This window comes from Sedimenticola hydrogenitrophicus (genome assembly GCF_025175675.1).
Lineage (GTDB): Bacteria > Pseudomonadota > Gammaproteobacteria > Chromatiales > Chromatiaceae > Sedimenticola > Sedimenticola hydrogenitrophicus.
Genome location: NZ_JANIOA010000005.1, coordinates 1 through 57156, shown reverse-complemented (window position 1 = coordinate 57156; position 57156 = coordinate 1). Strand labels below are relative to the sequence as shown.

General features: G+C 60.5%; 51 protein-coding genes, 4 tRNA genes and 1 pseudogene (1 of these 56 only partly in view). 28 read left to right on the top strand and 28 right to left on the bottom strand.

Going from position 1 to position 57156, the window contains the following annotated elements; genetic code table 11:
• Positions 1-529, bottom strand: partial view of a rod shape-determining protein MreC gene (gene mreC, locus NPX02_RS04440; protein ID WP_335342511.1) — the 5' portion only. Its footprint begins 371 nt before the window's first position; 529 of the gene's 900 nt are visible here — the first part of the coding sequence; it begins with the start codon at positions 527-529; its stop codon lies beyond the left edge, outside the window.
• Positions 530-580: 51 nt separating this feature from the next.
• A complete protein-coding gene (locus tag NPX02_RS04435; protein ID WP_260292113.1) occupies positions 581-1630 on the bottom strand; it encodes a rod shape-determining protein in 1050 nt (349 codons plus the stop codon).
• A gap of 410 nt (positions 1631-2040) precedes the next feature.
• Here NPX02_RS04435 and gatC point away from each other — a divergent pair, with 410 nt between their 5' ends.
• The 3 genes from gatC to gatB all read left to right on the top strand — a co-directional run bounded on the left by gatC (position 2041) and on the right by gatB (position 5443).
• On the top strand, positions 2041-2328 hold the full coding sequence (gene gatC / locus NPX02_RS04430; RefSeq protein ID WP_260292111.1) for an Asp-tRNA(Asn)/Glu-tRNA(Gln) amidotransferase subunit GatC: 288 nt from the start codon (positions 2041-2043) through the stop codon (positions 2326-2328).
• 199 nt (positions 2329-2527) lie between these two features.
• Positions 2528-3982, top strand: coding sequence for an Asp-tRNA(Asn)/Glu-tRNA(Gln) amidotransferase subunit GatA (gene gatA / locus NPX02_RS04425; protein WP_260292110.1), 1455 nt, complete (start codon positions 2528-2530; stop codon positions 3980-3982).
• 24 nt (positions 3983-4006) lie between these two features.
• Entirely contained in the window at positions 4007-5443 is a 1437-nt protein-coding gene (gatB, locus tag NPX02_RS04420; protein WP_260292109.1) for an Asp-tRNA(Asn)/Glu-tRNA(Gln) amidotransferase subunit GatB, read from the top strand.
• A 417-nt stretch (positions 5444-5860) separates the two neighbouring features.
• Here gatB and NPX02_RS04415 read toward each other — a convergent pair whose 3' ends face one another.
• From NPX02_RS04415 to hemA, 7 genes are all read right to left on the bottom strand, one after another.
• On the bottom strand, positions 5861-6481 hold the full coding sequence (locus NPX02_RS04415; RefSeq protein WP_260292108.1) for an ANTAR domain-containing response regulator: 621 nt from the start codon (positions 6479-6481) through the stop codon (positions 5861-5863).
• Positions 6482-6640: 159 nt separating this feature from the next.
• Positions 6641-7252, bottom strand: a complete 612-nt coding sequence (locus NPX02_RS04410; RefSeq protein WP_260292107.1) for a class I SAM-dependent methyltransferase — start codon at positions 7250-7252, stop codon at positions 6641-6643.
• Positions 7253-7258: 6 nt separating this feature from the next.
• Positions 7259-8002 carry a HesA/MoeB/ThiF family protein gene (locus NPX02_RS04405; RefSeq protein WP_260292106.1) on the bottom strand — a complete coding sequence of 248 codons (744 nt, stop codon included), beginning with the start codon at positions 8000-8002 and terminating at the stop codon, positions 7259-7261.
• A gap of 94 nt (positions 8003-8096) precedes the next feature.
• Positions 8097-8507, bottom strand: a complete 411-nt coding sequence (locus NPX02_RS04400) for a hypothetical protein (protein ID WP_260292105.1) — start codon at positions 8505-8507, stop codon at positions 8097-8099.
• A gap of 62 nt (positions 8508-8569) precedes the next feature.
• Positions 8570-9454, bottom strand: coding sequence for a peptide chain release factor N(5)-glutamine methyltransferase (gene prmC, locus NPX02_RS04395; RefSeq protein WP_260292102.1), 885 nt, complete (start codon positions 9452-9454; stop codon positions 8570-8572).
• A 15-nt stretch (positions 9455-9469) separates the two neighbouring features.
• Complete coding sequence (gene prfA, locus NPX02_RS04390; protein WP_260292100.1) at positions 9470-10546, bottom strand: peptide chain release factor 1; 1077 nt, start codon at positions 10544-10546, stop codon at positions 9470-9472.
• The gene (gene hemA / locus NPX02_RS04385) at positions 10543-11808 is read right to left on the bottom strand and encodes a glutamyl-tRNA reductase (protein WP_260292098.1); all 1266 of its coding nucleotides are present in this window, start codon (positions 11806-11808) and stop codon (positions 10543-10545) included. Before hemA ends, prfA begins: the two co-directional genes overlap by 4 nt.
• A 474-nt stretch (positions 11809-12282) precedes the next feature.
• On the opposite strand from hemA, the gene NPX02_RS04380 reads away from it, so the two are divergent.
• The 6 genes from NPX02_RS04380 to pth all read left to right on the top strand — a co-directional run bounded on the left by NPX02_RS04380 (position 12283) and on the right by pth (position 17678).
• A complete protein-coding gene (locus NPX02_RS04380; RefSeq protein WP_260292097.1) occupies positions 12283-13863 on the top strand; it encodes a tetratricopeptide repeat protein in 1581 nt (526 codons plus the stop codon).
• A gap of 64 nt (positions 13864-13927) precedes the next feature.
• Complete coding sequence (ispE, locus tag NPX02_RS04375; RefSeq protein ID WP_260292096.1) at positions 13928-14809, top strand: 4-(cytidine 5'-diphospho)-2-C-methyl-D-erythritol kinase; 882 nt, start codon at positions 13928-13930, stop codon at positions 14807-14809.
• A 54-nt stretch (positions 14810-14863) separates the two neighbouring features.
• A tRNA-Gln gene (locus NPX02_RS04370) sits at positions 14864-14938 on the top strand.
• A gap of 84 nt (positions 14939-15022) precedes the next feature.
• Positions 15023-15976 carry a ribose-phosphate diphosphokinase gene (locus tag NPX02_RS04365; RefSeq protein WP_260292095.1) on the top strand — a complete coding sequence of 318 codons (954 nt, stop codon included), beginning with the start codon at positions 15023-15025 and terminating at the stop codon, positions 15974-15976.
• 248 nt (positions 15977-16224) lie between these two features.
• A complete protein-coding gene (locus tag NPX02_RS04360) occupies positions 16225-16851 on the top strand; it encodes a 50S ribosomal protein L25/general stress protein Ctc (protein ID WP_260292094.1) in 627 nt (208 codons plus the stop codon).
• A gap of 236 nt (positions 16852-17087) precedes the next feature.
• The gene (pth, locus tag NPX02_RS04355; RefSeq protein ID WP_260292092.1) at positions 17088-17678 is read left to right on the top strand and encodes an aminoacyl-tRNA hydrolase; all 591 of its coding nucleotides are present in this window, start codon (positions 17088-17090) and stop codon (positions 17676-17678) included.
• Between the two features lie 136 nt (positions 17679-17814).
• On the opposite strand, the gene NPX02_RS04350 is transcribed toward pth, so the two are convergent.
• The 12 genes and pseudogenes from NPX02_RS04350 to NPX02_RS04300 form a co-directional block, all read right to left on the bottom strand.
• Complete coding sequence (locus NPX02_RS04350) at positions 17815-18567, bottom strand: Crp/Fnr family transcriptional regulator (RefSeq protein ID WP_260292091.1); 753 nt, start codon at positions 18565-18567, stop codon at positions 17815-17817.
• Positions 18568-18675: 108 nt separating this feature from the next.
• Positions 18676-19269 carry a NapC/NirT family cytochrome c gene (locus tag NPX02_RS04345; RefSeq protein ID WP_260292090.1) on the bottom strand — a complete coding sequence of 198 codons (594 nt, stop codon included), beginning with the start codon at positions 19267-19269 and terminating at the stop codon, positions 18676-18678.
• 331 nt (positions 19270-19600) lie between these two features.
• Positions 19601-20308 carry a cytochrome c family protein gene (locus NPX02_RS04340; RefSeq protein ID WP_260292088.1) on the bottom strand — a complete coding sequence of 236 codons (708 nt, stop codon included), beginning with the start codon at positions 20306-20308 and terminating at the stop codon, positions 19601-19603.
• An 89-nt stretch (positions 20309-20397) separates the two neighbouring features.
• Complete coding sequence (locus tag NPX02_RS04335; RefSeq protein WP_260292086.1) at positions 20398-21330, bottom strand: PKD domain-containing protein; 933 nt, start codon at positions 21328-21330, stop codon at positions 20398-20400.
• 255 nt (positions 21331-21585) lie between these two features.
• On the bottom strand, positions 21586-23349 hold the full coding sequence (locus tag NPX02_RS04330; protein ID WP_260292084.1) for an alginate export family protein: 1764 nt from the start codon (positions 23347-23349) through the stop codon (positions 21586-21588).
• Positions 23350-23408: 59 nt separating this feature from the next.
• Positions 23409-24056, bottom strand: a complete 648-nt coding sequence (locus NPX02_RS04325; RefSeq protein WP_260292083.1) for a hypothetical protein — start codon at positions 24054-24056, stop codon at positions 23409-23411.
• Positions 24044-24733, bottom strand: a complete 690-nt coding sequence (locus NPX02_RS04320) for a TorD/DmsD family molecular chaperone (RefSeq protein ID WP_260292082.1) — start codon at positions 24731-24733, stop codon at positions 24044-24046. Before NPX02_RS04320 ends, NPX02_RS04325 begins: the two co-directional genes overlap by 13 nt.
• Positions 24726-25385, bottom strand: coding sequence for a 4Fe-4S dicluster domain-containing protein (locus tag NPX02_RS04315; RefSeq protein ID WP_260292081.1), 660 nt, complete (start codon positions 25383-25385; stop codon positions 24726-24728). The genes NPX02_RS04320 and NPX02_RS04315 overlap by 8 nt, the downstream gene beginning before the upstream one ends.
• A 306-nt stretch (positions 25386-25691) precedes the next feature.
• Positions 25692-25805, bottom strand: a pseudogene (locus NPX02_RS21560) (4Fe-4S binding protein); the annotation flags it as partial.
• A gap of 119 nt (positions 25806-25924) precedes the next feature.
• Positions 25925-26545, bottom strand: a complete 621-nt coding sequence (locus tag NPX02_RS04310; protein ID WP_260292080.1) for a 4Fe-4S dicluster domain-containing protein — start codon at positions 26543-26545, stop codon at positions 25925-25927.
• 13 nt (positions 26546-26558) lie between these two features.
• Positions 26559-29492, bottom strand: a complete 2934-nt coding sequence (locus NPX02_RS04305) for a molybdopterin-dependent oxidoreductase (RefSeq protein ID WP_260292079.1) — start codon at positions 29490-29492, stop codon at positions 26559-26561.
• A 988-nt stretch (positions 29493-30480) separates the two neighbouring features.
• Entirely contained in the window at positions 30481-31164 is a 684-nt protein-coding gene (locus tag NPX02_RS04300; protein ID WP_260292076.1) for an ArsR/SmtB family transcription factor, read from the bottom strand.
• A gap of 93 nt (positions 31165-31257) precedes the next feature.
• Here NPX02_RS04300 and NPX02_RS04295 point away from each other — a divergent pair, with 93 nt between their 5' ends.
• The 13 genes from NPX02_RS04295 to NPX02_RS04235 all read left to right on the top strand — a co-directional run bounded on the left by NPX02_RS04295 (position 31258) and on the right by NPX02_RS04235 (position 44411).
• Positions 31258-32100, top strand: a complete 843-nt coding sequence (locus tag NPX02_RS04295) for a sterol desaturase family protein (RefSeq protein ID WP_260292073.1) — start codon at positions 31258-31260, stop codon at positions 32098-32100.
• A 69-nt stretch (positions 32101-32169) separates the two neighbouring features.
• Positions 32170-33171 (top strand): VTT domain-containing protein, encoded by a 1002-nt coding sequence (locus NPX02_RS04290; protein ID WP_260292071.1) that lies wholly within the window; start codon positions 32170-32172, stop codon positions 33169-33171.
• Positions 33172-33218: 47 nt separating this feature from the next.
• Complete coding sequence (locus NPX02_RS04285) at positions 33219-33563, top strand: DsrE/DsrF/TusD sulfur relay family protein (protein WP_260292069.1); 345 nt, start codon at positions 33219-33221, stop codon at positions 33561-33563.
• Between the two features lie 295 nt (positions 33564-33858).
• On the top strand, positions 33859-36171 hold the full coding sequence (locus NPX02_RS04280; protein ID WP_260292067.1) for an efflux RND transporter permease subunit: 2313 nt from the start codon (positions 33859-33861) through the stop codon (positions 36169-36171).
• A 13-nt stretch (positions 36172-36184) separates the two neighbouring features.
• A complete protein-coding gene (locus NPX02_RS04275) occupies positions 36185-36979 on the top strand; it encodes an outer membrane lipoprotein-sorting protein (RefSeq protein WP_260292065.1) in 795 nt (264 codons plus the stop codon).
• Entirely contained in the window at positions 36976-38229 is a 1254-nt protein-coding gene (locus tag NPX02_RS04270) for a DUF1302 domain-containing protein (protein ID WP_260292064.1), read from the top strand. Before NPX02_RS04275 ends, NPX02_RS04270 begins: the two co-directional genes overlap by 4 nt.
• Positions 38230-38625: 396 nt before the next feature.
• Entirely contained in the window at positions 38626-39834 is a 1209-nt protein-coding gene (locus tag NPX02_RS04265) for a cytochrome c family protein (RefSeq protein WP_260292061.1), read from the top strand.
• 27 nt (positions 39835-39861) lie between these two features.
• The gene (locus NPX02_RS04260) at positions 39862-40437 is read left to right on the top strand and encodes a hypothetical protein (protein ID WP_260292059.1); all 576 of its coding nucleotides are present in this window, start codon (positions 39862-39864) and stop codon (positions 40435-40437) included.
• On the top strand, positions 40434-40985 hold the full coding sequence (locus NPX02_RS04255) for a peroxiredoxin family protein (protein WP_260292058.1): 552 nt from the start codon (positions 40434-40436) through the stop codon (positions 40983-40985). The genes NPX02_RS04260 and NPX02_RS04255 overlap by 4 nt, the downstream gene beginning before the upstream one ends.
• On the top strand, positions 40982-42154 hold the full coding sequence (locus tag NPX02_RS04250; RefSeq protein WP_260292056.1) for a trans-sulfuration enzyme family protein: 1173 nt from the start codon (positions 40982-40984) through the stop codon (positions 42152-42154). The genes NPX02_RS04255 and NPX02_RS04250 overlap by 4 nt, the downstream gene beginning before the upstream one ends.
• A 28-nt stretch (positions 42155-42182) precedes the next feature.
• Positions 42183-42566, top strand: coding sequence for a carboxypeptidase-like regulatory domain-containing protein (locus tag NPX02_RS04245; protein WP_260292053.1), 384 nt, complete (start codon positions 42183-42185; stop codon positions 42564-42566).
• Between the two features lie 309 nt (positions 42567-42875).
• Positions 42876-43757 (top strand): alpha/beta hydrolase, encoded by an 882-nt coding sequence (locus NPX02_RS04240; RefSeq protein ID WP_260292051.1) that lies wholly within the window; start codon positions 42876-42878, stop codon positions 43755-43757.
• 6 nt (positions 43758-43763) lie between these two features.
• Entirely contained in the window at positions 43764-44411 is a 648-nt protein-coding gene (locus NPX02_RS04235) for a class I SAM-dependent methyltransferase (RefSeq protein WP_260292049.1), read from the top strand.
• Between the two features lie 193 nt (positions 44412-44604).
• Here NPX02_RS04235 and NPX02_RS04230 read toward each other — a convergent pair whose 3' ends face one another.
• The 6 genes from NPX02_RS04230 to clrA all read right to left on the bottom strand — a co-directional run bounded on the left by NPX02_RS04230 (position 44605) and on the right by clrA (position 50489).
• The gene (locus NPX02_RS04230) at positions 44605-44931 is read right to left on the bottom strand and encodes a type II toxin-antitoxin system RelE/ParE family toxin (RefSeq protein WP_260292047.1); all 327 of its coding nucleotides are present in this window, start codon (positions 44929-44931) and stop codon (positions 44605-44607) included.
• A complete protein-coding gene (locus NPX02_RS04225; protein ID WP_260292046.1) occupies positions 44909-45136 on the bottom strand; it encodes a ParD-like family protein in 228 nt (75 codons plus the stop codon). Before NPX02_RS04225 ends, NPX02_RS04230 begins: the two co-directional genes overlap by 23 nt.
• 326 nt (positions 45137-45462) lie before the next feature.
• The gene (locus NPX02_RS04220) at positions 45463-46179 is read right to left on the bottom strand and encodes an ethylbenzene dehydrogenase-related protein (RefSeq protein ID WP_260292044.1); all 717 of its coding nucleotides are present in this window, start codon (positions 46177-46179) and stop codon (positions 45463-45465) included.
• 1 nt (position 46180) lies between these two features.
• Positions 46181-46744, bottom strand: a complete 564-nt coding sequence (locus NPX02_RS04215; protein WP_260292042.1) for a molecular chaperone TorD family protein — start codon at positions 46742-46744, stop codon at positions 46181-46183.
• Positions 46745-46752: 8 nt separating this feature from the next.
• Positions 46753-47733, bottom strand: coding sequence for a chlorate reductase subunit beta (clrB, locus tag NPX02_RS04210; protein WP_260292037.1), 981 nt, complete (start codon positions 47731-47733; stop codon positions 46753-46755).
• 11 nt (positions 47734-47744) lie between these two features.
• A complete protein-coding gene (clrA, locus tag NPX02_RS04205; protein ID WP_260292034.1) occupies positions 47745-50489 on the bottom strand; it encodes a chlorate reductase subunit alpha in 2745 nt (914 codons plus the stop codon).
• A gap of 519 nt (positions 50490-51008) precedes the next feature.
• On the opposite strand from clrA, the gene NPX02_RS04200 reads away from it, so the two are divergent.
• Genes NPX02_RS04200 through NPX02_RS04190 form a run of 3 tightly spaced genes read left to right on the top strand, consistent with a single transcriptional unit; the run spans position 51009 to position 54642 of the window.
• The gene (locus NPX02_RS04200; RefSeq protein WP_260292032.1) at positions 51009-51857 is read left to right on the top strand and encodes a substrate-binding domain-containing protein; all 849 of its coding nucleotides are present in this window, start codon (positions 51009-51011) and stop codon (positions 51855-51857) included.
• The gene (locus NPX02_RS04195; protein ID WP_260292030.1) at positions 51854-53305 is read left to right on the top strand and encodes a sensor histidine kinase; all 1452 of its coding nucleotides are present in this window, start codon (positions 51854-51856) and stop codon (positions 53303-53305) included. Before NPX02_RS04200 ends, NPX02_RS04195 begins: the two co-directional genes overlap by 4 nt.
• Complete coding sequence (locus tag NPX02_RS04190) at positions 53302-54642, top strand: sigma-54-dependent transcriptional regulator (protein ID WP_260292029.1); 1341 nt, start codon at positions 53302-53304, stop codon at positions 54640-54642. Before NPX02_RS04195 ends, NPX02_RS04190 begins: the two co-directional genes overlap by 4 nt.
• Positions 54643-55047: 405 nt before the next feature.
• Here NPX02_RS04190 and NPX02_RS04185 read toward each other — a convergent pair whose 3' ends face one another.
• On the bottom strand, positions 55048-56373 hold the full coding sequence (locus tag NPX02_RS04185) for an OmpP1/FadL family transporter (protein WP_260292027.1): 1326 nt from the start codon (positions 56371-56373) through the stop codon (positions 55048-55050).
• Positions 56374-56751: 378 nt separating this feature from the next.
• On the opposite strand from NPX02_RS04185, the gene NPX02_RS04180 reads away from it, so the two are divergent.
• The 3 genes from NPX02_RS04180 (at position 56752) to NPX02_RS04170 (ending at position 57076) form a co-directional block, all read left to right on the top strand.
• Positions 56752-56836: transfer RNA gene (locus tag NPX02_RS04180), tRNA-Tyr, on the top strand.
• A 44-nt stretch (positions 56837-56880) separates the two neighbouring features.
• A tRNA-Gly gene (locus NPX02_RS04175) sits at positions 56881-56954 on the top strand.
• 46 nt (positions 56955-57000) lie between these two features.
• A tRNA-Thr gene (locus tag NPX02_RS04170) sits at positions 57001-57076 on the top strand.
• Positions 57077-57156: the final 80 nt, after the last annotated feature.

The window sequence follows — 57156 nt, the reverse complement described above, 5'->3', positions numbered from 1 at the left end:
CATGGCTGGCGTCGGTGATCATCAGCACCGAGGAGGTGAAGCGGTTGACATGCACCACCTGGCCCATGACCGCGTTGGCGTGCAGCACCGGCTGGCCCTTGTAGATGCCGGAGTTGGAGCCCTTGTTCAGCAGCACCAACTGGCGGTACGGGTCCATGTCCACCGCGATCAGCTCGGCGATCAGCACCCGGTCGCCGAGCTTGAAAGAGGAGTCGAGCAGATCCCGCAGGCGCATGTTCTCCGCCTCCAGGGCCGCCAGTTTCTGCTGCCGGCCCTGCAGCAGCAGGTTCTCCCGGTGCAGTTCCCGGTTCTCCTCCTGCAGGCGGGTGCGGGTGGCGAATGTCTCGGAGGCCCAGTAACCGATGGCGATGGGCAGATTGGCCACAAACTGCAACGGATAGGTGATGGTGGAGAGGACGGAGCGGACCGACTCGAGGTGGTGCTGGCGGTGATCGATGATCATGAGGGCGAGCGAAAGCACCACGGCGAGCAGTACGCGGATACTGATGGACGGACCTTGTGTAAAGATCGGTTTAATAGGGGATCAGCCTCTTAAACTTCTGATCAGCGCCTGACGGCATTACTCCATTGCGAACAGCAACTCTCCACCTCGTTCATCCAGCATTTCGAGGGCCCGGCCGCCGCCTCGCGCAACGCAGGTCAGCGGGTCTTCGGCGATGAGCACCGGCAGGCCGGTCTCCTCTTCCAGCAGTCGGTCGATATCCCTGAGCAGCGCGCCGCCGCCGGTCAGGACGATGCCGCACTCGGCCACATCCGCTCCCAGTTCCGGTGGCGTCTGCTCCAGCGCCGCCTTCACCGCGCCGACGATACCGGAGAGCGGTTCCTGCATCGCCTCCAGAATTTCGTTACTGGTCAGGGTAAAGCTGCGGGGGATGCCCTCGGCCAGGTTGCGGCCCTTGATCTCCATCTCCCTCACCTCGTTGCCGGGGAAGGCGGAGCCGATCTCTTTCTTGATCCGCTCGGCGGTGGCTTCGCCGATCAGGGTGCCGTAGTTGCGCCGCACATAGTTGATGATCGCCTCGTCGAAACGGTCACCGCCGACCCGCACCGAGTTGGAATAGACGATGCCGTTGAGGGAGATGATGGCCACTTCCGAGGTGCCGCCGCCGATGTCCAGCACCATGGAGCCGCGCGCCTCGTTCACCGGCAGGCCGGCGCCGATGGCGGCGGACATCGGTTCCTCGATCAGGTACACCTCGCGGGCGCCGGCGCCGGCGGCCGATTCGCGGATGGCGCGCCGCTCCACCTGGGTCGAGCCGCAGGGGACGCAGACCAGCACCCGGGGGCTGGGACGGATCAGTTTGGCTTCATGCACCTTGTGGATGAAGTGCTGCAGCATCTTCTCGGTAACCGTGAAGTCGGCGATCACCCCGTCCTTCATCGGCCGGATGGCGGTGATGTTGTTGGGGGTGCGCCCCAGCATCCGCTTCGCCTCTTCGCCTACCGCGGCGACAGTCTTGCCACTCCCGGGCCCTCGGTCCTGACGGATGGCTACTACGGAGGGTTCATTGAGCACGATGCCTTGGCCGCGTGCATAGATCAGGGTATTGGCAGTCCCAAGATCGATCGACAGATCGTTGGAGAAAAGCCCGCGTATGCGTCTGAACATTGCGAAATTGATATCCCGTGAGATGTGTTGTTAATCATGACAGGGCGCCACTGCCATCGCGATGCCCCGGAAAAAGACGTAATCTAGCAATCGCGGGGGGCATTGGGCAAGGAGCTCTGCTGGAAAATATACCGGTTTGGGGGTGTGTTTATCATTTCTGCACCTGCACCTGCGGTACTAAATGTGTTAATTTCCCCCTCTTGCACTCTAGTCAATATCATCCTGACAGAGTACCTGTGTAATCCCGGTTGTGATCGGCCTGTGTGGGTGGCGGATTTTCGTCCGGCAATGGCCTGATGCCGTGACGCTCATGGACGCGCGGGAACGGGGAGCTGCTTTCCCCCTGTTCTCCCTTCGGCACCACGGCACCATCATAGCCCCAGATCAACCGCCTGTATATCGAGGAAGTCATGTCGCTGGAAAGATCCGATGTTGAGAAGATTGCCCATCTGGCGCGTCTGGCCGTGAGCGAGGATGAGCTGGAGGCGGTCACCGCCGATCTGTCGAATATCCTGCACCTGGTGGCGCAGATGGAGACGGCCGATACCACGGGGGTCGAGCCTATGGCCCACCCGCTGCACATGGTGCAGCGGGTGCGGGAGGATGCGGTGAGCGAAACGGATCAGCGGGAGAAGTTCCAGGCGATCGCGCCGCTCACCGAGGAGGGGCTCTATCTGGTGCCCCGGGTGATCGAGTAACGCGGTTTTCTGGCAAGGGGTCGAGCGGGGAAGGGGGCGGAGTCAAGCCGCTCGGACCAGCGGGGAAGGGGTCGGAGTCAAGCCGCTCACCGGCGGCAGTAAATTCTTTCTGACCGTAGGCGGCTTGACTCCGACCCCTGTGTGGTTACGACCCCTGTGTGGTTGTCTGTTTGGTTAATGTTTGTGATGGGTAAAATGTATGCATAACAAGAGTATCGCGGAGCTGGCGCTTGGCCTGCGGGCCGGTGAATTCACCAGCGTGGAACTCACTCGGACCCACCTCGACCGGATCGCCAGTCACAATCCGCAGCTGAACTGCCTGATCAGTGTCTGCGAGGAGACCGCCCTGCAGGAGGCGGAACTGGCGGACCGGCGGATACGCGCCGGCGATGCCGGACAGCTGCTCGGTATTCCGATCATCCACAAGGACATCTTCTGCACCGACGGAGTGAAAACCAGCTGCGGGTCGAAGATGCTGGATAACTTCATCGCCCCCTATGACGCCCACGTGGTGGAGTTGCTGAAGCAGGCCGGGGCGGTGATGCTGGGCAAGTCCAACATGGACGAGTTTGCCATGGGTTCGTCCAACGAGAACAGTTTCTACGGGCCGGTGCACAATCCCTGGCAGGCGGGTGCCGTCCCGGGGGGCTCCTCCGGGGGATCGGCCGCCGCAGTGGCGGCGCGCCTCTGCGTTGCCGCCACCGGCACCGATACCGGCGGGTCGATTCGCCAGCCGGCCGCCTTCTGTGGTATCACCGGGCTGAAACCCACCTATGGCCGGGTGTCACGCTACGGCATGATCGCCTTCGCCTCCTCCCTGGACCAGGGCGGACCGATGGCGCGCAGTGCCGAGGATGCCGCGACCCTGCTGCAGGTGATGGCCGGTTTCGACAGCCGCGACTCCACCAGTGCCGAACAGCCGGTTCCCGACTATGCCGCGACCCTGAACGATGACCTGAACGGGTTGCGTATCGGCGTGCCGAAGGAGTACCTGGGCGAGGGGCTGGAGACGGCGATTGCCGATTCCATTCAGCTGGCGCTGGACGAGTACGTGCGCCTGGGCGCGGAACTGGTGGAGATCAGCCTGCCCAATACCCACCTGGGCGTGCCAACCTATTATGTGGTGGCACCGGCAGAGTGCTCTTCCAACCTGTCGCGCTTTGACGGGGTACGCTACGGCTACCGCTGCAGCGAACCGCGCGACCTGGAGGATCTCTACAAGCGCTCCCGGGGCGAGGGCTTCGGGGCCGAGGTGAAGCGGCGCATCATGATCGGCACCTACGCCCTGTCTGCCGGTTATTACGACGCCTATTACCTGAAGGCGCAGAAGATCCGCCACCTGATCTCGGACGATTTTCGCGCCGCTTTCGAGCGGGTGGACGTGATCATGGGGCCGACAGCGCCCTCGACCGCCTTCGGCATTGGCGAGAAGGCAGCGGACCCGGTCACCATGTATCTGTCGGATATCTACACCATTGCGGTGAACCTGGCTGGTCTGCCGGGCATGTCGATCCCGGTACGGCCGATCAATGGCATGCCGGTGGGTCTGCAGCTGATCGGAAACTATTTCCAGGAGGCGCGCTTGTTGAACGTAGCCCACCAGCTGCAGCAGGCGACCAACTGGCACACGGCCACCCCGGCCGGTTTTGAGTAACATAGACGGATATAGAGACAGCATATGCAATGGGAAACCGTAATCGGGCTGGAGATCCATGCCCAGCTGGCGACCAGATCCAAGATCTTTTCCGGGGCCTCCACCGCCTTCGGGGCGGAACCCAATACCCAGGCGTGCACTATCGATCTCGGCCTGCCGGGGGTATTGCCGGTACTGAACCGGGAGGTGGTGCGCATGGCCATCACCTTCGGCGTGGCGATCGAGGCGGAGATCGCCACGCGCTCGGTGTTCGCGCGTAAAAACTACTTCTACCCGGACCTACCCAAGGGCTACCAGATCAGCCAGTTCGAGCTGCCCATCGTCGGCAAGGGCCGGGTGGAGATCGAGCTGGAAGACGGTACGCTGAAGCCGGTCGGGGTGACCCGCGCCCACCTGGAGGAGGATGCAGGGAAATCGCTGCATGAGGATTTTCATGGCATGACCGGGGTGGACCTGAACCGGGCCGGCACGCCGCTGCTGGAGATCGTCTCGGAGCCGGATATGCGTTCCGCCAAGGAGGCGGTGGCCTATGCGAAGAAGATCCATCAGATCGTCCAGTATCTGGGGATCTGCGACGGCAACATGCAGGAGGGGTCATTCCGTTGCGATGCCAATGTCTCGGTCAGGCCCAAGGGTGGGCCGCTGGGTACCCGCGCCGAGCTGAAGAATCTGAACTCCTTCCGCTTTCTGGAGCGCGCCATCAATATCGAGGTGGAGCGCCAAATCGACCTGATCGAGGGCGGCGGCACGGTGGTGCAGGAGACCCGGCTGTATGATGCCGACAAGGATGAGACCCGCTCCATGCGCTCCAAGGAGGAGGCCAACGATTACCGCTATTTTCCCGACCCGGATCTGCTGCCGGTGGAGCTGGATGCGGGCCTGATGGAAGCGGTCCGGGCGGGCATGCCGGAGTTGCCCGACGCCAAGCGGGCCCGCTTTGCCCGGGACTACGGACTGAGCAGCTACGACGCCGCAGTTCTTACCGCCAGCAAGGGGCTGGCGGACTATTTCGAACTGGCGGCGAAGGTGGCGGGCGACGCCAAGCTGGTGGCCAACTGGGTGATGGGGGAGTTTTCCGGGGCCCTGAACAAGGCCGGGCTGGCGCTGGAGCAGAGTCCGGTCAGCGCCGAGCAACTGGGTGGCATGCTGCTGCGCATCGTCGACAAGACCATCTCCGGCCGGATCGCCAAGCAGGTGTTCGAGGCGATGTGGGCCGGCGAAGGCAGCGCCGACCGGATCATCGAGGCGCAAGGGCTGAAGCAGATCACCGACAGCGGGGCGATCGAGGCGGTAGTGGACGCGGTGTTGGCGGTCAATGCGGAACAGGTGGCCAATTACCGCAATGCGGACGAAAAGAAGCGGCCCAAGATGCTTGGCTTCTTCGTCGGCCAAGTGATGAAGCAGTCCAAGGGCAAGGCCAATCCGAACCAGGTCAATGAACTGCTGCTGAAAAAGCTCTGAATGCCTGCGGGGCAACTGAGTTTGTAGCCTGGATGGAGCCCACTATATGGGACCTTAACGGGCGCATAGAGACGGACAGGCGAAATCCGGGTTGGTGTTGAGTCGAAGCCCGCTCCCCGGATTCCGCCGCCGTGGGTGCATGTGGTCCCCCGGTTTGGGGAGGTGGCGGCTTCATCCAGGCTACGGTGCCGTGCCCGCCGCCGGCGCCCTCGGGGCGCCCTATGGCTGAGAAAGGACCACGGATGGACACGGATACACACGGATTTTTGGATAGGGAGGCTGCCCGACTGGTGGTTAGCCCTGTAGGGGACATGCCTGTGCTCGGCTGGAGGGTGAACCCATCCGTGTCCATCCGCGTGGATCCGCGGTTCGAATAGGGGCGGTCGCGCAGTTCCCGCTCTACCTTGGCACCATCCTCTAACCCAGCTTCCGGCTATGCTGGAAAATTGCCTCGATCAGCTCGTCACGGCCGGCACTCTCCCGAACCAACTCGCTGGCCAGGTTGGCCAGTTTCAGGCTCTTGAAGCGGGCAAAGGCGCGGATGGCGTCAAACGCCGCCTGTTCATCGGCGGCATAGCGCTGCATGTAGATGCCCACGGCCACGCTGATCTCCCGGTTGCGCAGGATCGCCTCCCGCAGGTCGGACTCATTTCGCTGCAGCTGCTGCAGTTCGGCGGAGCGTTTCAGGGCCGCCTCGATGGCCGGTATCAGCTGCTGGGTGTTGATCGGTTTGACCAGGTAGCCCAGCGCCCCCTCGCGGGTGGCGACCTCTACCACCTCACGATCGGCGTAGGCGCTGAGGAACAGGGTGCTGATGCGCCCCCGCTCCTTCAGTTCCCGGGCCGCCTCGATACCGGTCATGCCGGGCATGCGGATATCCAGAATGGCAAGATCGGGCCGCTCCCGCAGGCCCAGGCGGACCGCGCTCCGGCCGTCCTGGGCGGAGATTACCTGGTAGCCCGCCTCGCTCAGGCCGCTGGTAATGCTGGTGAGGGTAAACGGATCATCATCAGCAACCAGGATTTTGTTTTGGGTCATGGTGATCTCTGGCCGATCCGTGGGTTAGGTCTTCCGTATCCATTAGGGATTCAGGTGACGGGTATCAGGAAGCTAACGGCCGCCCAGTGGCCGGCCGCCCGTTATCGTTCGGGATTATAAAGCATGGAACCGGGATGCCCAAATCCGCATGTCCGCGCCCTAATCCGGTACGCTGGCCATGGCCACTGTATAGGTCGCCCCCTGCTTGAGTTTCTTGTAATTGCCGAACACCTCGATGAAGGCCTTCTGGATGAATTTGCGCAGGCCGCTGATGGTCACCACATAGAAGCGGGCACCGGGATTCATCCGTGCCAGGGCATCGTAAAAGTAGAGGTAGTAGAGCTCCTTGCCGGTCTTGGCCGGCAGGTTGGAGACGATCAGGTCAAAACGGCGCTCGCCCACCTGATCGAAGCCGTTGCTGAGAAAGATCTCCGTATTGGTGATGCCGTTGACCGCGGCATTTTTCCGGCTGTAGTCGATGGCGACAAAATCCTTGTCCACCAGCACACTGGTCCCCAGCGGCGCCAGTCGGGCCAGGGTCAGGCCGAGCGGTCCATAGCCGCATCCCAGGTCCAGGGTGTCATCGCGCTCCCGCACCTCCAGGTGATCGAGCAGCAGGCGGCTCCCCTCATCGATCCCTTTCGGGGAGAACAGGCCCCAGGTGGTGTGATAGGTGAGGGTCTGCCCGCGCAGGGTCTCGCGGAACACGATGTCCCGGCGCAGATTGTTCAGGTAAGTGATGGTATCGTCAGGGATTATTATTCTATTCATGGCTGATTAATGGCCGCCGCAGGTCTTGCAGGCGGGATCTTTTTTCAGTATCAGGGTGCGCCACTGCATCTCTAGGGCGTCCAGCACCAGCAGGCGGCCCACCAGGGTCTGGCCGGATCCGGTCAGTACCTTGATCGCCTCCAGCGCCTGCACACTGCCGATAATGCCCACCAGCGGTGACAGCACGCCGTTGGCGGAGCAGGTCTCATCCATTTCGGCGGCACTGCCGTAGAGGCAGCGATAGCAGGGTTCCTCGGCCTGGCCGGTGAACACCGAGACCTGTCCCTCCATACGGATGGCGGCGCCGGAAACCAGGGGGATGCGGTGTTTGACGCAGGCCTCATTGATGGCGAAGCGGGTGGTGAAGTTGTCGGTGCCGTCGATCACCAGGTCGGCGCGCCGGATCTCCCGCTCCAGCTCCTCGCCTTCGAGCCGGCTGGAGACGGTCTCGATCCGGCATTCGGGATTGAGTGCGCGCAGGGTCTGGCGGGCGGAATCCACCTTCAATTGGCCGATGCTCCCGGTGGTGTGGATGATCTGGCGTTGCAGATTGGTGAGATCGACACGGTCGAAATCCACCAGCACCAGCTCGCCGAGGCCGGCGGCGGCCAGATACATGGCGGCGGGCGATCCGAGCCCCCCCAGTCCGAAAATCACTACCCGGGATTGCAGCAGTTTTTCCTGTCCCTCGATGCCGATGCTGGGGAGCATGATCTGGCGGCTGTAGCGGAGGAGTTGGTCGTCATTCATAGGTTGCGGTCAAATCATCTATGCTCAGGCTTGACCCGGAATGGCAACTCCCGCCGCCCGGTCCCTGATGGATATGGTTCGCTGTAGGGTCCTGCTACAGATATTTTCGCCAGTGCTCGGGCCGGGGGTCCGAACAGCCGTGATTTCTATGTTCGTAGCGGTTGATGAAAATCTTGCGTGTGCTGTTGTGGTCCTCGTCGCTGCAGCCGTTGTTGGCGCGCTGGATCTCCTCGGTGTAGTAATAGAGGGCGCGCGAGATCTTATAGATCAGTTTGCTGCTGAGATGGAAGCCGCAATCGATCAGGGCGGTTTCGATGTGCTCCAGTGAGATCTTGAGGACGTGGTAACGCACTTTGAGTAGCAGGCGGGTCTCGGGATGGGCCTCGATGACGCCGTCAATCCCGTCCAATAGCCTGGCGGCCGAGTGTGCCTGCTCAGGGTCGGGGTGAAGCTCCGTGAAAACGATTTCCCGGAACTTGATGACGTCGCTATCGCCGCTTTCCATAGTGATGATCCTAAACACTACGCAGAAATTATCAAGCGTTGCGCACACATTTTGGTATGAATTTAAAGGGTATGATTTCCCGGGGATTGGGCCGTGTTATGCAGCGGCCGTTTGCCCCTGGTGAGCCGGTCTCGCAACGCCAGGTCCTGTTGTGTCGTCGTCTCCCGATACCCGGCCTGTTCGAAGAGCCGGCGCACGGCAGCGGCCTGATCCAGGCCGTGTTCGATAATCAGCCACCCCTCGGCTTGCAGGTAGGCGGAGGCATCGTGGATCAACCGGCGGATGTCATCCAGACCGTCGGCGCCTGAACTCAGGGCGGTGGCCGGCTCCCAGGGGAGGCCGTCCCGAAGCAGGTGGGGGTCCCCCTCGGCCACGTAGGGGGGGTTGCTGAGGATCAGGTCACAGCGTTCCCCATGGCGCAACGCCTCGAACCAGCTCCCCTGGCGCAGCTCGATATGGGTCAGGTCGAGCGCCTGGAAATTGTCGGCGGCGACCGCCAGGGCGGCCGCCGATAGATCCGTGGCGATCAGCCGTGCCAGGGGGCGTTCGCTGGCGATGGCGGCGGCGATGGCGCCGCTGCCGGTTCCCAGGTCGGCCACGCGCGCGCCCTCTCCCGGTCCCAGCAGCGCCAGCGCGCACTCCACCAGCAGCTCGGTCTCCGGGCGCGGGATCAGCGTGTCCGGCGTAACCTTCAGGGAGAGCGACCAGAACTCCCGGTAGCCGGTGAGGTAGGCCACCGGTTCGCCTCGCTCGCGGCGTGCCAGCAGGGCCAGGAACTGCGCCTGCTGATCCGCGGTCAGGGGCTGTTCCGGCCAGGCATAGAGATGGCTGCGCGGGCGTTGCAGGACGTGGGCCAGCAGCACCTGCGCCTCCAGGGCGGCGAGGCCGACGGTCTGCGTGGCCTGCTGCAGTGCCGCGGCGATGGAGAGCGGTTTGTCGGCAGTCATCTGCGGATTCAGGGCTCAGTGGGCCAGCGAGGTGAGAAGCTCCGCCTGGTGTTCCTGGGTCAGCGGATCGATCACCTGGTCGAGTGCCCCGGTCATGATCTCGTCGAGCTTGTACAGGGTCAGGTTGATGCGGTGATCGGTGAGCCGGTTCTGCGGGAAGTTGTAGGTGCGGATCCGCTCCGAGCGGTCGCCGCTGCCCACCTGCAGTTTGCGCGACTCGGCCTGTTCGCTAGCCTGTTTCTCGTGGATCCCGGCGAGTAGCTTGGCCTGCAGCAGGGAGAGGGCGCGGGCCTTGTTCTTGTGTTGGGAGCGCTCGTCCTGGCACTCCACCACGATGCCGCTCGGCAGGTGGGTGATACGCACCGCCGAGTCGGTCTTGTTGACGTGCTGTCCGCCGGCCCCGGAGGCGCGAAAGGTGTCGATACGCAGGTCGTTGTTGCCGATCTCGACGTTGTCGACCTCGGCCGCCTCCGGCAGAATGGCCACGGTGCAGGCCGAGGTGTGCACCCGGCCCTGGGATTCGGTCTCCGGGACCCGCTGGACCCGGTGGGTGCCGGACTCGAATTTCAACCGCGAGTAGACATTGCGCCCGGAGACCCGGCTCACCACCTCCTTGTAGCCGCCCTGTTCCCCCGGTGTCTGGCTGATGGTCTCGGTGTGCCAGCCCATCTGCTCTGCATAACGCAGGTACATGCGCAGCAGATCGCCGGCGAACAGTGCCGCCTCCGCACCCCCGGTGCCCGCGCGCACCTCAAGGAAGATATTCCGCTCGTCGTTGGGATCGGGGGGGATCAGCAGCAGCTGCAGTTGCGGTTCCAGCCGGTGCAGCTTGTGCTCGCCTTCGCTCAGCTCCTCGCGGGCCAGATCGGCCATTTCCGGATCGCCCAGCATCTCCCGGGCGCTGGCGATTTCAGCCTCCAGATCGCGGTAGCGGCCGAAGCACTCCACCACCGGTTCCAGCAGGGTATACTCCTGACCGAGTTCACGGTAGCGGTTCTGATCGTGCTGGATTTCCGGCTCGGCGAGGAGGGCGGTAATCTCTTCAAAACGTTCGGCAATCTGCTCCAGCTTACTGCGTATGGATGCGTTCATTGAGTGCTTTTGTCGCTGATCTGGAAAAGGGTGTTGGCCGCATCCAGGAGCTCCGACTGACCCTCGAAGCCGGCCTGCCTGATCTGGGTGCTGGGGGTGTGCAACAGTTTGTTGGTCAGGGTGTGGGCGAGGAATCGGAGGCTCTCCTCGGGGGATTTGCCGGACTGCATCTGTTTCAGCGCCCGCTCCAGCACATCGTCGCGCATCCGTTCCGCCTGGCGGCGATAGTCCTGGATCATCCCCACCGCATCCAGGGAGCGCAGCCAGCCCATGAACTCATCGACATGCAGATCGACAATCTCCACCGCCTGTTCCGCCGCCTCCTGGCGTGAGCGCAGGTTCTCCTGGATCACCTCCTGCAGGTCGTCAACCGTGTACAGGTAGACGTCACTGAGTTCGCTCACTTCGCTTTCGATATCCCGGGGAACGGCAATATCCACCATGAAGATCGGCTGGTGCTTGCGTTTTTTCAGGGCGCTCTCCACGGTGCCCTTGCCAACCACCGGCAGCGGGCTGGCGGTGGACGAGATGACAATGTCCGCCTCCGCCAGGTGGTTGGGGATCTCGGTAAGGCCGATGGCGAAGCCGTCGAACTGACCGGCCAGCTGATGGGCCTTCTCCAGGGTCCGGTTGGCGACGATGATCCGGCCGATGCCGTGCTGATGCAGGTGTCTGGCCGCCAGCTCGATGGTCTCGCCGGCACCGATCAGCAGCGCGGTCTGTTGTGACAGGTCGCTGAAGATCTGGCGGGCCAGGCTGACGGCGGCAAAGGCGACCGAAACCGGACTGTGGCCGATGGCGGTGTCGGTGCGCACCTGTTTGGCCACCGAGAAGGTGTGCTGAAACAGGCGGCCGAGAAACTTGCCGGTACTGGAGACGTCATTGGCGGTCTGGAAGGCCTGTTTCACCTGTCCCAGGATCTGCGGCTCCCCGAGCACCATGGAGTCCAGTCCACTGGCCACCTTCAACAGGTGGCGGACACACTCCTGGTCCTGATGGCTGTACAGGAAGGGGGAGATGGTCTCCTCCTCCAGGCCGAGAAACCCACCCAGCCAGGCGCAGATGTCCTCCCGGCTGGAGCGGGTGTGGGCGCAGTAGAGCTCGGTCCGGTTGCAGGTGGAGAGAATCACCGCTTCGTCGATCCCGGGCTGTTCCGACAGGCTGCGCAGCGCCGCCACGATGATATCCGGGCCGAAGGTAAGGCGCTCACGGATGCCGATGGGTGCTGTCTTGTGGTTAAGGCCGAGTGTAATCAGTGCCATATGAACTTATCGTGTATCAGGGCAGTCTCAGTATTTCGCTAGGGGTGGATTCGCATCCCGCCCTGGTCGGTTGCAGCCGGTTCAGGCGCCGGTTCCACCAGGCCGCGACAGGGCCAAGCCGCCATCTGGCGGACCCGGGAAAGTGAAATTTTGTATTATCAAAAGGTTAAATACAAGTCGCAGGGCACTTTTCAGGCGTTAAATGTCGTCCGGTGGCTGTAAACTCGGTTATCATCTATCCTCAATATTAGGCCCTGGGCTGGGCGTTTTTCAGGTGTAATATTCATGCGGCAGGCGCTTCAACTGGTTTTCACACTCGCATTCTCCTGGACCCTTGTCAGCTGCCAATCCTCCCAGGTCAAAACCGCTCCCGAACCGACAGCCCCCGCGCCCGCCGAACAGGCGCCTACCGCGCAGGCGGATGCCTCCCGGCGTGCCGTGGCAAGCGCAGTTCCGGCGAGCGATGTCCCTGAGTTGACCGAAGATATCGTATTCAATCTGTTGGCAGGCGAGGTGGCGGCGCAACGCGGGGCGTTGGATCAGGCCTATGCGCACCAGCTCCAGGCCGCCTTGTTGTCCGGTGACGCCACTGCTGCCGAGCGGGCGACGCGTCTGGCCCTGCATATGGATAAGGGCGAGCTCGCCGTCAAGGCCGCCAGTCTCTGGGTGGAGCTGGCACCGGCGGATCTCACGGCACGTCAGCTGCTGGTGGTGCTGATGCTGCGCCAGGATGAAAACGCGCCTGTGCTGGATCATCTCAAGACCATTGTGCGGATCAGTGAAGGGAATGATGAGAATGGTTTTCTCAATGTCATGGCGGCCATCAACCGCGAGCTGAAGCGGGAGTCGGCCATGGGGCTGATGCGCAGGCTGGTGCTGGAGTTCCCCGGCGATCCCCGCGGTGGTTACGCCCTGGCCATTGCCGCCCTGGTGGACAAGGATTACGCAGCGGCAGAAAAGGAGGCGGACCGGCTGGTCGCCGCCCATCCCGATTGGCCGAAGGGTTACCTGGTGTTGAGCCGGGTCTATCTGTCCCAGGATGACAAACCGAAGGCCAGGGGGCTACTGGCGGATGCGGTGCGCCGTTTTCCGGCCGACCCTTTCCTGTTATCCGCTTATGCGCGGCTGCTGGTGGATGCCAAGGAGCTGCAAGCGGCCTACGAACAGTTCCTCCGCTTGGAGAAGATAGAGTCGGAAGGAGGGGATGCCAGCTACTGGCTGGGGCTGATTGCCCTGGAACTGGGCGAGGACGAGGCGGCGCGCGGCCATTTTCTGCAGCTGCTCGACACTGATAAGCAGACGGACGTCGCCGCCTACTATCTGGGTCGGATCGCGGAAAAACGGGAACAGTCGCGGCAGGCCGTGCAATGGTATCAGCGGGTGGACGGCGGCGACTACCGCGACGAGGCCCAGGTACGCAGCGTCAAGCTGATGGCGGCCATGGGTGAGACCCGTGAGGCATTTGACTGGCTGCAGCGGATGCGTATTCAGTACCCGGATCAGGCGGCCAGGTACTACCTGATCGAGGTGGAGCTGCTGCGCGAACACGGAACGCCGGCGCAGGTGATGGCGCTGTTCGATACGGCAATCGGTGCGCTGCCGGAGAGCAACGAGCTCCTCTACGCCCGCGGCCTGTATGCGGCGACCCAGAATCGGGTGGATATCCTGGAGCGGGACCTGCTGCGGGTGATCGCCAACGATCCCAAACATGCCGATGCCCTGAATGCGCTCGGTTACACCCTGGCCGATCAGACCGACCGGCATCAGGAGGCGTTGGACTATATTCAGCGCGCATTGGCGCTGAAACCGGATTCCGCCGCGATCCTGGACAGCATGGGCTGGGTGCTGTTCAGGTTGGGGCGGAACCAGGAGGCGATAGGCTACCTGCGCCAGGCCTATGACAAGCTGCCTGACGCGGAGATCGCCGCGCATCTGGGAGAGGTACTCTGGGTGACTGGGGAGCAACAGCAGGCGAGGGAGATCTGGCAGGGAATCCTCGACAAAACCCCGCAAAGTGAACATGTGCTGGAAGTGATGCGGCGCCTCGAGATCTGATCCTGTCCGATGAATCTCCGCGTCATTACCGCTCCTGCCGTCTGCCCACGCCCTGCAATCCGCCATGTTAACCACTGATATCGACTGGTGGCCGGCGCCGGCCAAGCTTAATCTCATGCTGCGGGTCGTCGGTCGCCGGCCCGATGGCTACCACCTGCTGCAGACGGTGTTCCGCTTTGTCGATTATGGCGACCGGATCGCATTCCGGATCAGGTCGGACGGGGTAGTCCGGCGGCCACTGGGAAATGCTGCGGTGCCGGAGTCGGAGGACCTGATGGTCCGGGCGGCCCGGCTGCTGCAGCGGCAGGCAGGCTGCTCCCTGGGTGCGGATATCTCCCTGGTGAAGAATATCCCCATGGGCGGTGGGCTGGGGGGTGGCAGCTCCGATGCGGCGACCGTGCTGGTGGCGCTCAATCGTCTGTGGCAGGTCGATTATTCCCTGGAGAAACTGGCCGAACTGGGCCTGCACCTGGGTGCCGACGTGCCGGTCTTTGTTCGCGGGCAGGCGGCCTGGGCCGAGGGGGTAGGCGAGCTGTTGACGCCGCTGCGGATGCCACCGGCCTGGTATCTGGTGGTGGTGCCCGATTGCCATGTCTCCACGGCCGATGTTTTTAATGATCCGCAATTGACACGGAACGCGCCTCGAACGACAATACGCGACTTTCTCGCCGGCAGTCAGGTTAATGACTGCCTGCCGGTGGTATTGAATCACTATCCCGAGGTCGCTGCGGCTGTACGGTGGCTGGAATCCTTCGCGCCTGCGCGGTTGACCGGTACCGGCGGGGCTGTGTTCGCCGAGTTTGCCGGGGAAGCCGAGGCGCAGCAGGTGTTGCGGCAAGTGCCTGACCTGTATAAGGCGTTTGTCGCCCGGGGGCTGGACAGCTCGCCGTTGCTGGAGCGGGTGGCGGGCCGGAACCTGTATCCCGAAACGTCGTCAGGCGGCTAGGAGCCCTTCGGGTTTTTCCACCCTGCTCGAATCAGGGTGGCCAGTAAGATTTTTTGGGGCGTCGCCAAGCGGCTAGGCACCTGGTTTTGATCCAGGCATACGTAGGTTCGAATCCTACCGCCCCAGCCATATTGCAAAGGTATCTGCACGGCAGGCGCCTGAATCGGCCCGCATATAGTCCCGTTGTTAGTCAGACAGGTGGAGAGGCTTGTTATGCCAGATAGCCACATGATGGTTTTTTCAGGAAATTCCAATCCTGAACTTGTTAGCGAGATCACCTCTCGTCTCAGTCTGCGTACGGGTAAGGCGATCGTCGGTCGCTTCAGCGACGGCGAGGCGATGGCAGAGATACAGGAGAGCGTACGCGGGCGCGATGTGTACGTTATTCAGAGTACCTCGCAGCCGACCAATGACAACCTGATGGAGCTATTGGTGCTGATCGATGCGCTGCGCTGGGCGTCGGCAGAGCGTATCACGGCGGTGATTCCCTATTTCGGTTATGCGCGCCAGGATCGCCGGCCACGCTCCGCCCGGGTGCCGATCACGGCCCGCCTGGTGGCCAAGCAGATCGCGGCGGCGGGTGCGGATCGGGTGGTGACGGTTGATCTGCATGCCGATCAGATCCAGGGTTTTTTTGATATTCCGGTGGACAATATCTACGCCCTGCCGGTGCTGCTGGGCGATGTGTGGCGCCAGAAGTATCCCAATCTGATGGTGGTGTCACCGGATGTGGGCGGCGTGGTGCGCGCCCGGGCACTGGCCAAGCAGCTGGATGATGCGGACCTGGCGATCATCGACAAACGTCGACCCAAGGCCAATGACGCCCAGGTGATGAATATCATTGGTGATGTCAAGGGCCGGACCTGCGTGCTGATCGATGACATGGTCGATACCGCCGGTACCCTGTGCAAGGCGGCCCAGGCGCTCAAGGAGCGGGGCGCAGAACAGGTGATCGCCTACTGTACCCATCCGGTGTTGTCGGGTCCGGCGATCCGCAATATCGAAAATTCGGTGCTCGATCAGCTGGTGGTTTCGAACACCATCCAGCTGCACGAAGAGGCGCGACACTGCACCCGGATTCGCCAGATCTGCATCGCGGAGCTGCTGGCGGAGACCATGCGCAGGATCGCCCTGAATGAATCGGTGACCTCACTCTTCATGGAGTGATCGCCTATCCTTCACTGCCCAATCTGGTCGCGGAAGGCAGTGATTATTTAGGATTTGGAAAGAAATAACTGCCGCATATTGCGCCGGGCTTTTTTTAACTTGAAGGGGCGTTTGCCTTCAAGGCACGGCAAGGCGCGCATAGTCGTTCTATGTAAGTCTTGCCGTAACGCCGAAGGCGGACGAAAAGACCAGCAAGATGTGGTAGATATTTATGGACAGATCCGTAACTTGATGGTTTGGAGAAAATCATGAAAGAAGTATTTGTTGTTAAGGCGCAGCTGCGCACTGATACAGGGAAGGGTGCGAGCCGCCGCCTGCGTCATGCCGGGCTGGTTCCGGGTATCGTTTATGGTGCCCACCAGGACCCCGCCATGATCTCTATGGTGCACAGTAATCTGTTCCAGCATCTGGACCATGAGGCTTTTTATTCACACATCCTCAGCCTGAATATTGATGGTAAGCCGGAGCAGGTGATCCTGAAGGATCTGCAGCGTCATCCGGCCCGTCCGATTATCATGCATGCGGATTTCCTGCGGGTCAGTGCCAAGGAGAAGCTGAAGACCCACGTGCCGCTGCACTTCGTGGGTGAAGAGGTGGCGCCTGGTGTCAAGGCCGGCGGCGTGGTTTCGCATCTGCTGACCGAGGTCGAGGTGAGCTGTCTGCCGGGCGATCTGCCGGAGTACATCGAGGTCAACGTCGCCGCGCTGGCAATTGGCGATGCGGTCCTGCTCTCCGAGCTGGCGCTGCCGAAGGGCGTCGAGTTGCCGGCGCTGGCGCAGGACGAGCCACAGGATGTGCAGGTGGTGTCTATCCATGCCGCGCATGTGGCGGCCGAGGAAGAGGCGGGTGAAGAAGAGGGTTCAGCGGAGGAGTGAGCCGCGTTCCTGTTCCAGCTGATGGGCCGGGCAATGCCCGGCCCATCTGTTTTGTCCAGGGATGGACTTATGCCGCGGAGGCCAGGGATGGCCGGGAGCGGCTTTCTCCGCGCGCCGCTGCGTGGATGCCGTTCTCGCCGCCTGGCGTTTTGCGGTGCGGGGAGTAGGATGGGCAAGGCGGTGCCCGTCCGGTGTCTGGAACTGAACGCCGAAGCTTGAGAAAGTGACCGTCCCATATGAGCAACCAATCCGCACAACCCATTCGCCTGATTGTCGGTCTCGGTAATCCGGGGAGCGATTACGCTGCGACGCGCCATAACGCGGGATTCTGGTTCGTGGATCTCCTGGCGGAAAGGCATGGCGGCGTATTCAGGTCGGAGTCGAAATTCCATGGCCAGGTGTGCCGCATCCTGGTCAGGGGGCGGGAGTGCTGGCTGCTCAAGCCGTCCACCTTCATGAACCGCAGCGGACAGTCGCTATCCAGCCTGGCCAAATATTACAAGATTGGCCTGGAGGAGATCCTGGTGGCGCACGATGAGCTGGACATGCCGCCGGGTGTGGCGCGGCTCAAGTTTGGCGGTGGCCATGCGGGCCACAATGGTCTGCGGGATATCGTCAGCGCCATGGGGGGCAGGGAATTCTGGCGCTTGCGCATTGGTATCGATCACCCCGGAAATGCCCGCGAGGTGGTCAACTATGTGCTGGGTTATCCCTCGAAGCAGGACGCCGATGCCATTGCCCAAGCGCTCGATGCGAGTGAGCGGGTACTCACCGACCTGGTCGAGGGCCGGTTTCAGTTGGCGATGAATGCATTGCATTCGGATTGATGGACGGGGAGAGCCGGCGTGCCATGCGAAGACACGCCATACGCTGCCGGTGAGCTTGTGAAGCACATCCTCAGGATGCGGCTGGTTTTCGTGGCATCGTGGCATTCCCGCTCAAATAGCCGGATTGGAACGGCAACTATAGCCGGGATACAAACTCTTTGCCGGAAACGGCAAGACCATGCAATTCGACCCGATCCAGCAGGCCTATCCCGCGCCCCTTGACCTCGATCAGCCGCGCATCAGCAAGGCGTTTCAATACCCGGCTGAGGGTCTCCTGGGCCATGCCGAGATGGCAGGCGATATCGCTGCGGGTCATGCGCAGTTCAACCAGCGGCGTCATGCCCATGCTCTTGTCCGGGAGCCGCCGATACATCTCCAGCAGGAAATCGGCCACCCGGGCGTCGCAGTGCATCCGGTGGCGGAATAACGCCCCCTGGAGAAGCGCTTGTTCCGAGGCGAATGCCTGGATGATGGATTGGGTCAGTTGCAGGTTGTCGTGCAGGCCGTTAAGCAGCAGGCGGCGGGGCAACCGGCACAACTGGCTGTCCATCGTGGCCATGGCTCGAACCCGTTTCATGCCGCCAGCGAACAGGCCCTGGGTACCGAATAGCTCGCCCGGCAAGCGGAAACTGGCCCACTTCAGATCGCCGACCCGCTGGCTGATCCTGACGCAGCCGCTACGAACCACATACACCGCGTCGGGTGAAAATTGCAGACCCTGGCGTACCGCGTGCAGCGCCTCGCCCTCGGAGGCGCGGCCGCCGTAGGGGCAGACCGCGTTCAGCAGGCAGGATTCCGCCTGTATCACGCCACTTTCGGCGCCGCCGGCGCCTTGCTGGCCATCGGCGACCTTCGACCTTAGCAGGGTTAAACAGGGACTGGATGGCATCGATCTCACCTCCTTATCTTTTCCTTGGGTTTCGCCAGAAGTTAATTGTTTTGGCGTTCCATTATCACCTGCACCAGCGTGTGCTCGGATTCCAGATCATTTGGCGACTCACCCCTCGTCGAACTCCGATACATCCTTGTGGGCAATACCCTGATGGCAATCAATGCAAGTCTCGCCGGTCTCCTTGATCTCCTCGTGCGCCTGCCATGCCATTTCCGTCTGCGCCGCCTCGGTCATCCCCTCGATACCATGGCAGTTGCGACATTCCCGCGAATTGCTGGCACGCATGGACGCCCATACACGTTTGGCGAGCTCTACCCGTTTGGCTTCAAACTTTTCGGGGGTGTCGACCGTTCCCATAACCTTGTGAAATAGTTCGTTACTGGCCTGGAATTTCCTGATCAACTTGTAACCCCAGGGGCGTGGTACATGGCAATCGGCGCATGTTGCCCGGACACCGGTACGGTTTTGATAATGTACCGTCTCCTTGTACTCCTGGTAAACGGTATCGCGCATTTCATGGCAGCTAATGCAGAACGAAAGCGAGTTACTCGCCTCCATCGCCGTATTGAACCCGCCCCAAAAAATGATACCGCCAAACAGACCAAGCACAAGCAAGGTCAGTATTGAATACTTGGCGCTTGGCCTTCTAAGCACACTCCACCAGCGGCGAAGCGTGCCGGGTTTGTTCACTTTACTCATATCGACTACCTCTGGAATCTTTGCACAATAAAATTAACTCGCAAACATCAAGTCAACCGCGTATAGGGTGAGCGCCATCCACGCATGCAGTTGTTAACCCGTTATCCAAATAGATCGGAGGGTGGATAAGCGACAGCGCATGCCATCCGCGGGTCCGTGAACGTTACATCCTTGTACCTCGCCTCACCGTCGCATTAATGGTGAATGCGCTTGCCGGCTTATCCACCCTACGATCGCAGCCATTTCGCGCAAACACTGAACTCAGCTCTACAGATAACCTAGTGTGTACATCAACCTACAGACCATTTCGTGGTGCTGATTGGGTGTGCACCTATTTCAGCGTGTCGTGCGCCGTTTTTTGGAGTTCAACTCGTATCGGTGGAACCGGGTCCCCGGTGAAGATATCCTTGAGTTTGTAATGCTCGTGCATGGCATCGCCGTTTCTTACGAATTTGTCGAATTCGAAGTGGTACTTCGGATCGACATTTGGCGTGAACGGCGTGTAAGGCGGTTTCGCCTCTTTATAGGGAGAGCCTTCATAGGAAAGGTGACACTTGGCGCATGCCTGCTCATATGCAAAATTTTGCCCGGCCTCGACCAGAATACCGCGTGCGGTCGACTCGGACTTTTTCTTCATGAGTGACTGTGCACTGCCATGCTCGGCCCGGTATAACTTGCCGGCGCCATGACAGGACTCGCAGCTGACCGAGCCCATGGATTTTTTCCCGCCGGGTTTCATGCCGACCTGATAGCCGGTTTCTGTTCCGAAACCCGTTGTATGGCAGGTCAGACACTCCTTGTCCTGGGTGTAATCCTTCGCCGGATCCAGTTTGGCCGCTTTTTTAGCGTCGGCCTTTGTTCCCGCCTTGAGCGATTCAAAGGACTTCGCATGTGCCGTTTCGGCCCATGACTTCCCCTGCGGCTTGTGGCATTTGGTGCAATTCTTCACCCCAACGTAGACGGCATCCGCAGCAATAGCACCCGGTGCCATACTCATCATGGCTAGTGCGCCGATGAGCCATACAATAATACGTTTCATGATATTCTTCTCCCCACGACTGATCCTGACCCTGATTAATTACTCAAATACGCTGACTGTTTGCGGATAGCATTTGGCCCCTGGCCTTTTCAGCAGCCACACTCCTGTTCAACGGAAATTCCGACCTGGGCACTGGCTTTTTGTCCATTTTCATCCTCCACCTGCAGCGTGACTATATAAAGCCCCTGGGTGAACGTATGCTCGACAGCCTTTTCCGTTGAAGATTCGCCGTCGCCAAAGTTCCAGGTAATGCCCTTTATCTTTCCACTGCCGCCACCGGTCAGTGCCTTGAAATTTACCGTATAAGGTGCATCGCCCCGGCGATTTCTTACGCCGCCGATTCGTGCCGCAAGTTCACCACCGACAGACCCTACTGACTCCTCGACGAAAAGACTTCCACCCAGGACTGTTGATACCTTGATCAGGGATTGCTTGATTTTATCCTCCATCATCACGACATCCTGCTGGCTCATGGTGCTGCCTTTTGCAACATCCGCTTGTTGTCCGTCATCCACTCGCAACCGGATTGAACCGACATCTGTAACCAAACGACCTGTAAGCGACCATGCCGTAAAACTGCTCTTCTCGGAGTCGTACTTTATTGCAAACTCCGATCCCTGTGTGCGTACATCCATTGCGCCCATGCGGACCTTGAACTCGGAAAATAGATGCTCGGGTACCTGCGCCTTAACAAACAAGCGCCCATTGATGATATCCAGGTAGGTCTTTTCAATCTTTTTCTCAAGATCGAAAATGACGCCGGTCAAGGCGATTTCCGTATTGGGATAAACCCGCACCATGCTGCCGTTCGACCAGGTAAGGTTTGCGGCGGACCTGCTCCTCGTCGCGAGACGATCGCCGCGGGTCAGGATGTCGCCATCGGACACCTTCACCCAGTTCTCCGTGCCGGGTTTGAGGATTTCCACATTGCCATCTGCCCGCGTGACGCGCACAACCGACGCGTCATCGGCCCAGGTAAACACTGTCCAGAACATCAGTATGAAGGCAACTAAATATTTCATGGCCCAATTCTCCTAAATATTATTAAGTATTCACGCATGATCAATTTACGAAGTAACCGTCCTTGTAGAAATTGATCAAAATTAAATTATCAACCTTGGCGCCAGGTTAAACCCCCCTTGGGGTCTGACGTGGGTGCGTTGCCCCCATGGATGGGTATATGGCGTTCCCCAGTAGGGACAATGCATCCGCGCACGCGCTAACTTTTCAACATCATTGTCATGACCAACCTGGGATCTCTCCCGCAATGGTCCCGATCAGTAAATCAACTCCAGGCCAACCACCACCTCATATGCCGCACCCGGGATACTGCCATCGGATCGCGCATAGACGGCACCCGGTTGGAAGTAACCGATGTTGGCGAACATTTCGAGCCACTTGCGGTGCTGGTATCTGGCGGCTATATCCAGTTCCCATCCCACGTCATTGGTCAGGTTTGTCGATGTGGATGTACCGTTACTCCAATCCCGAATCGGACCGCGGCCTTCAAACACGACCTCGGTTGTCCATATCTTGGCAATGGAAGGAGTTATCGTCAGGCCCTTTCTCGGCATCAGGGTTGTATCAAGACGCAAGTACGTGATATTGGCCAGGTTGCTGTCCCACAAAAAATACCCGGCGCGGATATCCTCGCTGAAAATCTCCCCGAACTTGTGCCGGTCGCGGCAAAGCGAGAGACCGGTAAAGTATTTATAATCATCGGTTGCCGAATCATTAGCACCATTTCCCGAACCGCGCCCGAGTTCGAATCCGAGCGACCATTCCCCCAACGAACTAGACCGGGTGAAGCTACGCTCGGCGCGGAACAGCAGCGCATTCGCGTTGATGTCCCTATCCTCGGTATAACCGCCGGTAAGCCATACCGCCTCACCCTCGATCCTCCAGCGATCGTAATCGATTGATCCCGCGATACCCGACCATAGCGGATTGAAACCGCCATCCCGTGGTGTTGTTGATGCATCGAAGTCCTTGTCAAGATTCAAATCCGCGTCACCGGTATCTCCCTGGTCAACCGTCTTCAAGATAAACGGCCTGATCCACGAGGTTCGCGATGGGCGGAGATCAAAATCAAGATAATAGGCATCCAGCCGGGTGTCGCTGAACAGGAGGTTCTCGCGAGTTCCCGCAGGTGGTCCACCTGAAGCGCTGAAGTCGGTGTAATCGGTCCAGCCACCGGCAAGACTCAAATAGCCCGCTGTGATACTTGCACCGGAAAACACCGGTAGCTGAAAACGCAAACCGTTGATCGGGCCTTGCACCACAACGCCATAACCTTCATCCCAATTCTGGCGGCCGATACGCGCCATGAAGTGTTCGTTGGTGTATTGACCGTAGAGTTCACGCACCAGCGTTGCGTTGACCGATTCGAAATCGCCCCATCGTTCAAGCGTTCCCTCGCTGTCCTCTTTCCAATCGAAGGTTAAATTGCCTTTGTCGAGAAGAAGCCGCACCAGGAAATCCTCATAAGAGGCATCGACTTGTAACTGAAACCGCTGATCGAAGAAGCTTCGATTGTCAAAATCCCAGCTTTGATTCGGATTGTCCAGGTTGAAGTTATTGTGCGAGTTGAATTGGACTTTATACTTCCCGGAAAATTCAAAGCCGACCTTTCCCTTGCGCTCCTCTTCTTCGGTTACCGCCACCGATTTCATCTTGCGAAGGTCTGTTTCAATCTCAGTGAGTCGCCGGCGGGCCTCATCATCCCGCCCGGTTTGCGCCCCCGCAATATCCGGCTCGCCCCATTCGTCATCACTTTCCGCCGCCACGGGTAGCGGTTGCCCCGTGTTATTGGCGTCAGTCTCGCCTTTCTCGGCCAGGGCGGCCTTGAGTTGGCTGATATCCCGTTGAGAACTGGCGAGTTGCGCCTCCATGGTCTGAAGGCGTTTCACTAACTCGGATACGTCCGCGCTATTCAATCCGGGAGATTCCGCTGCCACCGCCATGGGAGTCGATACCGCGACCCCCGTCAGCAGGCAACTTGTTGCCAGCGGGATATAGTACTTGTGCAATTTGCTTATCATGGCTGAATTATCTCCACCGCCAGCCCCTCTGGAATCAGTCTGTTTAAACGAAGGTGCAATTATTTCGAAGCCGTCTCATCTGGCCTGCCATAGAACGTCTTGATCTTGCTGTCCGGTCCATGGCACTCAATACACACCAGTTTTTTGAGCGTCGGCTTATAGGTATACGGGTCGGCTGGCCGCAACGTATTCACATAGTTCAATGTGTCGGGCGCCAGCGATTTCACCAGCCGGCGACTCCATGAATTTCTCGGTGCGCGTAATACATTGGGATGGTATATGTCGCCTTCGATAAACCATCCCTCCTTGGGTGGCACCTCGTCTCCTTCCGGTATGGTTACCATTTCGTGACAAGTGAGGCAGGAACGGTTTTCACCCTTGTAGGCAATCTTGCTAGATTCCAGATGAAGCACATGTGGGTTCTTTATATAGGGCTTCGCCGTCTCCTCTTCCATGATGAACTGATGGCAGTCAAGGCATTCCATATTTTGCTCGCTATAATCCGGCACCTCGCCATCCGTTGGACCCTTTACGGCCTTGGGGGGCCAGTCAATCGCCGCCTGCGTGGGTAGTATTACGGTAAGTGATGTGGTTACCCCCGATTCCGGTGCACGCTGTTCGAGCGAGGTAGTTGGTTCTCCGATGGCGCCCCCGCATCCTGTCAAGCCCAGCACCAGGCTCAGTCCGGTAAGATTCAGCATTCGCATGACACTCTCCCCTCGGTTTCCAATTGCTCAAACAAACCTGGCACGAACTCACCCTCGGTTTGCAATAAGTCAAGCGTGAGGTAGGCTAGCGCCCGATACAGGCCGGATTTAGATTCTTGAATAACACGCGCACAAAACGGTTGGTACCAGAGCAATAGGTGGCCGGCCAGAAAGTCACTCTGGTGTTTGATGTTTTGCCGGAGACCGTCGATATTCTCCGCCCGCCACAGTTGCTCCTCTATGCCACAAAGAAAATTTAGTGACTCCAGCTCGACCCCGATATGGTCGGGCAACTCCAGGCAATCCTTTGTCAGTTGCACGCCGGCGTTGTGATACGCCGCCTGCACCCTGACCGATATCCTTCCCCCTACCCGCTGTTTTTCGTCCAGGTAAAATGACTCATGCGGATGCACCCCACTTGGCAGCACGAATAGCCTGGTATATTCCGCGGTCAATTCGTTTTCGATATTTTCGCTGGATGACATCTCTTCCAGAAACGCTATCATCTCCTCGGTTGCCATTTCGGCCGCCGCGTTTCCGGATTCCATCAGCAGGGGTTCGGCTTGCAGCGATTCCAGAAGCTCCGCGGAAGGCGGCGCGCTGTATAGCGTTGCCAGAACCGCATACCTCCTGCCACGTTCCGCCGCCACATCCGCCATTGTTGTATAGTCAATCATTTTTAGTTCCTCTCCTGGCAAAGCGACGGGCCATTTTTTCCCGGCGCTTTTCGGTGGTGATGCACAATGGACAGAAGCTCTCATCCGCACGCCGCAAAAAGGGCTGACGGCAGAAATCGCAAGTGCGTTTTTCCCCCGTCACCAAATTCTGTTGAGTGCCTAGAAACAACAATGAGAGATCCACGTTATCGTTGACACGGATTGCCCGGTGGAAACAGGCCTCCTCACATACCCGGCAACCGGTACATAACGACGGTGTATAGCTCAATGCATAGTGCCCATTCGACTCGCTGTGATGAATGGCACCTACCGGACATAATGTCTCGCAGACATCACAACCGGTACATTTTGGTCCTATCTCTATACTTGCTACCGGCAAGCCCTGAGCGGCATAGTCTGCCTTTAAGGGCTTGGCCCCGGGAAGAGCCTGTAGCACATTGAGAAGATGCGACCTTTTCGGATTTTCCGCGTGGTTCCGTACAAGATCACGAAACGGTGTAATCGCAACCTCAACCGGATCCTTCGCATCGATGTCTGGAGAATCATCTGCCTCTTCCCATTTGTCGGCGAAAGCTCGAAAGAAGTCGCGTCGCGATACCCCCGTTTTCTTGGCGGGCAAGTTTTGCTGCGGAGTACCCAGGGGCGTGGTCAAATGAACAATCCGCCCCGGACTCAGGTTGACGGATTCCAGCAGTCCCCTGGCCAGCTTTATTACCTTATTCCATTGTCCAGAGGTCTTATGTAGTCCACAGCCAGAACAGTCCGGCGAACGTAGTTCAACGCTTTCCGCTCCCCACCTTAACGGCTCCAGAACGACGCCCTCGGTAAGCCGACAGAGGCAGGAAAGAACCAAATCCGCCTTGCCATCGGCACGATCGCAGGCAATTCGGAACGGCTCTGATGGATGTTCCCGATTCCGTATTCGAGAACCCAGATCCAGGTTGTTGATATCCTGCCCTAATGCTCCATTTGGGCAGGCAGAAACACAGGCACCACACGCAATGCATGCTTCCGATATGTCGACACCCTCTCCGGACAGGTTTAGTGCATCCGGAACAGGGCACACTTGCATGCATTCAACACACGATGACTGTGAGCATCGATAGCGGGAGCAGAGCCCATTCTCGACGAGAATGGGCCGCTCCCTACCAGTACTTACGCTTTGCTCCATTAGAGTCTCCACTCAATCGATCAGCGCGTGTACTTTGTGGAAGGTCCGGTATCCGTACCGGCAACGGTGATACTAACCGCTCGCGAACGCTTCTCCCTGATCAGCGACGTCAACTCGTTGAGCTCACCAAAGAACCGCGTCTTTGCCACACAGGTTTCAACACAGGCCGGAACCTTCCCCTGCTCAAGGCGTTGTACACAAAGCGTGCACTTTTCCATGACCCGTGCTTCGGCGTTGAATTGCGGCGCGCCATAGGGGCAGGCCCAGGCACAGTAGCGGCAGCCAATACACTTGTCCTTGTTGATAAGAACAATACCGTCCTCCTTGCGTTTGGTGATCGCTCCCACCGGACAGGCGGCCTGGCACGCCGGTCGCCCGCAATGCATGCACGGCATGGGTACGAAGGTAAGCGCCATGTTTGGAGCCTTGGTTGTATCCCTGAATTCACCCTCCTCGATTTCGACCACACGGGTATAATCGACGCCCAGCGGCGTGTTGTTTTCCGCTTTGCACGCCATGGTGCAGGCGTTACATCCGATACAGAACTCCAAGTCGATCCAGAGTGTGTATTGTTTCGGTCCGGGTTTCGCAAGCGAACGCTCAAAGATCTCCGGAGAAATTACTGGGTTCTTTTCTGTCATGGCTTGACCCTCCTCAAACTGAAAGTTTTTCGATCTTGAGCGGCGTACCGTAGCTCTGTGTTCCACCGGCTACAGGGTCCTGTAACCCGCGGTCACCCAAGACCGGGTCTGCCATATAGAGTGGATTGATACTGAACCCGGCACCGATGCGCTTATCGGAAAACTGTTGCTGGCCATCGGCGTCCCATCCCTTCGCGCCAGCACCCCATCGACCATAGGAGTTGCTAACCGAGAAGACACCCGGACGGATCCGGCTGGTGACATTTACCTGAAACTTGAACCAACCGTCACCCATCGAGTTTTCAACACTTGGAATGTGCTTGCTTGATGGTGATTTCACCCGGACCCAATCACCGGAGATGACACCCATATTTTCCGCGTCCACCGGGTTGATTTCCGCATAGTTTTGCGGTTTTACCGACGCCAGCCATAGATTATTCATGGTGCGTGACTGGGTATGCCAGGCATCCTTGTGGGTGTGCAACTGGATCGGATACTCATCCCAGATGGCCTGGTCGATCTCCTGCTCCTTACAATCGATCATGAAGCGATACTGCGGCAGACCGTCGAAGTACTTGCCCGTCATGCTGTTCTTGTTGGTAGCGACAGCCTGAGAGTAGGCGCGCAGTCCACGCACCTGGCGGCCACCGGGGAAACGCACATAGTCACCCTCGTATTGATTGCCCGGATTTTCGAATTTACCACCGAGTTTCACAAAGCTGCTGTTGGGATCCTCCAGACCGGTTTCGCCCTCGAAATCCTTATGCTTGTAGTACTCATTCCAGAATTGCCAGGAGTTCATGAGATCGACCCCGGGTCCGCCGCCATCCTTGCCGAAACCCGGCAAGCCACAACGGATAGCCAACTGGATCAGCGTGTCGTCTCCGGTCTGTACATCCGGATGGATGCCACGATAGTCCTTGGTCACGGGATCGACCGTCCCCACCACGGGTTGGCGCAGGCCCCACAAACGGGTCTTGATGGGTGGATAGGTCTTGAACCCGCCGATCCTTTCCAGATATTCGGAGTCGGGAAGTATGTAATCACACAACGAGCTGGTCTCGCCCATGTAGGCGTCGATACTGAAGGTCAGCGGCATCGCCTTAACGTCAAGCAGTGCCTCGATTACCGATGAATTCATCGGCACGGTGTAGGCCGGGTTGTTGTAGTAGTTCAGGTAGGCCTTGATCCGGTAGGGATAGCCTTGACGCACCGAGGAGAAGAACTCGCCCGCTACCGAACGATAAGCCAACGGATACCAGGGACGGGTGGACAGTGGCTTTATGCCCTGGTATTTCGCCTTGTGACGGTCGATGGTGACGCCCTTGGCCTTACGTTTTTCGCCCTTCACGCCGCCCTTGTAAGCGGCGTGGCCAGGATTGAAGCCACCCTTGCGGTCGATGTTATCGACCATCATGTTAATAATGACCAGGGCTTGTCCGTTCCACCAGCCATTGGACTGCTGAATCGGCCCACGGAACATCTCTATGACCGGCCGCTTGGCGTCGGTAAACTCTTTCGCTACGCGCGCGATGGTGCCGGCCGGGAGATCACACCGCTTTTCGCACTCGGCCAGGGTCTTCTCGCTCACCCGTTCGCGGAGCATGCGAAATACGGTCTTGTACTTTTTGCCCTTCAGCGTAATCTCCGCATCGAGCTCGGCCGGGCCGTCCACCTCGTGGAACAGAGTCGGTTTGCCCTTGACCAGTACAACATGATCCGACTGACCCAAACCTGCATCCTTGCCGGTCAGATAGACCTTTGGCTCATCCGTGGCAACCAGATAGGTCATATCGGTCCAGTTGCGCCGCCCGGTTTTCTTGGCCGCCTGTTCATTGGGCAGGGTGAGGTAGTCCGCCTTGTAGGCTTTATTCTCGATCATCCACTGGAGCATGCCCATCAAGAAGAAGGCATCCGACGAAGGCTTGAGCGGAACCCACTCGCCCTTGTTGGAGTGCGTTGCCTTTGCCGCCGCGGGCGAGAACCAGGGGTCCACGACCACATGCCTGAAACTACGTGAATCGGGGCCGGTTCTTTTGGCCATCTTCTGCAGATAGCGCGCACGTGTCTGACCCGGATAATCCGCGTGGGTGACGTTCGATCCGACACTGATCAGATGTGTGCAATACTCGTAGTCGGCATAGGCGCCGATCTCGAAGCGGGGAATATTGAGGGTATCCTCAATAACGTTGTAGAAGGTGCCGGCGCAACGGTCGCAGTGGTTGAGCATGTGCGGCACGCCCGCGGCTTCCTTGACAAATCGGGGCGTGAGCGGGGACTGCTCGTTACGTCCATGCGCCCATACGAACTGATTGCGTTTGGGTCCCCAGCCTTCGGGTGGTGCTTCGTCCATGAAGTCGGAATCGGCCGCGCCAAGCGGGCTGTCATTGTTAAGAATGGACTTGAGGCCCTCGACGACGCGACCCTCTTCACCCGGAATGTCCTGGAAGAGTTTGCCGCCTTCGGTGATTTCGGTCAGGGCCTGATCCCAGCTGACCACCTTCCATTTTCCGGAGCCGCGAGGCCCCACGCGTTTCAGGGGGTGAGTCAGGCGAGCGGGACTGTAGAGTGCGAAGATGCCGGACTGTCCCTTGGGACAAAGGGTACCTACATCCTTGCCATCGAGGCCGGCATCGAGATCACTCTCTTCGACCATTTCACCCTTGGCAACGTAGTCGTAGGTATTGGGATGATAGGGATTCCCACTAATTTTGGTAAGTTCCCCGTTTTGTACCGTGCACTGAATTCCACAACCGCTATGACACATCAGGCAGACGCTGCGCACGATCTCCGCCTGTTCCATGAAACGGTCTGGCTGGGATCCTGATTTTCCCAGTTGGTCCAGCCACTCCCCTGCATTTACCGGATTTACGCGAGATAGTAGCGCCGCGGTACCACTGACCTGTAGAAATGTTCGACGGCTGAGATAATGCTTCAACAGCTTCATTAGATTGTCCTCCCGGAGTTACAAATAAGCTTTAAACCGACATTCTCATGTCACAATTGGGTGTACTTGTTCATGACTTTAATGACCCAATTACTGGCCGTTAACTGTTTAGCTAAATACCTTTCCTGCATGGATAAACAACAAACCCCCTCATGTTGCATCTGGACAACTACCCGAGTTTCGAGTATTTCCGAGCCAGTCAGGGGATATTCAAATAGGTTGCTTTCGTGGTTCCAGCCCCTTGGTTGGGCTGGGTGTGTCGATTTGGCGTCAAATTGATATGGCATGACTGATTCGCAACACTCCCCACTGGGCCAGTACGCAAGTTCCTTGCCATGGATTATTTAGAATACGGTTATATGTTGTTTTTATTGGCAATTACTTGTTATTTTTAGGGTTATTCTAATTTCTGATTCCCGTTTATAAGTAAATACTGGTAGCAATTATGGGAATGCGTAACCATGCGGTAGCGTAATCAGAGAAACAGACTTGTTTCGTAACCGATTGGTAACCAAACGCGGCAGGGAGTGGATATACCCGACAATTGGGTTACCCATTGGTAACAATTGCAACGGAATTCGTTCCGTCCGGTGGATCAGTTGGGCATCGGTCGCGAGAATCTCTGGCAAAAAATGCGCGGGCAGCAGATAGCCGCCCTGGAAAATAGCCGGGTGAAAGTAACTACTCACCCCAGGTGTCCATTAAAGATTCTCCAATGCACCACGGAGGCACAGAGGACACAGAGGTTAACTGAACATCAGGTATGGAAGCTGCGGGAGAGCCTTATGGTTTCTCTGTGCTCTCTGTGTCTACGTGGTGCGGATAGGGGCGAGTAGTTATTTAGATTGTAACTACTCCACGGGGTGATTGGCCTACCTTGTTGGCCGATGTTGATGGCGAGGAGATAAGCCATCGTGTGAGGCTGGCAAGGCAGACCAATCACTTACAGACCGGGTGAGTAGTCACCTCAGATTTTTTAATAGTGCCCTTAAGGTTGAATCGTTTCCTCGTCGGCCCGCTCCACCGGCAGGCCCTCCATGCGCCACTCCGGCAGTCCCCCCGCCAGCCGCCGGGCCTTCATCCCCTGCTGGCGCAGCCGGGACACCGCCTCGAACGCCAGCACACAATGGGGGCCGCGACAGTAGGCGACAATCTCCTGGGAGGGGGCGAGTTCATCCAGGTGTTTTTCCAGATCCTTCAACGGGATATTGATCGCCCCCGGCAGGTGTCCGGCGGCGAACTCCTCCGGCGGGCGCACATCCAGCACCGTCACCAGGCCCGCGCGGGCACGCTCCAGCAGTTGGCTTGCGGGGATCGGTTCCAGGCTGTCCTTGACCTTGAGGTAGTCATCGACCAGGCGGTTGACATCGGCCAGGTGACGTTCGGCGACACCCCGCAGGGAGCCGAGCAGGGCCGATACGTCCAGGCCGCTCAGCCGGTAATAGACCTTTTGTCCCTCCTTGCGGCTGGACACCAGCCCCGCCTGCCGGAGCTGCTGCAGGTGCTGGGAGGTGTTGGCCACGCTGAGGCCGGAAACCTGGGCCAGCGCATCCACGCTGCGCTCCCCCTGATCCAGGAACTCCAGCAGTTCCAGCCGGTGGCCATTGCTCAGCGCCTTGGCGATGCGGGCAAACTGGCTGAACAGATCGTGTTTGAAATTGGCGGTTGACATGGCTCGGTCCTTGGTATTCAATTATTCAAGTAATCTATTGAATAGCAGATCAAGCAAAATTATAACAGATGATGTAGAGGAGGAAAGTGGCAAATGAACTGGCATGACTGGATTCTCGCCAACGAGGTTAGCATACGGCTGAGTTTCTTCTTCGGCATCTTTGCCGCCGTGGCGCTCTGGGAGGTACTGGCGCCGCGCCGTGTCCTCATGCTCTCCAGGGGGGGCCGCTGGAGCAGCAACCTGGGACTGGTGGTGCTCAACAGCGTGGTGCTGCGGCTGCTGTTTCCAGCCGCGGCGGTGGGCGTCGCCGCGCTGGCCGAACAACAGGGCTGGGGGCTGCTCAACCTGTACCGGCTGCCCGATCTGTTCACGGTGGTCATCGCCGTGGTGGCGCTGGACTTCGTGATCTGGCTGCAGCATGTGATGGTGCACGCCATCCCGCTGTTCTGGCGACTGCACCGGGTGCACCACGCCGACCTCGACTACGATCTCACCACCGGGGCGCGCTTTCATCCCCTGGAGATCATCCTCTCCATGCTGATCAAGTTCGCCGCCATCCTGGTGCTGGGTCCGCCGGTGCTGGCGGTGGTGATCTTCGAGGTGCTGCTCAACGCCACCTCCATGTTCAATCACGGCAACATCCGCATCCCGGAGCGGATCGACCGGGTGCTGCGGCTGTTCTTGGTCACCCCGGACATGCACCGGGTGCACCACTCGGTGCACGCCCCGCTGACCAACTCCAACTTCGGCTTCAACCTGCCCTGGTGGGACCGGCTGTTCGGCACCTACGTGGCGCAGCCGCCGGAGGGCCATGTGGCGATGGAGATCGGCCTGGCCGATCTTCGCGACCCGAAGCAGGTGGACCGGCTCCCCGGCATGCTGCTGCTGCCGTTTGTGCGCCAACTGGGCGAATACACCATCAACCGGCGCTGGTAGATGGATACCGGGAAATCAGTCCCAACTATTGATGCCGCCGGGTCAGCCCGCGGTCGCGGGAAGAGCAGTATGAAACAGCAATTCACACGTCTGGCTCTGTTCCTTGTGTTGGCGGCGGGTATCGCCTTGGCCATTCTCTACCGGGACCGCTTCAACACCGCCGCCCTGGAGCAGTGGGTCGGCGGGGCGGGGGCGGCCGCGCCGCTGCTGTTCATGCTCATCTATGCCGTCGCCACGGTGCTGTTTCTTCCCGGTTCCATGCTGACCCTGGCCGGCGGCGCCCTGTTCGGTCCGGTCGTGGGCACCTTCGTCAACCTCACCGGTGCCACCCTGGGGGCGGTACTGGCGTTCCTGCTGTCGCGCCACCTGGCCTCGCACTGGGTGGAACAGAAGGCCGCAGGCCGGCTCGGGCAGCTCAAGGCGGGCGTCGAGCAGGAGGGCTGGCGCTTTGTCGCCTTCGTGCGCCTGGTGCCGCTGTTCCCCTTCAATCTGCTCAACTATGCCCTGGGTCTCACCCGTATCCGCCTGTTCCACTACCTGGTCGCCACCTACCTGTGCATGCTGCCGGGCGCCCTGGCCTACACCTGGCTGGGCTACGCCGGGCGCGAGGCGCTGGCCGGTGGCGAGGGGTTGATCCAGAAGGGCCTGATGGCGCTGGCGCTGCTGGCCATCGTGGCCTTTCTGCCGCGGATCATCGGCCGCCTGCGGCAGGGTCCGACCCTGGGCATCGCCGAATTGAATGACCGCCTGGAGAAGGGCGAACCGCTGCTGTTGCTGGATGTGCGCAGCGACGCCGACTACCGGGGCGAGCTGGGCCACATCGCCGGCTCCCGCAACATCCAGCTGGAGGCCCTGGAAGCGCGTCTGACCGAGCTTGCCGATTACCAGGAACAGCCGGTCGCGCTGATCTGCACCACCGATCGGCGCTCCAAAAAGGCCGCCCAAATCCTTGCCGGCCAGGGTTTTGCCGACCTGCACGTGGTGACCGGTGGCATGACCGAATGGCACAAGGCGGCGTTGCCGGTGCACACCACGGCGCCGACGCGAAACACGGCTCAGGCAACGGAATAATCCAGGGCGTATCTGATGATGCCCCTTTTGTTACTGGAGATTCACTCATGAAGATTCTGATCATACTCAACGACCCACCCTACGGCACCGAACGCAGCTTCAACGGCCTGCGCCTGGCCAAGGCGCTGTCAGGAAAGGAGGCCGAGGTCTCGGTCTTCCTGATGGCCGATGCCGTGGCCTGTGCGAAGGCGGGACAGAAGGTTCCCCAGGGCTACTACAACCTGGAGCTGATGGTGAAATCGGTGGCCCGCCAGGGCGAGGTGCTGTTGTGCGGGACCTGCATGGACGCCCGCGGCCTGAGCGACGGGGAGATCATCGAAGGGGCCCGCCGCGGCACCATGGCGGAGCTGGCGGAACGCACCCTGGCCGCCGACAGGACACTGGTGTTTTGAAGTTTGAAGGGTGAAGTTTGAATATTAACAGTAATTACTTACCCCCGTTATGCCTATGCAGGCGGGTACCCAGTGTAGTTCTGCAGAGCTCCGCCTGCAAAACTACAGCCCGTAGGATGCGGTGAGTAAAACGAACCGCATCGGTCCGGCGGCGAGCCAATGATGCGGTTCGCAAGCTCACCAGCATCCTACTCCGAAAACAGGTCATGAGGCCCCCGTGGGCGCCGTCAGCAGTAATGCGGGATGACGGGGAGTGAGTAGTTACTCATCAACAATAATTACCGGGAGTACGACGATGCTTAAACGGATCATCTGGTTATCGATGGACTTTCCAAAGGCCACCATCGGTCTTGTTTTGCTGGCGACCCTTCTCTTTGGTATCCAGTTTCCGAAGATCCTCATCGACACGGATCCCGAGAACATGCTGCCCGTCGATCAGGCCGACCGGGTGCTCTACAACCGCGCCAAGCAGGACTTCGGCATCAACGACCTGATCGTGCTCGGCATCACCGACGAGGCGGGGATGTTCCGGCCCGACCCGCTGGCCCGGGTGGCGCGGGTGGTGGATCGGCTGCTGGGGCTCAAGGGGGTGATCACCGCGGATGTGATCAGCCTCACCACCAGCGACGACGTGCGCTCCAAGGGCGGGCTGCTGGAGGTGCGTCCGCTGATGCAGGCGGTCCCGGATGACCCGGCAGAGATCGCGGCCATTCGAGCCGCCATCGCCGACAATCCGCTGTTCAGCGACAAGCTGGCCTCCGCCGACGGTACCGCGCTGGCGATCTACATCCCGATCGAACGCAAGGATCAGGCGGCGCGCATCGGCGGTGAGCTGCGCGCCATCCTGGATGAGGAGCTGGCCCCGCAACAGGACTACCATCTGGCCGGGCTGCCGATCGCCGAGGACAGCTTCGGTATCGAGATGTTCAGCCAGATGGCTATCGTCTCGCCGGCCAGCGGCGGTGTGTTGTTCCTGCTGCTGTGGTTTGTCTTCCGCAAGTTCACCCTGGTGCTGCCGGTGATGGGCGTGGCCATGCTCACCGTGGTCTGGGGCATGGGGCTGCTGATCGGCATGGGCTACACGGTGCATATCATGTCCAGCATGATCCCGGTGTTCCTGATGCCCATCGCCGTGCTCGACTCGGTACATATCCTGAGTGACTTCTACGACCGCTATCCGCGCCTCGGGGACCGGCGCGCCGCCCTGCGCGAGAGCATCGAGGAGCTCTACACCCCGATGCTCTATACCTCCCTGACCTCGGCCGCCGGCTTCGCCTCCCTGCTGCTGGCCGATATCCCGCCGGTACAGGTATTCGGCGCCTTCGTCGCCTTCGGCATCCTGGCCGCCCTGCTGCTAACCCTCACCCTGGTCCCCGCCTCCATCATGCTGATCAAGGAGGAGCGCCTGCAGACGGCCATCGGCGCACAGGACCACGAGGGCGGGCGTCTCGGCACGCTGCTGCGCGGCTTCGGCGGTTTTGCCTTCGGCCGCGCCGTGCCGGTGGCGCTGATCTCCGCCCTGGTGCTCGGTCTGGGCTTCTGGGGGGTGTCGCGTACCGTGGTCAACGACAACCCGGTGGCCTGGTTCCCCGAGAGTCACGATATCCGCATTGCCGACCGGGTGATGAACCGCCAGTTCGGCGGCACCTACATGGCCTACCTGCTGATCCAGGGCGATGCCGAGGGCGCCATGAAGCGCCCCGAGGTGATGCGCTACATCGAGAAACTGCAGCGGGTGCTGGAGTCCGATCCCAAGGTGGGCAAGACCTCCTCCCTGGCGGACGTCATCAAGCAGGTGAACTATGTGGTTCACGATGCCGATCCGCAGTCCCGTCAACTCCCGGGCGAGACCGACGAACTGGCCCAGTACCTGTTCCTGTACGAGACCGCCGGGGATGCCGGGGACCTGGACAACTTTGTCGATTATGATTACCGCACCGCCAACATCTGGGTGCAGATGCGTGCCGGCGACAACCGGGAGATGGCGCGGGTGGTGGCGCTGATAGACGACCAGCTGCGCGTGGAGCCGCCACCGCCGGGTATCCAGGTGGAGTGGTCGGGCCTCACCTATATCAACAAGGTGTGGCAGGACGAGATGGTGGTGGGGATGATGAATGCGGTGCTGGGGGGCTTCCTGGCGGTCTTCGCCATGATGTTGCTGCTGTTCCGCTCGCCGGTGCTGGCGCTGCTCTCCATGCTGCCGCTGGTCTTTGCCATTACCCTCTCCTATGGCCTGGCCGCCTTCGTGGGCAAGGAGTACGACATGCCCATGGCGGTCTGCTCGGCCCTGACCCTGGGGCTCTCCATCGATTTCGCCATCCATTTCATCCAGCGTTACCGGCTCAATTTGTCGCGCCTCGGCGGGGATCTTGCGGCAACCAACGGCGTGGTGTTCGGCGAGACCGCCCGCGCCATCACCCGCAACGCCTGGGTGATCGCCGTGGGCTTCTCGCCGATGATGTTCTCGCCGCTCGGTCCCTACAAGACGGTGGGGGTGTTCTTCGCCCTGCTGATGCTGTTTTCCGGCCTCACCGCCCTGGGGCTGTTGCCGGGGCTGCTGAAACTGACCCACGGCCGGCTCTGGCGGCAGCTGCCGGCGACCGCCTGAAGGAGATATTGTGATGAAATTTCTAAGCTCATTCCTGGCGCTGACCCTGGCTTTCGTCTCGGCGGCCAGCGTACAGGCTCAACCCAGCGCTGACGACATCATCGCCCGCTCCCTGGAAACCTTCTACTATGCCGGAGACGACCAGCGTACCCGGGCCACCATGCGGCTGGTCAATCCCCAGGGCAAGGAGCGCCGGCGGGTAATGACCCTGCTGCGCAAGGACCTGGGCGGCGAGGGCGAGCAGCGCTACTACATCTACTTCCACGAACCGGCCGACGTGAAGGGCACTACCTTCATGGTGTGGAAATATCCGGCCCGGGAGGATGACCGCTGGATCTTCATCCCGGCCATCAAGCTGGTCAGACGCATCGCCGCCGATGACAAGCGCTCCTCCTTCGTCGGCTCGGACTTCACCTACGAGGACGTCTCTGGCCGCGAGGTCGGCGACGAGAGCCACAGTCTGCTGGATGAGACGGATCTGGATGGGCGGCCGGTCTACCGCATCGAGAGCGTGCCGAAGGCCAAGGTGGACTACGTCCGTCGCCTCTCCTGGATCGACCGGGAGCGCTGGGTGCCGCTCAAGGAGGAGTACTACGACGGCCGCGGCGAGCTGCTGCGCACCTTCACCGCCGACGCGGTGCGCGAGGTGGACGGCCACTGGACCGTCACCCAGCGTACCATGCGTGACGCCCAGAGCGGCCACCACACCGAGGTGGTGTATGACGAGGTGGGCTACGGCATCGGGCTCGAAGCTGACCTGTTCAGCGAGCGCTATCTGCAACGTCCGCCACGGCAGTGGATACGATGAGCCGGCAAACGCCATTCACCCTCCGGCACGCCCTGGCGGGCGTCCTGGCCTGGGGTGTGGGCCTGCCCGCCGGCGCGGCGCAGGCGCCCCCCCTGGAGATACCGGAGATCCACGGCTTCCTCCAGGCCCACGGGGCGGCGCGCCTCGGCGGCGTGGACTGTGATCCGGGAACCGCCTGCGACTGGCCCTTCAATGAGCAGCGCCTGCAACTCAAGGCGGAAGGCGGCGGGTTCGAGGGAACGCTGGGCTACGCCGGCAAGATCGACCTGTTGCACGACGCCGCGCTGGGCGAGTCCGAGGTGGATATCCGCGAGCTCTACGCCGACTACAACGCCGAGCGCTACACCGTCCGCGCCGGCCGCCAGGTGATCACCTGGGGGGTGGCGGATCTGCTGTTCATCAACGACACTTTCCCCAAGGACTGGACGGCCTTCTACGGTGGCCTGCCCCTGGAGTATCTGAAACGCGGCAGCGACGCCGTGCGTCTCGACCTGTTCCCGGACTTTGCCGATGTGCAACTGGTGCTGGCCGACTTTCGCCCGGACCGCCTGCCGGACCGGGAGCGTTTCGTCCTGCCAGGCCAGGCGATCCAGGCCGGGCTGGACGAGCCGTCGGGGCTGGAGGTCGGGTTGCGGGTCTCGCGCTACGTCGGCAGCTGGGACGGGGCGCTGTATCTCTCCCGCACCCACTACCGCGCCCCGGCGCTGCGTCAAGTGGGAGCCGGGTGGCAAGGCGGGTTTCCGCGCCTGAACGCCGTCGGTGCGAGCCTCTCGGGTCCGCTGGGCAGCGGCGTGCTCAGCCTGGAGGCGGGCTATTACGACTCGGTTGATGATCGTGACGGCGACGATCCCGCCATCGAGAACAGCCAGACGCGGCTGCTGGCCGGCTACAGCCGCCAGATCGGCGCCGACACCACCCTCGGGGTGCAGGGCTATGTGGAGTGGATGCACGACCACGCCGCCTACCGGCGCACCCTGCCGGCGGGGTATTCTGAGCGCGACGAGCTGCGCGGCGTGGCGACCCTGCGCCTCACCCGGTTCGAGATGCACCAGACCCTGCGCCTGAGCCTGTTCGCCTTCTGGGGCATTAGCGAGGGCGACGGCTACCTCATCCCGTCCGCCCGTTACGCCTTCAGCGATGCCCTGTGGGGCGAGGTCGGGGCGAACCTGATAGTGGGCGATCGCAGTGGCCAGTTCGGCGTTCTGGGGGACAACGACAACGTCTACATGACCCTGCGTTATGCCTTTTGAGGAATCGGCGAGTGCGTTGCGGTGGGTTACGCGGCGCTCAAGCGCCGGGGCGGTCTGGCAGTGTCGTGCCTGTGCGCCGCTAACCCACCCTACGATTGCGTAGGATGGGTGGAGGAGGAACGACGTAACCCATCAAACTGTGGGTTTCGGTGCGCCCCGGGTGCTGCCGTGATTTGGAAGCTCCCTACGATGGCTATATATGTCGGGTCATAACTGAATGGCACTTACTTAAGGCGAATTACAAGATTTTCGTCATTCCGGCGCAGGCCGGAATCCAGGAATACCGCCACCACTAAGCGGTCTGGATCCCGGCCTGCGCCGGGATGACGGTGGTTCTTGGCTTAAGTAAGTGCCATTCGGGTCATAACTGAGTTAGGCAGGTAATCGGAAATTTTCATGAAACGAAAGACCCTCATCCTCGGCGTCGGCCTGCTGGCACTGGCCGCCTTCCTGGGCTGGCGCTTCGTGCGCCCGCTGAACATCTTCGTGGTCGCTCCCGCCTTCGAGCGGCCCGTGGATACCAGCGCGGCGCCCGCCGTGCTTGGGGACCTCAAGGCGGAGACCTGCGGCGAATGCCATGCGGCATTTTATGAGGAGTGGCGCACCAGCATGCACAGCCAGGCGTGGACCGATCCCTATTTCCAGGCGGACTGGCAATTCGACGGCAGCCAGCAGGTCTGCAAGAACTGCCACACCCCCCTGGACCGGCAGCAGGAGCATCGGGTGCTCGGTTTTCGCGATGACGAAAAGTGGGACCCGATCCTGGCGCCGAATCCGGATTTTGACCCTGGCCTGCAACACCAGGGTGTCACCTGCGCCGCCTGTCACCTGCGCGAGGGGCGGATTCTCGGGCCGTACGGCAGCGAAAGCGATGCCCACCCGGTGCGGCAAATCAGTAGCGGCAACCAGGTGTGCATACAATGTCATCTGGTGGGCGGCGAGCGCTGGGATACCTTCTTCCGCTTTCCGCCCTGCGGCACGGTCGCCGAAATCCGCACCGGCGGCGATGAACCGACCACCCGCATCGGCGACATCCAGGAGGTCGACCCGGCCACCCTGGGCTGCGTCGAGTGTCACATGCCGGCGGTGGAGCGCCCGCTGGTGGCCGGCGGCGAGCCGAGGCTGACGCGACAGCATCTGTGGCGCGGCGGCCATGATCTGGAGATGGTCCGCAAGGCCGTGGAGATCGGCTTCGAACGGATGAGCGGCAAATCGGACCGCTACCGCCTGACCATTACCAACGTCGGCGCCGCCCACTACGTGCCCACCGGCACCCCGGACCGGCATTTCGTCCTCAGCGTACGGCTGCTGGACCAGGACGGCGCGCTACTGGCCGAGGAGGAGCGGGTACTGAAACGGACAGTCATGTGGCGGCCGTTCATCGTCGATCTGTGGGACACCCGGCTACCGCCCGGGCGCCCGCGCAGCGAGGAGTTCAAATTCAGCGGCGCGGCACTCGATCGCGCCTGGACCGCCGAGGCGGTGGTGCGCTACGGGCTGGTTGAAGAGGCGCGGCTCAAACGCATCGGTTACCAGAGCGAAGAGCCCACCACCTACGAGATATACCGCAAGCGGCTGCCCCTCGGCGATCCGCGGGCGGGCTGATCGCAGCGAACCCCAAGGGAGAACTTTATGGCGAACCACGTGATTGGCGCGGCGCTCGGAGTGGTGCTGCTCAGTACCGCCGCGCAAGCCGGCGTCGAGCACGCCCGCGATCCGGAGACGGGCCTGGAGAGCTGGTCCTGGCGGGGTGACGGCGTCTCGTTCAGCTTCAACCAGCGCCTGCCGGACCAGTCCCGCGCCTATTTTCAGGGACGGGGGTTCCGGCCCGGGGAGGCGGAACGGGTGGCCCTGGCCTGCGTCTTCCAGGCCGTCGTCCATAACGACGCCGACGCCCCCATTGAGTTGGACCTGTCCGGCTGGCGGGTGATACCGGCGCGGGGGAGCCCCCGGCCGTTGCGCCTGGAGGCCGACTGGCAACAGGAGTGGCGACGGCTGCAGGTCGCCCAACCGGCCCGTGTCGCCTTTCGCTGGTCGCTGTTCCCCACCCGGCAGCGCTTTCAACCCGGTGACTGGAACATGGGCATGGTGACCTTCAACCTCGCGCCGGGCGCCAGCTTTGATCTTGAAGTCGATTGGCGGCAAGCCAATATAGCGCGGCATCTGCGTTTCGCGGGGATGCGGTGCGCCCCTGATCGTCAATTATGAAAGGAGAGAACCTGATGCGCCTGCTGCTTGCCTTACTGCTGCTGCCGCTCACCGCCACGGCGGCGCAGACCCTGACCCCGGTCGAGGCGCGGCCGATGGCCCCGGACTTCACCCTGCAGGACCTGGACGGCAACGCTGTTCGCCTCGCCGATCTGCGCGGCCGGCCGGTCATCGTCAACTTCTGGGCCACCTGGTGCCCGCCCTGCCGCGAGGAGATGCCCTCCATGCAGCGCGCCTGGGAGCGGCTGCAACCCGAAGGGGTGGCGCTGCTGGCGGTCAATGTCGGTGAGGATGCGGATAGCGTGTTCCAGTTTACCGGCAGCTACCCGGTGGAGTTCCCCATTCTGTTCGATAGCGACGGCTCGGTCAGCGGCGCCTGGCCGATCCGGGGCCTGCCCACCACCTTCGTGGTGGATCCGCAGGGACGCATCGCCTACCGCGCCATCGGCGGGCGCGAGTGGGACGATCCGGCATTATTGCAACCGGTACTCGAACTGCGCAACATGAACACTACTTTCGATAGACCACTCTCAGGGAGCGACCGATGACCGAAACAAAAGCACAACAACTCGCCACCCGCTGTGTCCACGCCGGCGAACTGGCCGACAGCCACGGCAGTCCGCACACCCCGATTTATGCAACGACCACCTTCAAGTTCGCCAATACCGCGGCGCTGCTCGACGTGGTGGAGGGGCGCCAGGCGGGCAGTCTCTACACCCGCTACGGGCTGAACCCCACCATCCAGGCGCTGGAGGCAAAACTGGCCAGCCTGGAGGGGGCGGAAGCGGCCTTCGCCTTCGCTTCCGGTATGGCGGCGGAGGCGGCCCTGTTTCTGACCCACGGCCGGGAGGGGATCGTCTGTATCGGCGACGCCTATGGCGGCACCCTGGAGTTGATCGCCGAACAGCTGCCGCTGCTGGGCATCCCGACCCACCTGATCCTCGGTTCCGAGCTGGAACGCCTGGACGGGCTGCTGGCGGCGGGCGCGCGCCTGGTGTTCCTGGAGACGCCCACCAATCCGGCCCTGGAGCTGTTCGATATCGCCGCGATCGCGGAACAAGTGCACGCCCACGGCGCGCTGCTGGCGGTGGACAACACCTTCGCCTCGCCGGTCAACCAGCAGCCGCTGGCGCTGGGCGCCGATTTCGCGGTACACAGCGCCACCAAGTACCTGGGCGGTCACAGCGACCTAACCGCCGGTGCGCTGATGGCGTCGAAGGCGCTGCTCGATCCGATCTGGGGCTGGCGCAAGAACCTGGGCTCGATGCCGGCGCCGGAGACCTGCAGCCAGTTGGCCCGCAGCCTGCGCACCCTGGTGGTGCGGGTGCGCCAGCAGAACGCCACGGCCCAGGCGATCGCCGACGCCATGGCGCGCCACCCGCGCATTCGCCGCGTGCTCTATCCCGGTCTGGGCGATTTCCCCGACCACGACCTCGCCGCCCGCCAGATGAGCGGCTTTGGCGGCATGCTCACCCTTGAGATTGATGCCGACACGGCTGGCACGGCCGCGGTGGTGGACCGGCTTAAGCTGTTCTCCATTGCCGCCAGCCTGGGCGGGGTGGAGAGCCTGGTGACCCAGCCGGTGACCACTACCCACCACGGCCTGAGCGAGGATGAACGCGCGCGCCGCGGCATCAGCGGTGCCATGGTGCGCCTCTCGGTGGGGCTGGAGGATGCCGGCGACCTGATCGCCGACCTGCAACAGGCGCTGGATTAAATGATGGCCGACAGCCGGAGAGACCCGCATGATGGATAGGACAAAAAGACGGTTCGGGTTGGGTTGCCACGGCACCTGGGCGATGCTGCTGTTGGCGTTTGCGCCACTCCACGCCGCCACCCTGTCCGGGGTCGTGGCGGACGGGGATGAACGCCTGGCGAAGGTGGAGATCATCCTGGTCGACGCGGACAGCCGGATCACCCTGGGCAGTGTCTATACCGGAGCCGATGGCCGCTTCCGCTTCACCGTCGAGCGTGGCAGCTTCGATCTCGGGGCGTTCAAGTCCGGCTATGTCAACCGCTGGACCCGGGGGATCGGCGTTGGCGCCGACGATGTGGCGATCAAGGTTCAACTGGTGAATGAGGCCTTCGCGGAGGATCAGACCGGGAGTGCGGAGGACGATTGTGATTGACCCGGCGATGCGGTGGCGACAGGACAGGGGTCGGAGTCAAATTTGATCAAGGAAACGGGGCATTTCATACAGCGATGTCCATCAAATTTGACTCCGACCCCTATAGGATTGTCACAAAGCCCGAATCGCTGATTTCGTAAGGTGAGGAGTGGTACATGGATGTACCGTTTACGGACCTGAGGATGGCATAAGCTTGCGCATCCACCGTCATCCGATTCATGGTGGATGCGCTGATGCTTATCCACCCTACAAGTACTGCGAACTCCGAAACTTTGAGTTGATAAAAAATCAGACCAGAGAGGTAAACACGTGACCCGTTATATTCTTCTGCTAGCCGCACTGTTTCTTGCCCAGGCCCACGCCGCGGAGGTGACCCTGAGCCACGCCGGCCTGACCCTGAATGCCCGGCTTGAAAAGACCGAAAACTGGCCCGCCGGACCGATGATACTCATCACCCATGGCACGTTGTCGCATAACCAGAGCGAAATCATCACCGCCCTGCAGACGCTGTTTCAGGAAAACGGCTTGAGTTCCCTGGCGATCAACCTGGGTCTGGGCCTGAGCGACCGGCAGGGTCCCTATGAGTGCGCCACACCTCACGCCCACAAACATGAGGATGCGGTCACCGAGATCGGGCTCTGGCTGGAGTGGCTGAAACGCCAGGGGGCGCAACAGGTGGTGCTGCTGGGCCACTCCCGGGGCGGCAACCAGACCGCCTGGTTTGCTGCCGGGCAGGGCGACCCGGTGGTCAAGAAGTTGATCCTGGTCGCGCCGCAGACCTGGAGCCCGGAATACGCCGCCGAGGAGTATGAAAAGCGTTACGCCAAGCCGTTGGCACCGGTGCTGGCGTTGGCCCAGGCCCTGGTTTCCGCCGGCAAGGCGAAGATGCCGATGGAGCAGACCGATTTCATCTACTGCAAGGGGACCAGCGTCACCGCCGAGGCCTTCGTCTCCTACTATGCCCCGGAACCGCGCCAGGATACCCCTTACCTGCTGCCCGGAATCAGCCAGCCGGTGCTGGTGTTCGCCGGCACCGAGGATCAGGTGGTCAAGGGGCTGGACAAGATACTGGCCCCCATGGCGGAGGCCGGTACCATCGAGCTGGCGGTGCTGGACGGCGCCGACCACTCCTTCCGTGACCTCTATGCCGAAGAGCTGGTGGAGCGCGCCATCGAGTTCATCAACGAGTAACCGGCCATGAACGGCATCACCGATCCGGCGGCCTACGAGGCGTGGTATCACACCCCGCGCGGACGCTGGATCGGTGACCGGGAGTTCGCACTGCTGGGTGATCTGTTGAACCCGGTTGCCGGCGCGTCACTCCTGGATGTGGGCTGCGGAACCGGCCACTTCAGCCGCCGTTTTGCCGGGCTGGGCCTGGCGGTCAGCGGTATCGATCCGGACCCGCAAGCGCTCGCCTACGCGGCGGGTGAGGGCGGCAACATCACCTACCTGCGGGGCGACGGCCGGGCACTGCCGTTTGCCGATAACCAGTTCGACTACAGCAGCGCCGTCACCAGTCTCTGTTTCGTGGATGACCCGGTCGCCGCCCTGCGGGAGATGTGGCGGGTTACCCGCCATGCCGTGGTGCTCGGCCTGCTCAACCGGCACAGCCTGCTGTATTGGGAAAAACAGGGCCGGGGCGCATACCGGGGCGCCCGCTGGGACAGCGCGAAAGCGATAAGAGAGGAGTGGATGCCCAGGCTCGCCCCCAGCCCCGTCGCGGTCAGTATGGGCAGTGCCATCTTCCTGCCTCGGGGCGGCCGCTTCGCCCGCATTGCCGAGACGTGGTTACCCAGGCAAATCCCCTGGGGTGGTTTACTGGCGGTCTGCCTGAGGAGGTAATAGAGAAGCGGCATAATTCTACTTTGTCAGCTTGATTCGGATAGGCTTCCTCGGGGCTTTCGGGTGGGAGGATTCCAAGACCGTCGGCGGCAGGGATGCCGCCGTCGAGCCCCCAGGGATGGGTTTACGGCGTGTCTTAGAATACTTTCACCCGGAAGCTATCCACACAGTACCAGAATCTGACAAAGTAGAATTAGGGACTATCAATAAATTTCAAATCGGCCGGCCGGCGTTTTTTCGCTGCCTTGTAGAAATTTTCATGGGGACCCATGGTTAACAGATACAATTTAAGCTCGGCCGCTTTCCATGAATAGCCAAGCAGGACCTGGGCGTCGTTCAGTTTGAATTTATGGACCCTGAGGTGTGAAAGGTCTCCCTTCTTTAGTTCGCCAAGCTCCGGGTCGGCGATGATCAGATCGATTTCATCCTCGACCGCGACCTTTTCCCGCTCGGCGAGTTTTTTGAACGCCTTCTTGAAGGTCGGCGTTTCGAATACTTCAATCGCGTTTTCCGCGGACATATTTCGTAACCCTTCCGGTTTCTACTTCCGCGGTAGCGATGATCGCCTCCTTAATGAAGCTGTATGGCAGATCCGGGTTGTCTTCAGCCATCCTGCCAATCTCAGCCCAGTGCTCGATCTGTTTCGGCACGGAGCGTTTGCTTGCCTGCGCATAAACTTGTGCCTCACCCACAAATTCATCATCTAACCGAACGCTGGTAGCCATTTCAGTTACTCCACCCATAAATGCAACAAATTATCGCGTATTAGCGCACTATGTCGCAAATATAGTGGGAGATGGCGGACGTGTCAACACGTAAATATGAGGAGTTCGTTGAGGTGGGCCTGCGAACCCCAACTAAATTCCTTTCAGCTACGATGTTGGGGTGGCTTTCTGGTGGTCTGTCTGAGGCGATGACGGCGGCGCGGCACGGCGGCACAGGCTATCCGGCAATGCCCGTTTGGGGAATGAAAAAAGGGGCCTTGCCGGCCCCAAAGGAGGGAGGATACAAATATGAAAGCCCCCGGCGGTTGCCGGGGGCTTGGTCTTGCTCAGAACTGCAGCTGCCACCACTCGAGTGTGACCGCCTTGAAGCCGTCGCGCTCCTGCCCGTCGCCGTCCCAGGCCGCGAAGGCGACCGGCACCGATTTACGGCCATTGAGCACGACACCTTCGTCACTCTTCACCGCCAGCGGCCGGGCCAACACCACATCCCAGCCGTCGCCGTTGCGTGCATGGCTGCTGGTCAGCTCCTTGGTGGCTACCGGTGTCGCCGTGCCGAATCCCTGTGCAAACAGGTTCTCGGTGCGGCCATCGGCGAACCAGTGCCAGATGTTGACCGGGTTATTGCCATCCCCCATGAAGGGGGTGGTGGTAACCTCGCCGCTGAGCGGGAACTGCATCGCCACTTGGTCGAGGAAGCGGTCGGTATCCGCCATCTCGGTATTGGCGGTCTTGTCGTTCCAGCGCAGACGCACGTAGAGCATGTCACCGGCCTGGACCGCCTGGGCGGTGAGCCGATGGGTCGCCGGTGTGCCGACGATCGAGGGATGCCCCGGAAACGCCGGTTGCAGGTCAACCTGGGTGACCGGCGCCTGCTTCCACACCGCCGCCCCCGGAGACCGGGCATCCACCCCGGCCTTCACCGCCAGGGCGCTCAGGGTGCGCGCGCCGGTTTCGGCCGGCGCCGCCCAGGCCGTGGCGTTCAGTGCCGCGGCGGAGCAGAGCATGAGCAGGGAGAGTTTTTTTGCATAACGGGCAAGTTTCATGTCACGCCTCCGATTCATCTTGTTGTTCCTCAAGCAGGGCACGATGCTGCCGTACCAACTCATCCAGGGTTGCGCTGAACTCGCCGTAGACGGTACCGGTCGCTTCCAGTTTTTCGCGGAACCCGGAAACCCAGGCCCCCGTATGACGGTCCAGGAAATCCCGCGCCGCATGACGGTACGGTTCGGCATCGCCGCCTTCCTGCCTGGCGGCATGCTCCTTCATGCACAGCCAGGCCAGGAACTCGAGTTCGGTCGTCAGGTGGTCGGGATACTCCCGGTCGGACTCGCTGAGCTTGGCGTCGAAGAACTCGTAGAAGCGCAGCAAGTCCTCAAGGATGCCCTCGCGGCCCAACTCGCGGCGGTTCAACCCCTCGAACAGAGGTACCGGGGAGCCGTCGTTGCCGGTCTCGAAGGCGTCCAGGTACTCGGTCTCCAGTTTCTCCCGGGTCAACCCGGGGCCGACCAGGCCGTGCCTCGTCAACTTCTGCCACGAGGCATCGTCCGGGTAGGAGAACAGTTGTGCCATCGCCAGATAGCCCCCGGCCAGGGCTTCGGTGTTATTCATCATCGCGTTCATATGCCATACCTGTCTTTGTTGGTGTAGCCGATCAGGATGTCGGTCAGTTCCGACGGCTTGGCCTCGCGGCGCTTCTGCATTTCCCGTCCCAGCGTCGCCAGCGCTTCCTTGGTGCGGGGACCGAACAGCGCCTCAATGTCGGCGAGCGGGATACGCGGTTCATCCTTCAGGCGGCCGTCCTCCTCGAACGGGGGCGGCGTGACGTTCATCGGGGGCACGTAGAAGACGTTGGGCTCGGTGCCGTACTCGGCATGCAGCGGCAGCGCGACTTTCCACTGATCCACCAGCTTGTAAACCGGGCCATCCTTGTCGTCGCGATAACCCCAGAAGCGGATGCGCCCCGTGCACTGCTTGACACAGGCGGGCGCCTCGCCCTTTTCGACCCGTGGGTAGCAGCCGATGCACTTCTCCGACTTGCCGGTCTGCAGGTTGAAGTACACCTTGCCATAGGGGCAGGCCTTGACACAGTAGCGGTAGCCGCGGCAGCGCTCCTGGTCGACCACCACCAGTCCGTCCTCCTCGCGCTTGTAGATCGCCTTGCGCGGGCAGGCGGCCAGGCAGGCGGGGTTCGAACAGTGATTGCAGATGCGCGGCATGTAGAAGTAGTGATTGTTCGGGAACTGGCCCTGTCCCTCGTCCTCGTCCCAGTTGGGTCCGTAGGTCGGTTTCTCGTGGGGAACGACCTGATCGCCCTTCCCTTTCATCAGCACCTCGGCCGTGTTGTACTCCCACACCCCGCCGTAGTCGGCCATGGGCGGGATCTTGCCGTCGGTGCGGACCACTCCGTCCTTGAATCCGCCGCCCTTCTGCTCCCAATTCTTGGGATAACCCATGCCGGGCCGCGTCTCCACGTTGTTCCAATACATGTACTCACGACCTTTACGGTTGGTCCATAACTGCTTGCAGGCCATGGTGCAGGTATGGCAGCCGATGCATTTATTCAGGTCGAATACGTAAGCTAATTGTCGCTGACTCATAATCTTTTTCCTCAGGCTTTCTCGACGTCAACCGTCGTTTCATGGAAGATGCGGTTCGGGTTGAAGCCGCCCGACTTGTACTTGACGTGTCCGTAGCCACCTACCAGTTCCAGGGGATTGATCAACTCGGCGCTGACGAAGTTGTAGTGGGTCATGCCTTTGTACATGTACTGCTCCCAACCGTGCTCGCTGAAGAGCATGTTCTCGGGCAGGGCCGGAAAGGCCTTGGCCATGGCGAAGAACTCGCCCGAGGAGTTGAAGATCCGTACCGTGTCGCCGTCCTTGATGCCCTTGGCGGCCATCGCCTTCGGATTCATGCGCACATCCGGGGTGCCGCGCTGCTGGCGCAGCAGCCAGGGGTCGTTGCGGTAGTAGGAGTGGATACCCCAGCGGGTGTGCGGCGAGTTGCGCACGAAGGGGTACTTCTTCGGCCCCACCACGCCGCCGCCGAACTGCGGCTTCGGTACCTCTGTGCCGAAGCGCTGGAACCACTCGTGGTCGATGTAGAACTGCAGCCGTCCGGTCAGCGTCTTGTAGGGCTTCTTCTCCGTGACGTTGACGGTGAAGGGCCGATAGGGCTTGTCCTTGGGCACTGGGCCGGTCTTGCCGGCCGAGGGTCCCACGGCGACAAAGCCCTTCTTCATGATCTCCTCGTAGGTGCCCGGACCGAGCGCCTTGGACTTCTCCATGGCGAAGCGCAGCGCATCCTCGTCGCTGGCGACGGCGCCGTTCATGGTGAACTCATCCCCGATCTTGTCGAAGTCGATCCAGGCCTTGATCTCCGGATCCTCAACCCGGGTGATACCGCGCGCCCGGGCGCGCTCCTGGATCTTGGCGGCAAGCCCGGCCATGATCTGCCAGTCGGTCTTGCGCTCATACATAGGCTGGACCGGCCGGCCGAAGAGATGGATGAAGCGTGTCACCGAGGTCTCGCGGATGTCCAGCATTTCGGTGTTTTCCGCCGCCGGCAGCACGATGTCGGCGTACATGGCGGCGGAGAGCATGCGCAGGTCCACCACCACGAACAGTTCGCAGCGCTTGAGGAAATTGTCCCGCAGGTGCTGGTAGCCGTTGGAGGTGGCGAAGGTGTTGATGCCGCCGTTGATGTAGACGGTCGGATTCTTGATCGACTGCCAGTTGGGCATCCAGCCCCTGGCCTCGGACTCCTTGCGCATCGCCTCCATGTCGTCGACGCCGAAGCCAATCTGCTCCTTCAACTGCGCGTCATCGTAGTAGGCCTTGGAGCGTTTGTACTGCTCGCCCCACACCCACTGGGCCAGCACCATGGAGACGCTGCGCCCCTTCCTGCCCTCGACCTTGCCCAGCGCCGATTTGCCTTCCAGCTTCCAGCCCTCGTAGGTGGTGTCGATGGAGCCGGTGGTGCCGTGGTGGCCGATCAGGGTGAGGATGAGAATCTTCAGGCGACCGCACTGGAAGCCGTCGAAATGCTTCTGGTTGTTGTAGCCATCAAGGATACGCATGGCCTTGGACTCGGCGATCATGCCGACCAGTTCGCGCACCACGGAAGGGTGGATGCCGGTGGTCTTCTGGGTGGCCTCCGGGGTGTAGGGGGCGATTTCGGCCTTTAGACGCTCGAACACCGTGGTGACTTCGATGCCGTTGGCCTTGAAGGTGCCTTCCAGCGCGGGATCGATGGCGCCGAGCTTGAGGGTCTTCTCCTTGGAACCCATGCTACCGGGGGCGAGTACCGCCTTGCCGCTCTTGCTGTCCCAGACGTAGAAGACCTCGTCACTGGCGTCCTTGTTGAAATCTGACTCACGCAGGAACTTGCCGTTGTCGGTGCGCACCAGGAAGGGCAGGTCGGTCTGTTCTTTCAGGTAGTCCGCCTTGTAGTGTTTGCCGGCGATCAGTTCATTGACGATGGCCGCGGCAAGGTGCGAGTCGGTGCCCGAGGCCACCGGTACGAACAGGTCGGCGTGGACCGAGGAGGGGTTGTAGTCGGCCGAGATATTGACCAGCCGCGCGCCGTTGTAGCGTGCCTCGGTGAGGAAGTGGGCATCCGGGATGCGGGTGACGATGGGGTTCTTGTGCCACATCAGGATCAGGTCGGAGGTGAACCAGTCGTCGAAGGTGGAGACAGTACGCGCCGGGTTGCGCACCGTCTGCATGCCGGGATAGAGGTCGCCGGTCATGGAGGAGACGTCCGGCTTGATGGCGCCCAGAAGATTCGCCATCCGCGTATAGGCCGTGTTGCCCACCACCGAGAAGGGGCGCTTGGGGATAACGACGTTGCCCGGTCCTTCCTTCAGCGTGGTGTCGATGATCTTGTCGGCGATCTCGGTGAAGGCCTCGTCCCAGGAGATGCGCTTCCACTTGCGCTCGCCGCGTTCGCCGACGCGCCTCAGGGGCCACTTGAGGTGATCCGGCTGCTTCGACCAGGAGCAGTAGACCGCGCCCTTCTGGCAACCGCGCGGGTTCATATCGGGGATGCCGGGCAGCTGCGGATACTCACTCACCTGCTCGTCTCGCATTGGTATGCCGTTCTTGACATAGACCTTCCAGGCACAGCCGGCCACGCAGCCGATGGAGTGGGTGATGAAGCCGGTCGAATCCCAGGTCCACTCCTTGCGATAAAGGTCTTCCCAGCCCCGGTAGGGATACGACTTGAGCGGGTCATCGACCGGCTGGATCTTCGAGAAGGCCAACACGCTCGGCGGCACCGCGAGGGTGGCGAGCGCCGTGCCGGACATCTGAAGGAATTTTCGACGGCCGATGCCGTCCTTTTGATTGGTCATGATTTTACTCCCGGGTTCGGTTCAAAGACGCAGGATCTCAATTGCTGTAAATAACGCATGTTCAGTAAATCTCGGTTGAAACTTCCCTGTATCTATCCAATAGTGGTGTTTCGGTTTGGTGATGAATCGCTGGCCTCTCTTGCCGCGATGGTCAACAATAACAGGAGGCGATATTGACAATCCCTTGTGGCACGTTGTATGCGCCAGAAAATCAAGTGCCCAGGCGTTTCGCCACCTCGGCGACATAAACGCAATTCTCTTGCCAAAAGGATGTCATGGTTTTATATAGTTGTTTTCTTAAGGATTCGCAGGCGAACAAATTGAGTTTATGACGACCGTCTTGAAAAACGCCGAACCCAGGCAGGGATGCGCCGATTGATATCATGTGTAACGTTACCGCGCGGTAACAAAACGAACCAAAGGCCATCTATGCGTAACCATCCTGCAACCAACTACCCGACGAAGTCCGTATCCCGTCCTATTGCGTTACCACGCGGTAACCATTACGCGGGATGGCGAATGGTTTTTGCCGGATTTATGTTCATCCTTGCCGTGCTGTTCACGGTTTCTGCGACCGACGCGGTCGAGGGAGCCGGCCCGATTCGTATCGGACTGACGCCGACGATTCCGAATGATCAATACCGGGTGATCGAGGAGTGGCGCCTCTATATGGAGCGGGAGCTGGAACGGCCGGTGGAGTTCGTCTGGCGCAACAGCTATATCGAAACGATGGATCTGCTCCGCGCCGAGAAGCTCGACTATGCCTGGATCTGCGACTACCCCTTCGTTTATTTCAAGGGCCAGGTCAAGCTGCTCGCGGTACCGCTCTACCAGGGCCGGCCCTATTACCAGTCATACCTGATCGTACCGGCGGCAGACACCGAGACCACTTCCCTCGCCCAGCTGAAGGGCCGTCTGTTCGCCTATGCCGACCCTTACTCCAATACCGGGTATCTCACGCCGCGCTACCTGCTTGCCCAGTCCGGCGAGGACCCGGATCATTTTTTCAGCAAGACATTTTTTACTTTTTCTCATCGCAAGGTGATGGAGGCGGTGGCGCTCGGCGTGGCGCAAGGTGGCGCGGTCAGCAGCCATGTCTGGGACACCCTGCTTAAAACCACGCCCGAGCTGGCACAGGGCACCCGCATCGTTTCCAAGTCACCCGAGTACGGTTTCCCCCCCCTGGTTGCCCGGCCCTCGGTGAGCGAGACCGAGTTCCGTACCATGCAAAAGCTGCTGCTCAAGATGATGGTGAACGAGGAAGGGCGGTCGTTGTTGCGACGGCTCAATATTGATGGTTTCATCGCCGGTGAGCCATCGCTTTATGACCGGGTCGATCAGATGATGCAGGTTGTCGGTAAAAAATGAGATCGCCCTTCGACCTGAGCTTTCGCCTGAAGATACCGCTGTGGGGGAGCCTGCTGATTGTCGTCACCACCCTGGCGATTTCCACATCGATGATGGTCCAGGCATATAATGATGTCCGAAGCGACCTGGTGAGCAGTGCTTCCAGCCTGGGCGGAACCCTTGCCCAGACCCTGTTTCCCGCCATGCTGCATGATGACGTGTGGCAAGCCACCGAAATCATCAGGGCGTCGCTGCATGGCGGGCGGGAATCGAACGTACTCCGGCCGGAACTGGTCTTTGTTCTGGACAGGGAACAAAAGGTCTTCATCTCCAGCCAGCCTCAAACGCTACCGCTGCTCGCGGATATTCGACAGCGCGGTGAAGAGTACCGCCGGCTGGTGGACTGGATTGCAACCGATGCCGGGCTGGAGACACGAAGCCTGGAGCTGGCGAAGTTTCACCGCATCTACGTGGCTACGCCCATTGTCGATACCGGCGCCTATCTGGGTACCCTGGTCACCGTACATTCCAAGGAGGCACTGTTGGCGCGCTTTTACAGCGTCGCCTGGCGCGGGTTGGGGATAGGCCTGGTCGTGCTGGCCATCCTGTTGCCAATCAACTGGTTCTGGGGCCGCCGCACCGCGGTCCCGATGGTGCAGCTGACCAACAGTATTGTCGATATGGCGCAGGGCCGGGCGAGCCACCTGCTACCGCAAAACTATACTCACCGGGATGAGCTTGGGCGGCTGTTCGAGGCCTATGAACTCATGGTCGAGTTTTTACAGGACAGAGCCCGCCTGGAACAGGGGATGATCCGGGCGGAACGCCTGGCCGCGATTGGCCGGTTGTCCGCCGGCATCGCGCACGAGATCAACAATCCCCTGGGGGGCATGCTGGTGGCGCTGAACAATTTCCGCCGCCGCAACGGGCAAGATGAACGTGCACTGGCAACCGTATCGATGATCGAACGTGGTCTGCATCAGATTCACGAAATCGTCAATGCCATGCTGGTGGAGGCCAAGGGCAAGGCCCGGGACTTCGCGCCGCAGGATGTCGAGGATATCCATCAATTGCTGGCGGCGGAGACCAGGAAGTGCCAGGTGACCCTCCAGATCGACAGCAATATCGAACGGCCCGTGCCCTTGCGTGCCACCCTGGTACGGCAGATCCTGATGAATCTGACGCTCAACGCCATCCAGGCCTCGGATCGTTCGGGTGAGGTACGGTGCACGATCCATATTGCCGGCGATCAGCTGCTTCTGCACACCGAGAATGGCGGCAAAACCATTCCGCCGGAGGTGGTGGACCATCTGTTCGAGCCCTTTGTAGGTAATCGCGAATCGGGCCATGGGCTCGGCTTGTGGATCGTCTACCAGATCGTCACCCAACAGAAAGGCCAGATCAGCGCGGAAAGCCGTGGTGGCGTGACTCAATTCACAGTGAATCTTCCCCTCGGAGACCCGGCATGAAATCAACATTGGTGAGTGTTTGTCTGATAGAGGATGACGAACTCATGGGCGAGGCGCTGTGCGAGCGATTCGAGATGGAGGAATTCGACTTCCGCTGGTACAAGCAAGGCAAGGAGGCGCTGAAGGCCTTGCAGCGCCATAAGTTCGGCGTTGTGGTCAGCGACATCCGCCTGCCCGATCTGAGCGGGGAGGAGTTGTTCCTGAGACTGAGGCAGTCCCGGACCGACTGTCCACCGTTCCTGTTCATGACCGGCTACGGGGTAATCGACCAGGCGGTGCGCCTGCTCAAGCTGGGGGCCGCCGACTACATCGCCAAGCCGCTTGACGTGGATGATCTGGTACAGCGAATGCGCGAACTGGCGGGGCCCCTTGATGAGACCGTCGCGGCCGGTTTTTCGTTGGGCATGTCCAGCGCCATGCGTCATATCGAGCAGACGTTGGGCAGATTGGCGGGGTCGGATTGCACCGTACTCATCACCGGCGAATCCGGCGTGGGCAAGGAGCGGGTTGCCCAGTTCCTGCATGAACTGAGCGATCCCGACGCATCCACTCCCTTCGTGGCGGTGAATTGCGGCGCCATACCGGAATCGCTGATGGAGGCCGAGCTGTTTGGCTTCGAGAAGGGCGCCTTTACCGGCGCGGTCAAGCGGCGCCACGGCTATTTTGAACAGGCGAATAATGGCACGCTCTTTCTGGACGAAGTGGGGGATATGCCCCTCTCCATGCAAGTCAAGCTGCTGCGCGCCATCCAGGAGCGCTACGTGACCCGAGTCGGCGGTGAAACCCCGATCCCCAGCAACGCGCGGATCGTCTGCGCCACCCACCAGGAGTTGGCGCAGTTGGTGGAGTCCGGCGATTTTCGCGAGGATCTCTATTACCGCATCAACGTCATCCACCTGCGCGTCCCGCCGTTGCGTGAGCGGCGTGAGGATATCCTCTGGCTGGCCCGTCAATTTGCCGAACAGCACTCGATAAAGAAAGGCGGCCCCCCCTTCCACTTCAATCCCGACGCGGAGCGCGCCCTGGTGTCGTATGCCTGGCCGGGCAACATCCGGGAACTCAAGCATTGCATAGAGCGTGCCTGCATCCTGGCGGATCGACCCAGACTGGATCCGGAAATCCTCTCCCTTGGCGACACCTCTTCCGCCGAAGAATCCACTTTTCTTTCCGGTGACGGCCTGGTCTCCCACCTCGATGCCTGCGAGAAACGCTATATCGAACAGGCCCTCGCCGCCCATAACTGGCGGATCACCGATACGGCGGACGACCTGGGCATCAGCCGCAAGAATCTCTGGCAAAAAATGCGTAAACATCAGATGGCCGCGCCGGATAAATAGTCGGTGCCGGAAGCTAACTACTCGCCCCTACCCGCACCACGGAGACACAGAGAGCACGGAGAAAGCAGAAGATTCTCCGGCGGATTTCATCCTCGGGTCCGTAAACGGTACATCCCTGTACCACTCCTCCATCCTGTGGTCCGTAAGCGGTGCCTTCCGGGACCGAGAGGGGTTGAGTGCATTGGCCGCGCCAATGATCCGCTGCGTTACCTTGTTCAGTTTAACCTCTGTGTCCTTCGTGGTGCATTGGAGGGACCTTAATGGACACCTCGGGTGGGTAGGTACGCCGGAACTCCGTGTTTTATCGCAGAGAAAGAAAAACCCCGCCGGACAGTCCGCGCGGGGTTTTTCTTGTTTGGGCCGATGGACGGGCCAGGCTGGCCCGGCCTGCCGTCGGCCGGCGTGTTACATCTTCCAGGAGTAGGCGACGCCGATCGAGTCCTGGTACATCTTCAGGGTTTCCGTGCCGCCCACGCCTAGCAGCGAGGCGGCGGAAGCACCGGTAATCGAGTTCTCGAAGGCATGCATGTAAGACATGGTCCACTCGCCCCCGGTAGAGGTGCGGTAAGTGAAGCCCAGGGTCAGGTGATCCTCGACGGTGGCCGGGGCCAGGATGTTGAACGAGGTGTCGTCGATATTGCCGTCGATGGGCGATTTTCCGTGGTTCCAGCCAGCCCGCAAGGTCAGGTCCTTGTTGTATTCATATTCTAGGCCGAGCTTGTAGATCGTCTGATCTTCCCAGCCGAACCCCGAGCCCGTATCGTTGCCCAGACCATCCCCGGCCGGGCCGGGGCTTAACAGGCTTGCGGTCACCGGATTCGCAATGGATTTCACGTCGCTGTAGTTGATCCGCTGCACGTCAAAGGCGACGGTGAGCTTCGGCGTAGCCTGAACAGCGATGCCGATGTTGTAGTTCTCCGGGATGTCGAAGTCACCCTGTTCGGCGAACAGGCCCTTGTATTTGTCGAACTCGGTCATGTTGATCTTGGACGAGTAGGCCGCGCCGATCGAGACCGTATCGGTCAGCCTGCCCATCCAGCCCAGACGGACCCCGAAGCCGGTCGCATCGTCATAGCCTTTGTTGGTTACGTTGCCTGGGCTGCTGGTGAAGCCCAGTTCATCGAAGGCCTGCAGCCCGTCGACCTTGAACCGCTGGTAGCCGATTAGAGGCGAGATGCCGATGGAGTGATGATCGTTCACCTTGTATGCCACTGTCGGCGCGATAACCAACTGCATCAGATCGACACCGAGCTTGCCGCAGCCGAACAGCAGGTTCGAGGTCGCTCCGCCGCAGGAAGGGGCAAACGCCGGTCCCGTGAGCGTGGATGACTTGTAGGTCGTGTTCATCCCGCCGTTGCCGTAAACCGAGACGCCCAGTGAGAGGTTCGGGTTGATCATCCTGTTGTAGCCGAACTCGGGGATCAGGAAGTAATTCCTGTCGCTATCGGATTCGCCGTCATAAGCCCCGCCAAAACCTGTGCTGTTTTGCCGGGATGCCTCGCGTCGCGGACTGAACAGGTCGGCCCCCAGATCGATGCGGTCGCCTACCCAGACCATGCTGGCCGGGTTGTTCGCACCGCCAAAGGTGTCCGCGGCCATGGCGGTAGAGGCGCCACCCATGCCCTTGGCCTTCATGCCGTAGCCATGGGCAAAGTAGCCATTGGTGGCCCAGGCGCCGGAGACGAAAAGGGAAGAGATCGCTGTCACGAGCAGCTGTTTCTTGAAATGCATTTGTTATTTCCTCCGCTACTATGCCTGGCACTACATCGGGGTGGCTGCGGCATAGTGATTACTACTGTTTTTAGTTGTCTTGGTATTGCTGTTCTTCTTATTGTCTGCGTCGTCATAATGCGCACCGATTTGTCCCATGTCAACTAGAAAAAATATTAGAATATTAGTAACTTATATATATTAATGGATATTATAGGTGAATTGATTCGATTGTATGGAGGTTTTCCCTAAGGCCGGTAGAGTACCGCAGGAAGGGGTGAATGAATGCGCGGTTTTGTGTGCCGCGTGGAGGCGGATTGGCGGGGGCGAATAGTTCGCTAAATTCTGGGAAAAGATATTGACACCACCCCTGTGATCAAGCAGAATGCCGGGCTTCGTGGAGGGGTTCCCGAGTGGCCAAAGGGATCAGACTGTAAATCTGACGGCTCCGCCTTCGGAGGTTCGAATCCTCCCCCCTCCACCACCGAATTTGTAGTGGTTGTGGTAAGCGATCCGTCGCTTGGCAGCGCGGGTGTAGTTCAATGGTAGAACTTCAGCCTTCCAAGCTGAATACGTGGGTTCGATTCCCATCACCCGCTCCATATCAAGTCCTTCGGCAGGGCTTATTATGATGGTACGTAGTGCAAGGCCCATGTAGCTCAGTTGGTAGAGCACACCCTTGGTAAGGGTGAGGTCAGCAGTTCGAATCTGCTCATGGGCTCCATTAATCTAGTCCCGGGCACGCATCGTGCGCGGGTTTATTTGTCATAAGTTTAAGAGCGAACCTTTCGGAGATTGAGTCGA

Bases quoted from the DNA above. Each gene is read 5' to 3' on its own strand.
- NPX02_RS04435 (WP_260292113.1), bottom strand. From the start codon at position 1,630: ATGTTCAGACGCATACGCGGGCTTTTCTCCAACGATCTGTCGATCGAT.
- gatC (WP_260292111.1), top strand. From the start codon at position 2,041: ATGTCGCTGGAAAGATCCGATGTTGAGAAGATTGCCCATCTGGCGCGT.
- gatA (WP_260292110.1), top strand. From the start codon at position 2,528: ATGCATAACAAGAGTATCGCGGAGCTGGCGCTTGGCCTGCGGGCCGGT.
- gatB (WP_260292109.1), top strand. From the start codon at position 4,007: ATGCAATGGGAAACCGTAATCGGGCTGGAGATCCATGCCCAGCTGGCG.
- NPX02_RS04415 (WP_260292108.1), bottom strand. From the start codon at position 6,481: ATGACCCAAAACAAAATCCTGGTTGCTGATGATGATCCGTTTACCCTC.
- NPX02_RS04410 (WP_260292107.1), bottom strand. From the start codon at position 7,252: ATGAATAGAATAATAATCCCTGACGATACCATCACTTACCTGAACAAT.
- NPX02_RS04405 (WP_260292106.1), bottom strand. From the start codon at position 8,002: ATGAATGACGACCAACTCCTCCGCTACAGCCGCCAGATCATGCTCCCC.
- NPX02_RS04400 (WP_260292105.1), bottom strand. From the start codon at position 8,507: ATGGAAAGCGGCGATAGCGACGTCATCAAGTTCCGGGAAATCGTTTTC.
- prmC (WP_260292102.1), bottom strand. From the start codon at position 9,454: ATGACTGCCGACAAACCGCTCTCCATCGCCGCGGCACTGCAGCAGGCC.
- prfA (WP_260292100.1), bottom strand. From the start codon at position 10,546: ATGAACGCATCCATACGCAGTAAGCTGGAGCAGATTGCCGAACGTTTT.
- hemA (WP_260292098.1), bottom strand. From the start codon at position 11,808: ATGGCACTGATTACACTCGGCCTTAACCACAAGACAGCACCCATCGGC.
- ispE (WP_260292096.1), top strand. From the start codon at position 13,928: ATGTTAACCACTGATATCGACTGGTGGCCGGCGCCGGCCAAGCTTAAT.
- NPX02_RS04365 (WP_260292095.1), top strand. From the start codon at position 15,023: ATGCCAGATAGCCACATGATGGTTTTTTCAGGAAATTCCAATCCTGAA.
- NPX02_RS04360 (WP_260292094.1), top strand. From the start codon at position 16,225: ATGAAAGAAGTATTTGTTGTTAAGGCGCAGCTGCGCACTGATACAGGG.
- pth (WP_260292092.1), top strand. From the start codon at position 17,088: ATGAGCAACCAATCCGCACAACCCATTCGCCTGATTGTCGGTCTCGGT.
- NPX02_RS04350 (WP_260292091.1), bottom strand. From the start codon at position 18,567: ATGCCATCCAGTCCCTGTTTAACCCTGCTAAGGTCGAAGGTCGCCGAT.
- NPX02_RS04345 (WP_260292090.1), bottom strand. From the start codon at position 19,269: ATGAGTAAAGTGAACAAACCCGGCACGCTTCGCCGCTGGTGGAGTGTG.
- NPX02_RS04340 (WP_260292088.1), bottom strand. From the start codon at position 20,308: ATGAAACGTATTATTGTATGGCTCATCGGCGCACTAGCCATGATGAGT.
- NPX02_RS04335 (WP_260292086.1), bottom strand. From the start codon at position 21,330: ATGAAATATTTAGTTGCCTTCATACTGATGTTCTGGACAGTGTTTACC.
- NPX02_RS04330 (WP_260292084.1), bottom strand. From the start codon at position 23,349: ATGATAAGCAAATTGCACAAGTACTATATCCCGCTGGCAACAAGTTGC.
- NPX02_RS04325 (WP_260292083.1), bottom strand. From the start codon at position 24,056: ATGCGAATGCTGAATCTTACCGGACTGAGCCTGGTGCTGGGCTTGACA.
- NPX02_RS04320 (WP_260292082.1), bottom strand. From the start codon at position 24,733: ATGATTGACTATACAACAATGGCGGATGTGGCGGCGGAACGTGGCAGG.
- NPX02_RS04310 (WP_260292080.1), bottom strand. From the start codon at position 26,545: ATGACAGAAAAGAACCCAGTAATTTCTCCGGAGATCTTTGAGCGTTCG.
- NPX02_RS04305 (WP_260292079.1), bottom strand. From the start codon at position 29,492: ATGAAGCTGTTGAAGCATTATCTCAGCCGTCGAACATTTCTACAGGTC.
- NPX02_RS04300 (WP_260292076.1), bottom strand. From the start codon at position 31,164: ATGTCAACCGCCAATTTCAAACACGATCTGTTCAGCCAGTTTGCCCGC.
- NPX02_RS04295 (WP_260292073.1), top strand. From the start codon at position 31,258: ATGAACTGGCATGACTGGATTCTCGCCAACGAGGTTAGCATACGGCTG.
- NPX02_RS04290 (WP_260292071.1), top strand. From the start codon at position 32,170: ATGAAACAGCAATTCACACGTCTGGCTCTGTTCCTTGTGTTGGCGGCG.
- NPX02_RS04285 (WP_260292069.1), top strand. From the start codon at position 33,219: ATGAAGATTCTGATCATACTCAACGACCCACCCTACGGCACCGAACGC.
- NPX02_RS04280 (WP_260292067.1), top strand. From the start codon at position 33,859: ATGCTTAAACGGATCATCTGGTTATCGATGGACTTTCCAAAGGCCACC.
- NPX02_RS04275 (WP_260292065.1), top strand. From the start codon at position 36,185: ATGAAATTTCTAAGCTCATTCCTGGCGCTGACCCTGGCTTTCGTCTCG.
- NPX02_RS04270 (WP_260292064.1), top strand. From the start codon at position 36,976: ATGAGCCGGCAAACGCCATTCACCCTCCGGCACGCCCTGGCGGGCGTC.
- NPX02_RS04265 (WP_260292061.1), top strand. From the start codon at position 38,626: ATGAAACGAAAGACCCTCATCCTCGGCGTCGGCCTGCTGGCACTGGCC.
- NPX02_RS04260 (WP_260292059.1), top strand. From the start codon at position 39,862: ATGGCGAACCACGTGATTGGCGCGGCGCTCGGAGTGGTGCTGCTCAGT.
- NPX02_RS04255 (WP_260292058.1), top strand. From the start codon at position 40,434: ATGAAAGGAGAGAACCTGATGCGCCTGCTGCTTGCCTTACTGCTGCTG.
- NPX02_RS04250 (WP_260292056.1), top strand. From the start codon at position 40,982: ATGACCGAAACAAAAGCACAACAACTCGCCACCCGCTGTGTCCACGCC.
- NPX02_RS04245 (WP_260292053.1), top strand. From the start codon at position 42,183: ATGATGGATAGGACAAAAAGACGGTTCGGGTTGGGTTGCCACGGCACC.
- NPX02_RS04235 (WP_260292049.1), top strand. From the start codon at position 43,764: ATGAACGGCATCACCGATCCGGCGGCCTACGAGGCGTGGTATCACACC.
- NPX02_RS04230 (WP_260292047.1), bottom strand. From the start codon at position 44,931: ATGTCCGCGGAAAACGCGATTGAAGTATTCGAAACGCCGACCTTCAAG.
- NPX02_RS04225 (WP_260292046.1), bottom strand. From the start codon at position 45,136: ATGGCTACCAGCGTTCGGTTAGATGATGAATTTGTGGGTGAGGCACAA.
- NPX02_RS04220 (WP_260292044.1), bottom strand. From the start codon at position 46,179: ATGAAACTTGCCCGTTATGCAAAAAAACTCTCCCTGCTCATGCTCTGC.
- NPX02_RS04215 (WP_260292042.1), bottom strand. From the start codon at position 46,744: ATGAATAACACCGAAGCCCTGGCCGGGGGCTATCTGGCGATGGCACAA.
- clrB (WP_260292037.1), bottom strand. From the start codon at position 47,733: ATGAGTCAGCGACAATTAGCTTACGTATTCGACCTGAATAAATGCATC.
- clrA (WP_260292034.1), bottom strand. From the start codon at position 50,489: ATGACCAATCAAAAGGACGGCATCGGCCGTCGAAAATTCCTTCAGATG.
- NPX02_RS04200 (WP_260292032.1), top strand. From the start codon at position 51,009: ATGGTTTTTGCCGGATTTATGTTCATCCTTGCCGTGCTGTTCACGGTT.
- NPX02_RS04195 (WP_260292030.1), top strand. From the start codon at position 51,854: ATGAGATCGCCCTTCGACCTGAGCTTTCGCCTGAAGATACCGCTGTGG.
- NPX02_RS04190 (WP_260292029.1), top strand. From the start codon at position 53,302: ATGAAATCAACATTGGTGAGTGTTTGTCTGATAGAGGATGACGAACTC.
- NPX02_RS04185 (WP_260292027.1), bottom strand. From the start codon at position 56,373: ATGCATTTCAAGAAACAGCTGCTCGTGACAGCGATCTCTTCCCTTTTC.